The sequence below is a fragment of the Microbacterium suaedae genome, assembly GCF_003254645.1.
Taxonomy (GTDB): domain Bacteria; phylum Actinomycetota; class Actinomycetes; order Actinomycetales; family Microbacteriaceae; genus Microbacterium; species Microbacterium suaedae.
Window position 1 is genome coordinate 519,045 of record NZ_PNFD01000003.1, and the last position, 57,671, is coordinate 576,715.

46 protein-coding genes (2 of these 46 cut by a window edge) are annotated in these 57,671 nt (G+C 67.3%); 26 read left to right on the plus strand and 20 right to left on the minus strand.

The window, feature by feature from the left end; all coding sequences use genetic code 11:
* From gyrA to dnaA, 6 genes are all read right to left on the minus strand, one after another.
* On the minus strand, nt 1–131 hold the start of the coding sequence (gyrA, locus tag C0012_RS11915) for a DNA gyrase subunit A (protein WP_110587964.1). 2,431 nt of this gene lie to the left of the window's left edge; 131 of the gene's 2,562 nt are visible here — the first part of the coding sequence; it begins with the start codon at nt 129–131; the stop codon falls past the left edge of the window.
* 31 nt (nt 132–162) lie between these two features.
* Nucleotides 163–2,235, minus strand: a complete 2,073-nt coding sequence (gyrB, locus tag C0012_RS11920) for a DNA topoisomerase (ATP-hydrolyzing) subunit B (protein ID WP_110587963.1) — start codon at nt 2,233–2,235, stop codon at nt 163–165.
* Nucleotides 2,236–2,353: 118 nt separating this feature from the next.
* Nucleotides 2,354–2,848 (minus strand): DUF721 domain-containing protein, encoded by a 495-nt coding sequence (locus C0012_RS11925; RefSeq protein ID WP_232527910.1) that lies wholly within the window; start codon nt 2,846–2,848, stop codon nt 2,354–2,356.
* Nucleotides 2,845–4,026, minus strand: a complete 1,182-nt coding sequence (gene recF, locus C0012_RS11930) for a DNA replication/repair protein RecF (protein ID WP_110587962.1) — start codon at nt 4,024–4,026, stop codon at nt 2,845–2,847. The genes C0012_RS11925 and recF overlap by 4 nt, the downstream gene beginning before the upstream one ends.
* 10 nt (nt 4,027–4,036) lie before the next feature.
* The gene (gene dnaN / locus C0012_RS11935) at nt 4,037–5,182 is read right to left on the minus strand and encodes a DNA polymerase III subunit beta (protein ID WP_110587961.1); all 1,146 of its coding nucleotides are present in this window, start codon (nt 5,180–5,182) and stop codon (nt 4,037–4,039) included.
* Nucleotides 5,183–5,778: 596 nt separating this feature from the next.
* Nucleotides 5,779–7,188: a chromosomal replication initiator protein DnaA gene (dnaA, locus tag C0012_RS11940; protein ID WP_110587960.1), complete on the minus strand. Its 1,410-nt coding sequence runs from the start codon at nt 7,186–7,188 to the stop codon at nt 5,779–5,781.
* Nucleotides 7,189–7,464: 276 nt separating this feature from the next.
* Here dnaA and rpmH point away from each other — a divergent pair, with 276 nt between their 5' ends.
* Genes rpmH through rsmG form a run of 6 tightly spaced genes read left to right on the plus strand, consistent with a single transcriptional unit; the run spans nt 7,465 to nt 10,506 of the window.
* Nucleotides 7,465–7,602, plus strand: coding sequence for a 50S ribosomal protein L34 (rpmH, locus tag C0012_RS11945; RefSeq protein WP_110587959.1), 138 nt, complete (start codon nt 7,465–7,467; stop codon nt 7,600–7,602).
* Between the two features lie 21 nt (nt 7,603–7,623).
* The gene (gene rnpA, locus C0012_RS11950; RefSeq protein ID WP_110587958.1) at nt 7,624–7,962 is read left to right on the plus strand and encodes a ribonuclease P protein component; all 339 of its coding nucleotides are present in this window, start codon (nt 7,624–7,626) and stop codon (nt 7,960–7,962) included.
* Complete coding sequence (yidD, locus tag C0012_RS11955; RefSeq protein WP_232527911.1) at nt 7,959–8,309, plus strand: membrane protein insertion efficiency factor YidD; 351 nt, start codon at nt 7,959–7,961, stop codon at nt 8,307–8,309. The genes rnpA and yidD overlap by 4 nt, the downstream gene beginning before the upstream one ends.
* Before the next feature lie 6 nt (nt 8,310–8,315).
* A complete protein-coding gene (yidC, locus tag C0012_RS11960) occupies nt 8,316–9,386 on the plus strand; it encodes a membrane protein insertase YidC (RefSeq protein WP_110587957.1) in 1,071 nt (356 codons plus the stop codon).
* A gap of 2 nt (nt 9,387–9,388) precedes the next feature.
* Nucleotides 9,389–9,865, plus strand: a complete 477-nt coding sequence (locus C0012_RS11965) for a Jag family protein (RefSeq protein ID WP_110588154.1) — start codon at nt 9,389–9,391, stop codon at nt 9,863–9,865.
* On the plus strand, nt 9,862–10,506 hold the full coding sequence (gene rsmG / locus C0012_RS11970; RefSeq protein ID WP_110587956.1) for a 16S rRNA (guanine(527)-N(7))-methyltransferase RsmG: 645 nt from the start codon (nt 9,862–9,864) through the stop codon (nt 10,504–10,506). The genes C0012_RS11965 and rsmG overlap by 4 nt, the downstream gene beginning before the upstream one ends.
* A gap of 51 nt (nt 10,507–10,557) precedes the next feature.
* Here rsmG and C0012_RS11975 read toward each other — a convergent pair whose 3' ends face one another.
* Both C0012_RS11975 and C0012_RS11980 read right to left on the minus strand, forming a co-directional pair.
* Nucleotides 10,558–11,544 (minus strand): Clp protease N-terminal domain-containing protein, encoded by a 987-nt coding sequence (locus tag C0012_RS11975; protein WP_110587955.1) that lies wholly within the window; start codon nt 11,542–11,544, stop codon nt 10,558–10,560.
* Nucleotides 11,541–11,786 carry a hypothetical protein gene (locus C0012_RS11980; RefSeq protein ID WP_110587954.1) on the minus strand — a complete coding sequence of 82 codons (246 nt, stop codon included), beginning with the start codon at nt 11,784–11,786 and terminating at the stop codon, nt 11,541–11,543. Before C0012_RS11980 ends, C0012_RS11975 begins: the two co-directional genes overlap by 4 nt.
* Before the next feature lie 123 nt (nt 11,787–11,909).
* Here C0012_RS11980 and C0012_RS11985 point away from each other — a divergent pair, with 123 nt between their 5' ends.
* The 5 genes from C0012_RS11985 to C0012_RS12005 all read left to right on the plus strand — a co-directional run bounded on the left by C0012_RS11985 (nt 11,910) and on the right by C0012_RS12005 (nt 16,731).
* Nucleotides 11,910–13,421, plus strand: a complete 1,512-nt coding sequence (locus C0012_RS11985; protein ID WP_110588153.1) for an AlkA N-terminal domain-containing protein — start codon at nt 11,910–11,912, stop codon at nt 13,419–13,421.
* A gap of 64 nt (nt 13,422–13,485) precedes the next feature.
* Complete coding sequence (locus C0012_RS11990) at nt 13,486–13,797, plus strand: putative quinol monooxygenase (protein WP_110587953.1); 312 nt, start codon at nt 13,486–13,488, stop codon at nt 13,795–13,797.
* 34 nt (nt 13,798–13,831) lie between these two features.
* Entirely contained in the window at nt 13,832–14,326 is a 495-nt protein-coding gene (locus C0012_RS11995) for a pyridoxamine 5'-phosphate oxidase family protein (protein ID WP_110587952.1), read from the plus strand.
* Between the two features lie 862 nt (nt 14,327–15,188).
* Entirely contained in the window at nt 15,189–15,611 is a 423-nt protein-coding gene (locus tag C0012_RS15880) for a transposase (protein WP_408631139.1), read from the plus strand.
* Between the two features lie 445 nt (nt 15,612–16,056).
* Nucleotides 16,057–16,731, plus strand: coding sequence for a DUF6226 family protein (locus tag C0012_RS12005; protein WP_110587950.1), 675 nt, complete (start codon nt 16,057–16,059; stop codon nt 16,729–16,731).
* Nucleotides 16,732–21,157: 4,426 nt separating this feature from the next.
* Here the strand turns inward: C0012_RS12005 and C0012_RS12010 are convergent.
* Complete coding sequence (locus C0012_RS12010; RefSeq protein WP_232527912.1) at nt 21,158–21,730, minus strand: GNAT family N-acetyltransferase; 573 nt, start codon at nt 21,728–21,730, stop codon at nt 21,158–21,160.
* 230 nt (nt 21,731–21,960) lie between these two features.
* On the opposite strand from C0012_RS12010, the gene C0012_RS12015 reads away from it, so the two are divergent.
* Genes C0012_RS12015 through C0012_RS12030 form a run of 4 tightly spaced genes read left to right on the plus strand, consistent with a single transcriptional unit; the run spans nt 21,961 to nt 24,883 of the window.
* Complete coding sequence (locus C0012_RS12015; protein WP_162621772.1) at nt 21,961–22,830, plus strand: ParA family protein; 870 nt, start codon at nt 21,961–21,963, stop codon at nt 22,828–22,830.
* Entirely contained in the window at nt 22,830–24,089 is a 1,260-nt protein-coding gene (locus C0012_RS12020) for a ParB/RepB/Spo0J family partition protein (RefSeq protein ID WP_408631140.1), read from the plus strand. Before C0012_RS12015 ends, C0012_RS12020 begins: the two co-directional genes overlap by 1 nt.
* 43 nt (nt 24,090–24,132) lie before the next feature.
* The gene (locus C0012_RS12025) at nt 24,133–24,483 is read left to right on the plus strand and encodes a tryptophan synthase subunit alpha (RefSeq protein WP_110587946.1); all 351 of its coding nucleotides are present in this window, start codon (nt 24,133–24,135) and stop codon (nt 24,481–24,483) included.
* Between the two features lie 22 nt (nt 24,484–24,505).
* Nucleotides 24,506–24,883 carry a DUF3052 domain-containing protein gene (locus tag C0012_RS12030; RefSeq protein WP_110587945.1) on the plus strand — a complete coding sequence of 126 codons (378 nt, stop codon included), beginning with the start codon at nt 24,506–24,508 and terminating at the stop codon, nt 24,881–24,883.
* An 80-nt stretch (nt 24,884–24,963) separates the two neighbouring features.
* Here the strand turns inward: C0012_RS12030 and trxA are convergent, their stop codons facing one another.
* Together trxA and trxB are read right to left on the minus strand one after the other, a co-directional pair.
* Entirely contained in the window at nt 24,964–25,287 is a 324-nt protein-coding gene (trxA, locus tag C0012_RS12035; RefSeq protein ID WP_110587944.1) for a thioredoxin, read from the minus strand.
* 28 nt (nt 25,288–25,315) lie between these two features.
* Nucleotides 25,316–26,278, minus strand: a complete 963-nt coding sequence (gene trxB / locus C0012_RS12040; RefSeq protein WP_110587943.1) for a thioredoxin-disulfide reductase — start codon at nt 26,276–26,278, stop codon at nt 25,316–25,318.
* A 164-nt stretch (nt 26,279–26,442) separates the two neighbouring features.
* Between trxB and C0012_RS12045 the strand changes: the two genes are divergently transcribed.
* Nucleotides 26,443–28,608, plus strand: a complete 2,166-nt coding sequence (locus tag C0012_RS12045) for an alpha-galactosidase (RefSeq protein WP_110587942.1) — start codon at nt 26,443–26,445, stop codon at nt 28,606–28,608.
* On the opposite strand, the gene C0012_RS12050 is transcribed toward C0012_RS12045, so the two are convergent.
* Nucleotides 28,603–29,628, minus strand: a complete 1,026-nt coding sequence (locus C0012_RS12050; RefSeq protein ID WP_110587941.1) for a LacI family DNA-binding transcriptional regulator — start codon at nt 29,626–29,628, stop codon at nt 28,603–28,605. The two genes, C0012_RS12045 and C0012_RS12050, sit on opposite strands and share 6 nt — an antisense overlap.
* Nucleotides 29,629–29,744: 116 nt before the next feature.
* Here C0012_RS12050 and C0012_RS12055 point away from each other — a divergent pair, with 116 nt between their 5' ends.
* From C0012_RS12055 to C0012_RS12070, 4 genes are all read left to right on the plus strand, one after another.
* Nucleotides 29,745–30,653 carry a carbohydrate ABC transporter permease gene (locus C0012_RS12055; protein ID WP_232527922.1) on the plus strand — a complete coding sequence of 303 codons (909 nt, stop codon included), beginning with the start codon at nt 29,745–29,747 and terminating at the stop codon, nt 30,651–30,653.
* Between the two features lie 2 nt (nt 30,654–30,655).
* Nucleotides 30,656–31,579 (plus strand): carbohydrate ABC transporter permease, encoded by a 924-nt coding sequence (locus C0012_RS12060; protein WP_110587939.1) that lies wholly within the window; start codon nt 30,656–30,658, stop codon nt 31,577–31,579.
* A 52-nt stretch (nt 31,580–31,631) separates the two neighbouring features.
* On the plus strand, nt 31,632–32,954 hold the full coding sequence (locus tag C0012_RS12065; protein ID WP_232527913.1) for an ABC transporter substrate-binding protein: 1,323 nt from the start codon (nt 31,632–31,634) through the stop codon (nt 32,952–32,954).
* Nucleotides 32,955–33,045: 91 nt separating this feature from the next.
* The gene (locus C0012_RS12070) at nt 33,046–35,037 is read left to right on the plus strand and encodes a beta-galactosidase (protein WP_110587938.1); all 1,992 of its coding nucleotides are present in this window, start codon (nt 33,046–33,048) and stop codon (nt 35,035–35,037) included.
* Between the two features lie 88 nt (nt 35,038–35,125).
* On the opposite strand, the gene C0012_RS12075 is transcribed toward C0012_RS12070, so the two are convergent.
* Nucleotides 35,126–37,528 (minus strand): helix-turn-helix transcriptional regulator, encoded by a 2,403-nt coding sequence (locus C0012_RS12075; protein ID WP_111466954.1) that lies wholly within the window; start codon nt 37,526–37,528, stop codon nt 35,126–35,128.
* A gap of 11 nt (nt 37,529–37,539) precedes the next feature.
* The gene (locus C0012_RS12080) at nt 37,540–39,894 is read right to left on the minus strand and encodes a helix-turn-helix transcriptional regulator (protein WP_162621749.1); all 2,355 of its coding nucleotides are present in this window, start codon (nt 39,892–39,894) and stop codon (nt 37,540–37,542) included.
* A 554-nt stretch (nt 39,895–40,448) separates the two neighbouring features.
* Between C0012_RS12080 and C0012_RS12085 the strand changes: the two genes are divergently transcribed.
* Entirely contained in the window at nt 40,449–45,062 is a 4,614-nt protein-coding gene (locus C0012_RS12085; protein WP_162621748.1) for a DUF11 domain-containing protein, read from the plus strand.
* A 217-nt stretch (nt 45,063–45,279) separates the two neighbouring features.
* Here C0012_RS12085 and murJ read toward each other — a convergent pair whose 3' ends face one another.
* Complete coding sequence (gene murJ / locus C0012_RS12090) at nt 45,280–46,872, minus strand: murein biosynthesis integral membrane protein MurJ (RefSeq protein ID WP_110587934.1); 1,593 nt, start codon at nt 46,870–46,872, stop codon at nt 45,280–45,282.
* A complete protein-coding gene (locus C0012_RS12095; protein ID WP_110587933.1) occupies nt 46,869–48,953 on the minus strand; it encodes a DUF6049 family protein in 2,085 nt (694 codons plus the stop codon). The genes murJ and C0012_RS12095 overlap by 4 nt, the downstream gene beginning before the upstream one ends.
* 184 nt (nt 48,954–49,137) lie before the next feature.
* On the opposite strand from C0012_RS12095, the gene galT reads away from it, so the two are divergent.
* Both galT and galK read left to right on the plus strand, forming a co-directional pair.
* On the plus strand, nt 49,138–50,331 hold the full coding sequence (gene galT, locus C0012_RS12100) for a galactose-1-phosphate uridylyltransferase (RefSeq protein WP_110587932.1): 1,194 nt from the start codon (nt 49,138–49,140) through the stop codon (nt 50,329–50,331).
* Entirely contained in the window at nt 50,328–51,527 is a 1,200-nt protein-coding gene (gene galK, locus C0012_RS12105) for a galactokinase (protein ID WP_110587931.1), read from the plus strand. The genes galT and galK overlap by 4 nt, the downstream gene beginning before the upstream one ends.
* A gap of 119 nt (nt 51,528–51,646) precedes the next feature.
* On the opposite strand, the gene C0012_RS12110 is transcribed toward galK, so the two are convergent.
* Nucleotides 51,647–53,197: a DUF7059 domain-containing protein gene (locus C0012_RS12110; RefSeq protein ID WP_110587930.1), complete on the minus strand. Its 1,551-nt coding sequence runs from the start codon at nt 53,195–53,197 to the stop codon at nt 51,647–51,649.
* A gap of 57 nt (nt 53,198–53,254) precedes the next feature.
* Between C0012_RS12110 and C0012_RS12115 the strand changes: the two genes are divergently transcribed.
* Nucleotides 53,255–53,677, plus strand: coding sequence for an organic hydroperoxide resistance protein (locus tag C0012_RS12115; protein ID WP_110587929.1), 423 nt, complete (start codon nt 53,255–53,257; stop codon nt 53,675–53,677).
* 105 nt (nt 53,678–53,782) lie between these two features.
* On the opposite strand, the gene C0012_RS12120 is transcribed toward C0012_RS12115, so the two are convergent.
* The gene (locus C0012_RS12120; RefSeq protein ID WP_110587928.1) at nt 53,783–54,310 is read right to left on the minus strand and encodes a TetR/AcrR family transcriptional regulator; all 528 of its coding nucleotides are present in this window, start codon (nt 54,308–54,310) and stop codon (nt 53,783–53,785) included.
* Between the two features lie 100 nt (nt 54,311–54,410).
* Here C0012_RS12120 and C0012_RS12125 point away from each other — a divergent pair, with 100 nt between their 5' ends.
* Nucleotides 54,411–55,208, plus strand: a complete 798-nt coding sequence (locus C0012_RS12125; RefSeq protein ID WP_110587927.1) for an SDR family NAD(P)-dependent oxidoreductase — start codon at nt 54,411–54,413, stop codon at nt 55,206–55,208.
* A 65-nt stretch (nt 55,209–55,273) separates the two neighbouring features.
* On the opposite strand, the gene C0012_RS12130 is transcribed toward C0012_RS12125, so the two are convergent.
* Nucleotides 55,274–56,113, minus strand: a complete 840-nt coding sequence (locus C0012_RS12130; RefSeq protein WP_110587926.1) for an SDR family oxidoreductase — start codon at nt 56,111–56,113, stop codon at nt 55,274–55,276.
* A gap of 97 nt (nt 56,114–56,210) precedes the next feature.
* Entirely contained in the window at nt 56,211–57,263 is a 1,053-nt protein-coding gene (locus C0012_RS12135) for a zinc-dependent alcohol dehydrogenase family protein (protein WP_110587925.1), read from the minus strand.
* An 84-nt stretch (nt 57,264–57,347) separates the two neighbouring features.
* Here C0012_RS12135 and C0012_RS12140 point away from each other — a divergent pair, with 84 nt between their 5' ends.
* On the plus strand, nt 57,348–57,671 hold the 5' portion of the coding sequence (locus tag C0012_RS12140) for an ArsR/SmtB family transcription factor (RefSeq protein ID WP_110587924.1). Its footprint extends 21 nt past the window's final position; the window shows 324 of its 345 coding nt (coding positions 1–324); the start codon lies at nt 57,348–57,350; its stop codon lies beyond the right edge, outside the window.

Sequence of the window (57,671 nt, forward strand, 5' to 3'; positions counted from 1 at the left end):
ACGCTCATCGCGTAGTCGAGATAGCTGCGCTGCATCTCGGACTGCAGGTCGACCTGATCTATCCGACCGTGGTTGTGTCCGGCGTTGATATCCGGACGTCCCTGCTCTTCTGGCAGCTCTGTGTCGCTCATAAGTCTGTCTCTCTTCGCGGTCCGTCGTCGATCAGATGTCGAGGAAGCGGACGTCCTTGGCGTTGCGCTGGATGAAGCTGCGACGCGACTCGACGTCGTCGCCCATCAACACGGAGAAGATCTCGTCAGCCGCGGCGGCATCCTCGATCGTCACCTGGCGCAGCGTGCGCGTCTCGGGATCCATCGTCGTCTCCCAGAGCTCCTCGGCGTTCATCTCGCCGAGACCCTTGTATCGCTGCACGCCGCCCTCGTTGCTCTTCGGCAGGCGCTTGCCCTGCTCGATTCCGAGCTCGAGAAGCGCGTCGCGCTCGCGATCGCTGTAGACGTATTCGTGTTCGGCGTTCGTCCACTTCAGGCGATACAGCGGCGGCATCGAGAGGAACACGTATCCCGCCTCGATGAGGCCCCGCATGTAGCGGAACAGAAGCGTGAGCAGCAGCGTCGCGATGTGCTGACCGTCGACATCGGCATCGGTCATCAGGACGATCTTGTGATAGCGCGCCTTCGCAATGTCGAACTCGGGGCCGATGCCCGTTCCGAAGGCCTGGATCATCGCCTGGACCTCCTTATTCGCGAGCGCCTTGTCGAGGCGCGCGCGCTCGACATTGAGGATCTTGCCGCGGAGCGCGAGGATCGCCTGGGTGAGCGGATTGCGGCCGTTCACCGCGGATCCGCCGGCCGAGTCGCCCTCAACGAGGAAGACCTCGCTGATCGAGGGATCCTTGCTCGTGCAGTCCTTGAGCTTGTCGGGCATTGCGGCCGACTCGAACACGCTCTTGCGGCGAGCAGTCTCGCGGGCCTTGCGCGCAGCGAGCCTCGCGTTCGCGGCGTCGATCGCCTTGCGGATCACGTTCTTCGCCTGCTGCGGATTGCGCTCGAACCAGTCGCCGAGCTCATCCGCGACGATGCGCTGGACGAAGCTCTTCGCCTCGGTGTTGCCGAGCTTGGTCTTCGTCTGCCCCTCGAACTGCGGCTCGCTGAGCTTGACCGAGATGACCGCCGTCAGCCCCTCGCGCACGTCATCGCCCGTGAGGTTCTCTTCCTTGTCCTTGAGGATGCTGTTGGCGCGCGCATAGCGGTTGACGAGCGAGGTCAGCGCCGCGCGGAAGCCCTCCTCGTGCGTGCCTCCCTCGTGCGTGTTGATCGTGTTCGCATAGGTGAACACGTTCTCGCTGTAGGACGTCGTCCACTGCATGGCGACTTCGAGGGCGATCTTGCGCCCGTCGTCCTCCGACTCGAAGCTGATGATGTCCTCGTGCACGCGCTCGGCCTTGCGCGCATTGTTAAGGTAGTCGACGTAGTCCATGAGACCGCGCTCGTAGTGGAAGACGTCGTGGCGCTGCTCGACTTCCGGCGCCCCCTCTTCGGTTTCGACCTCTTCGGTCGAGGTGGGCCGCTCGTCGTACAGCTCGATGCGCAGCCCCTTGTTGAGGAACGCCATCTGCTGGAATCGGGTGCGCAGGACCTCGTACTCGAATTCGACGGTCTCCTTGAAGATGTCGGGATCCGGCCAGAAGGTGATCGACGTCCCCGTCTCGTCCGTCGCTTCCCCCTGCTCGACGGGTCCGCGCGGCACGCCGCCGTCAGAGAACGACTGACGCCAGACGCTGCCCTCGCGCCGGACCTCGGCCTCGAGCCGCGTCGAGAGCGCATTGACCACCGATGAACCGACACCGTGCAGACCGCCCGAGACGGCGTATCCGCCGCCGCCGAACTTCCCGCCCGCGTGCAGCACCGTCAGCACGACCTCGAGGGTCGACTTCTTCTCGATCTTGTGCTCGTCGACGGGAATACCGCGGCCGTTGTCGTCGACGCGGACGCCGCCGTCTTCGCGCAGCGTCACCGTGATGGTGTCGCAGTAGCCCGCCAGCGCCTCATCGACCGAGTTGTCCACGATCTCGTACACGAGGTGGTGGAGACCACGCGGACCGGTCGACCCGATGTACATGCCGGGGCGCTTTCGCACCGCCTCGAGGCCCTCAAGAACCTGGATCTGGTCGGATCCGTAGTCGTTCATGACCTTTCCGGGCCCGGCCGACGTGCTGTCGCCCCCCGTGTCGGCCGTCGTGGAAACAGGCTCGTCCTGAGGGGTTTCGCTCGTCATGAAGGGATCGCTCCTTATGGTCGGGGCAGCATCATCAGTTTACCCGCTCCCGCGGCTCGAAACGCCAGAATTGGCCCTCTGACGCGAGAAAACACCCTCGGACAGGGTGCGACCCGTCCTAACCGTAGGTATCGCGCGGGCCACGCCCCTGAACGCGTCTGAAGCCGTGTTTCCACGTGGGGACGTCGGGGCCGAAGAATCGGATCTCCTTCACGCCCGCATCCGGATACAGCTCGAGGATCCGGGTGAGGAAGCTCGCCCGCATGAGATGCATCTGCTTGCTGCGCGCCGTCGAGTCACATCGGACCACGACGAGGCCCTGCGCGAAGGTCTCGATGTGCGAGTGCGTCGCGTTGTCCGGACCGGCGATCTCCTCCCAGTTGAGCGCCAGCTCCTCGCGTTCCAGCTGCGGCCCCCACCCGCTCGACGTGGTGAGCGCCGAGATCGCGTCGCCCAGAGTTCCCGGATCCCGGCCCTTCGTGAACGGCTGGCTGCCATCGGGGTCTCCGCGTCGCCGTCGCTTCCGCTGCGCGGCCCTGCTCATCGGCAGGCCGCGCAGCCGGAGATACGTGGCGATCGTCTCGGGGACTCCCGGAGGACGCTCTCCGCTCACGATGCCTCACCCTCGTCGAGGGGGTGGTCGTCGAGCGAGCCGAGGATCTGACCGGCCTCGATGCGCACGGCGTTCTCGCGCAGAGGATCCGGGATGTCTCGTGCGACCGCGGCCGTGACGATCACCTGCTCGTATCCCGCGACGACGCCCGCGAGGCGACCGCGTCGTGCGGCGTCGAGCTCGGCGAAGACGTCGTCGAGGATGAGGATCGGATCGCCGCCCGGCGATTCGGCGCGCAGCAGCTCAGCCGACGACAGTCGCAATGCGAGCGCCATCGACCAGCTCTCACCGTGCGAGGCATATCCCTTGACGGGGAGGCCTCGCAGGCGCAGCACGAGATCGTCGCGATGGGGACCGACGAGAGTGAGCCCGCGCTCGAGCTCCTGCGCGCGCCGCGCTGCGAGTGCCTGCCGGAACTGGTCCTCGGTCGCGCCGACCTCCGATATCTCCTCGACTCCGTCGCCCTCCTCCGGATCGGCTCCGCCGATCGAGAGCGCCCACGCGATCTCCGGAGTATGGTCCTCGCCGGCGATCGCCGCGTAGGCGCGCGCCAGCGGATCCGTGAGATCGGCCGCGAGGCGCCGACGGGCGTCGATGATCTGGGAGCCGAGCGCGACGAGCTTGTCGTCCCATACGTCGAGGGTCGTCAGCTGCTCGACCTTCATGCCCCGCGCCCGAGCCGACTTCAACAGGGTCGTGCGTTGCTTCAGCGTGCGGTCGTAGTCGCCGAGGATGCTCGCCATCCGGGGCGTGCGCTGCACGAGCAGCTGATCTGCAAAGCGCCGACGTGCCGACGGATCGCCTCGGACGATCGTCAGATCCTCGGGAGCGAACAGCACCGCCTGCGCGTACCGGGGCAGCTCGTTCGTGCGGACCGGATTGCCGGAGACCCGTGCTTTGTTGGCCCCCTGCTTGTTGATCTGCAGCTCGAGCGTCACGTTCCGCGTGCCGTGTGCGAGGCGGGCCCGGACGAATGCTGCGTCCTTCCCTTCGCGCACCAGGGGCGCATCGGCGGAGACCCGATGTGAGCCGAGTGTCGCGAGGTAGGCGACAGCCTCCGCGAGATTCGTCTTGCCCTGGCCGTTGCGGCCGACAAGGAGGTTCGTGCCGGGTTGCAGCTCGAGCTCCGCCTGCGCGTAGTTGCGGAAGTCGACGAGGCTCAGGTGCTCGACGATCACGGCGAACGCGTCAGCGCAGAAGCAGGTTCGGCTGCAACAGGTACTTGAAGTTGTCGCTCGCGGCGTCGTCGACCGACGTCTGCGCCGTCACGAGGATCGGGCTGAGCTTGTTCGCGTTGTCGCTCGACGTGAACGTGATTCGCGCGAACTCGCTCTTCACAGCGCCGAGCGCGTCGAGGAGGTACTGCGGGTTCAGACCGATCGTGACCTCGTCGCCGCCCGTCAGGGTCGCATCGACCGACTCCGACGCGCGCGCCTGGTCTCCGCCCGCGGCGTCCATCGTGACCTCGTTCTGGCCGAACGTGAACCGAAGAGGAGCCGAGCGATCGAGAACGAGGGCGACGCGGCGCACCGCCTCGCTGAGGTCGCTCGTCGAGACGACGGCATAGTGGCCGGTCTGCTCGGGGAACAGGCGCTTGACGGGAGGGAAGTTGCCCTTGATGAGCAACGAGGTCACCGTCTTGTTGCCCGCCGTGAAGGCGATGATCTCGCGGTCTCCCGACCCCGAGAACGCGATCGAGATGTTCCCTCCGTGGGAGAACGTCTTGCCGACCTCGGTGAGAGTGCGGGCGGGTACGAGAGCCTGCGACTCTTCCTGTCCGCCGTCCCAGTCGATGTCGCGGAGCGCGACCCGGTACCGGTCGGTCGCGACGAGACTCAGCTGCGTGCCGCTGACGGCGAGCTGCACGCCCGTGAGAACCGGGGTCACGTCGTCGCGCGACGCTGCGAACGCCACCTGTGAGATCGCAGTCGCGAAGTCCTCGCCCGGGACGAGCCCGGACTCGCCCGTGACCTCGGGGATCGCGGGGTATTCCTCGACGGGCATCGACGCGAGCGCGAACCGTGCGGGGCCGCAGACGACGGCGACATTGCCGTCTTCCTCGGTCGAGACCTCGATCGGAGCGTTCGGCAGGCGGTTTGCGATGTCGTTCAGAAGTCGACCGTGGACGAGGATCGTGCCGGGCTCGTCGATCGTCGCCTCGATCGTCGTCCGGGCGGATGCCTCGTAGTCGAACGCGGACAGGGAGAGCGCACCATCGTCGGTCGCCTCAATGAGCACGCCAGCGAGGATCGGCTGCGGGTTGCGCTGCGGCAGCAGCTTGACGACGAACGAGACCGCCTCGCTGAAGACGTCGCGGTTCACGTGGAACTTCACGTAACTCTCCCTCATGTGCGGAAAAAGCCAGTGCGACACGAAGACTCCGCACCGGTCGGTGCGCACATGTCGCGGGGAACCAATGCTAGTGGTTCCGCTCGACCGCTCGTCGCATGGTCTCGGCTGTGGTCATCGGAGGCCGCCCTTCATCAGAGTGTTCTCTTAACGGCGTTAACAGCTGTGGAGAATGTGGATAACTCTGTGGAGCGCAGTCGGCAGTAGGAAACTACACCCGTGTGAGTTGTGGATGCCGTGCGGAGGGGGCGTGGAAGCGCGGGAGGGGGCCGATCGGTCGCCCACAGCGGTTTTCACACATCGAGCGCGTGTCGTACACAGTCGGCGAGGCGTGTCTCCACAGTTATCCACAGCTTCTCCACACGGTGGAGAACTCTTAACGTCTGATCGGGGGACCTGTCAAGACCCTCCTGTGGATGACGTCACCTCGCGTTCACCTTGGACGCGCCCGGGATCCGCGTGATCACGCGAAGAACCCCCGGTGAGAGGACCGGGGGTTCTGTGGATAACTTGTGGATAAGTCGTCAGGATCGCGACGAATCATGGGATCCGTCCGTGGATGGATCGGGGGACGCACCCCGTCAGCGACGACCGAGCTGCGCCGTGATCTCCTGCACCTGGTTGTACAGCTGCCGTTTCTCTTTCATCAGCTCGGTGATTTTCTTCGTGGCATACATGACCGTCGTGTGGTCACGACCGCCGAACAGCTGGCCGATCTTCGGGAGGGACAGATTGGTCCGCTCGCGACAGAGATACATGGCGATCTGGCGCGCCTGAGCGATCGCTTGCGCACGCCCGGGGCCGTACAGGTCATCGACCGTGAGCTTGAAGTACGCGGCGGTCGCCTGGATGATGTCGGTGGGCGAGACGACCGTGTCGTCCGGCTTGTCGACGATGTCTCGTAGCACGCCCTCCGCGAGATCTCGGCTGACCTCTGAGCGATTGAGGCTGGCGAAAGCCGAGACGCGGATCAGGGCGCCTTCCAGCTCGCGGATATTCGTCGAGACCATCGATGCGATGTACTCGATCACGTCCTCGGGGATGTAGATGCGCTCGCTCGAAGCCTTCTTGCGGAGGATCGCGATGCGTGTCTCGAGGTCGGGTGCCTGCACATCCGTGATGAGCCCCCACTCGAATCGAGAGCGCATGCGGTCCTCGAAGCCCGTCAGCAGGCGGGGCGCGACGTCGCTCGTGATCACGACCTGCTTGTCGTGGTCGTGGAGGGTGTTGAAGGTGTGGAAGAACGTCTCCTGGGTCTCGGCCTTGCCCTGGAGGAACTGGATGTCGTCGATCAACAGGATGTCGAGGTCGCGATAGCGGGCGTTGAAGGCGGCGCCGCGGTTGTTCGCGATCGAGTTGATGAAGTCGTTCGTGAACTCCTCGCTCGACACGTAGCGCACGCGCACGCCGGGGAAGAGATTCTGCGCGTAATCGCCGATCGCGTGGAGGAGGTGGGTCTTGCCGAGGCCCGAGTCGCCGTAGATGAACAGCGGGTTGTACGCCTTCGCCGGTGCCTCCGCGACCGCGACAGCCGCGGCGTGCGCGAAGCGGTTGGATTGGCCGATGACGAAGTTGTCGAAGGTGTACTTCGGGTTGAGCCGCGTCTCGCTGCGCGGCTGAGCATGCGCCTGTTCGATCGGGCGCGGACCTGATCGCTCAGCGTGCTTCTGATCGCGTGACTGAGCTTCCTCGCCAATCGGATTCGGCTCAGGGACGTACGGCTGATCCGCGAGCTCGGGATTCACGACGACCCGGAACGAGGTCACGTCGTCGCCGATCCGCGCGAGCGCGTCCATCAGAGGATCGCGCATGCGCTTGTTGATCTGGCCGGCGGTGAGGTCGTTGGGGACGTCGAGGTACAGGGCGCCGCCCATCACCCCCTGCGCGACCGCCAGATTGAGGAAGCCCTCGAGCTGCGGCGTGATCCGATCGTCCTCTTCGAGCTCAGCGAGCACGAGGCGCCAGATCGGTACGTCCGGGACGTCTGCCATCCGCTCACTCCCCTTGTTGTTCACAGCCTGTGGATAACTTCGAATACGCTAGTCATGTCGGCGCTCTCCCGCAAACATCTGCACAACGGCGACCGCGTGTCTATCGCGAGGTCCCGCGGGGGCTGTGGGGATACTGACAGCTTCGGCACACAGTTTGCGTGGTCACGGCGTGTCGGCGTAGTCTGTTGCGGTTGACTTGTGCCCGTTGTGGGCATCCCGCAAGACGTCTCCGGTCGAACCAGTCCCGGTGACATTTCCTCCCGGAGTGAGAAGGCTATGAGCAAGCGCACTTTCCAGCCCAACAACCGTCGTCGCGCCAAGAAGCACGGTTTCCGCGCCCGTATGCGGACCCGCGCCGGCCGCGCGATCCTGAACGCACGCCGCGCCAAGGGCCGCGGCGAGCTCTCGGCATAACGCCTCAGCGGCACGCCGCACGTGCTCTCCCGTCCGCAGCGCATCACTCGCGGGATCGACTACCGAACAGTCGTCCGGCGGGGCGCGCGGCGCGCGGGGGCGGTGCACATCGTGCACGTCATCGATACGGGCGAGCAGAGGCTTCCGCGGTTCGGTTTCATCGTGAGCAAGGCCGTGGGCAATGCGGTCACCCGCAACACGGTTCGCCGGCGGCTCAAGGCGATCTGTCATGAGGCGAGCCCACGCGTGCGTCCCGGAGCGGATGTCGTGATCCGGGCGCTGCCCGTCTCGGCGGCGACTCCTTTCGCCGAACTGCGACGTGACGTCATCCGCGGACTCGAGCGCAAGGCGGCGCTGTGAGCGTCCTTCCCGCGTCGGCCACAGGGTCGGCGCGGTTTCGCGTATCTGACGCGATGCGTGCGATCCCGCTGCTGCCACGCGACGCAGGGATCCTCCTTCTGCTCGGATATCGCGCGACGATCTCGAAGCTGTACGGCGATGTGTGCCGCTACTACCCGTCATGCTCGGCATACGCCGTGACGGCGGTTCAGCAGCACGGCCTCGTGAGAGGATCGTGGATGGCTCTCGTGCGCATCGCGCGGTGTCACCCCTGGGCGGCTGGCGGCGAGGACGATGTGCGACCCCACGAGAATTTCCGATACGACCTGACCCCCCGCGGCTTCGTCGTGCCGCGTCGAAAGGACTGACCCTCCGTGGACTTCTTCGGAACGATCCTCTTCCCCATCCGATGGGTGATCGAGGCTATCCTCGTCGGCTGGCACTGGGTATGGACCTCTCTGGGGCTGCCGGGCGCCGGAGGCCTCGCGTGGGTCCTGTCGATCGTGGGCGTCGTCGTCATCGTGCGACTGGCGATCTTCCCGCTGTTCGTGAAGCAGATCAAGAGCCAGCGCAAGATGATGGAGCTGGCTCCTGAGATCAAGAAGATCCAGACGAAGTACAAGGGCAAGAAGGATCAGCTCTCGCGCGAGGCGATGAGCCGCGAGACGATGGCCCTGTACAAGAAGCACGGCACGACGCCCGTCTCGGGCTGTCTGCCGCTGCTCGTGCAGATGCCGATCTTCTTCTCGCTCTTCTGGACGCTGCGCGACATCAACATCTGGGCGGAGAACGACGACCCGGGTCTGAACACCTGGCTGTTCACGGTCGAGCGCGTGCATCAGTTCAACGATGCGTCGCTGTTCGACATCGCGCCGTTGAGCATGACGCTCGTCGATCACTTCAACTTCCCGATGGCGACGTCCACTGCGGCGATCGTGCTGATGATCATCCTCGTCACGCTGATGATCGCGACGCAGTTCATCACGCAGCTGCAGATCGTCTCGAAGAACCTCTCCCCCGAGGCGAAGACCGGCCAGGCCTACCAGATGCAGCGCATCATGCTGTGGGTCATCCCGTTCGCGATGATCTTCTCGGGCGTCTTCTTCCCGCTCGGCGTTGTGACCTACTGGTTCTTCAACAACCTCTGGACGATGGGCCAGCAGTTCTACATCATCCACGAGAACCCGACGCCGGGGTCCGAGGCCGCGCAGGCCCGCGAGGAGCGCCTGGCGAAGAAGGGCAAGGCCGTCAACTCCCACGGCAAGGTCGTCTCGATGGCCGAGTACGAGCGTGAACAAGAGGAGCTCGCGCGACAGGCTGAGATCGCGCGTCAGGAGAAGGCGAAGCGCGTGCAGCCGAAGGGCAAGAAGCGCGCGAAGAAGGACCAGCAGCGAGGCCAGGGCGGAACGCCGCAGGCGGACAAGGGCACCGGGAAGGCACCGTGACGATGAACGAAGACACTCCGACGGACGAGCAGCTCGAACGCGAAGGCGATATCGCGGCCGACTTCCTCGAAGGCTTCCTCGACATCGCCGACATCGACGGCGACCTTGAGCTCGACGTGCGTCAGGGGCGGGCGTATGTGTCCGTCGAAAGCGACGACGATTCCCTCAAGGCTCTCGCGGATCCGGACACCGTACAGGCGCTGCAGGAGGTCACGCGTCTGGCGGTGCAGCGCGAGACGGGCGAGTTCTCACGACTGATTCTCGATGTCGGCGGATCCCGCGACGCGCGACGCGCACAGCTGACGGGTCTTGTGGACCATGCGATCGCGCGCCTCGAGGAGGGCGCGTCGCAGGCATCGCTGCCGGCGATGAGCTCGTACGAACGCAAGATCGTGCACGACATCGTCGCTGAACGCGGCTACACCTCTGAGTCGTACGGCGAGCGGGACGCACGTCACACGGTGGTGCGCAAGGCGTGAGCGCCCTCGACGAGCTCGAGCCGGAGCCCGCGGAGGCGACCGCGCTGTTCGGCGACCGCATCGACCTTGCGCGCCGATTCGCCCACGCGCTGGCCGAGCACGGCGAGGAACGCGGCCTGATCGGTCCGCAGGAGGTTCCGCGGCTGTGGAACCGGCACATCCTCAACTCTGCCGTGGCGGCCCCGCTGTTCCCGACGGGCGGCCGCGTGGGAGACGTCGGATCCGGGGCTGGACTCCCCGGCATCGTTCTCGCGATCGCGCGTCCCGATGTGGAGTGGGTTCTCATCGAGCCGATGGAGCGCCGCGTGGCCTGGCTCGCCGAACAGGTCGAGGGCCTGGGCCTAGAGAACGTGACGATCGAACGAGCGCGTGCTGAGGAGGCCGGGCGCTACGAGGAGATCCTCGACGCGGTCACCGCTCGCGCGGTTTCGGCGCTGCGGACACTCATTCCGTGGACGGCGCCGCTTGTGCGAGACGGCGGCGAGCTGATCCTCCTCAAGGGGCAGAGCGTCGAGGGAGAGATCGAGAAGGCCGCGAAGGTGATCCGCAAGCACAAGCTGAGCGATGTGCGGGTCGAAGTCCTCGGCGAGGGCGAGATTGCCGAGCCCACGCGCGTGTTCCGCGCCGTCGTCCGGGGCTGACGAAGCGGTCGGTCGGGCGGCTCCTCAGCGATCTATTGAGGGCCGATCCGCTCACTCGCGCAGGGCTCGGCTGATGCCCGCCGATGTGCTCTGGTGCTGCATCCAGAGGGCCCAGCGCACGACCGGCGCGAGGATCCATCGCATGACCGGCGTGATCAGGCGCCGCAGGCCGGTGGGCCGCGCGGTGCGTTCCCAGCTGACAGTGACAGACAGCTGCGTTCCGGAGGCCGCCGGCTCGAGCGAGATCGAGATCCTGCGGGTGTTGGAATGCGGATCGTCGGGATAGTGGAAGCGCCATGTGACGCGCTGCTCGGTCGAGTTCGCGGTGAGGTGTGCGTGCTGCCGCATGTGCTGCGGCTTCACCGCGATGGTTGTGCCGTCGGGTCGTACGGTGCGTGTCCACGCCTGCCAGACGTCTCCGTCCGGATCGACGCGGCCGATGATCGCATCCCATTCGGGGAGACGCTCGGGTGTGGTTAGGAGGACCCAGACGGCCTCGGGCATCGCGGGAACGAAGGCGATTTCCGTCCGTTCGATGCGACCCCGACGGGGCACATCGAGGTGATCCGGGATCTGGTCGGCCTCCTCCAGTTGCGCGGCGATTCTCTCGGGACTCGTGCCCAGGCGCGTGAGGATCTCCGCGATGATCCCGCTCGGCTCGTCGAGCAGTTCTCGCAGCACGGCCGATGCGCCGCGCGCATCTTTTCGTCGCCCGGCCCGCGTGAAGACCTCGATCGCACGGTCGGTCCACTCGTACTGGCCGTCTTCGTGGAAGGTGATGCGGTTCTCGGAGGGCAGTTCCGCCTCGATGCCGAGGGAAGCGATCTGCGCGCCGTGCTGGTCTGCGACCGCCGTCCTCGCGGCCTCGAGGGTGATCCCCGTGCGGCGTAGCACCTGACCGGCGGTTTGTTCGCTGAGAAGCAGGGCGAGGAAGAGGTGCTCGATGTCAGCGTCGTGAACCCCGAACCGCGACGCCTCTTCCATTGCCGCGATCGACAGCGTCTGCGTCGTCGCGTAGATGCGTGTGATTCGGCTCATCGACTTCTCCTCGCGATGTCGATCGTCGGATCGATCCTCTTCGCGTACTTCTTGTGCACGGCCTGCCGGGTGACGCCGAGCGCATCCGCGGCGTCCTGCCAGGTCATACCGGCCCGGAGCGCGGCTTCGACCTGACGCAGCTCGAGGACGTCGGTGAGCGTGCGCAGCGATGCGATCGCCCGGAGCCCGGCGCGCGGATCCGTGGTGTCGGCGGCTCGTTTCGCAACCTGTGTTGCTTCCATAGCGTCAATGTACGTTGCGTTCGGATTCGTGTCAACATCGGTTGCGAACGCGGCGATGGCTGTGGCCGATTTCCGCTAGTTGATCGATCCCGGTCGTGCGAAGCTGGACCTGTGACGGTGAACATGACCTTCGATGAGCGGTACCGTGCGATCTGCGCGCGGGATGTGCGATTCGATGGGCAGTTCGTGACGGCAGTCCGGTCGACCGGCATCTACTGCCGGCCCAGTTGCCCCGCGCGTACGCCTCGGGCGCAGAACGTGGCCTTCTTCCTCACGAGCGCGGCCGCGCACGAAGCGGGCTTTCGCGCGTGTAAGCGGTGCCTTCCGGAGGCGGCACCCGGATCCCCGGAATGGAATCTGCGCGGTGACGTCGCCGCCCGGGCGATGCGGATGATCGCCGACGGGCTTGTCGAGCGTGAGGGCACGACGGGGCTCGCGGCTCGGCTCGGATACTCGCCCCGCCACCTCACGCGAATGCTGTCCGCGGAACTCGGTGCCGGTCCGCTGGCGCTCGCCCGTGCGCACCGTGCGCAGACGGCGCGCACGCTCCTTGTCGAGACAGATCTGGCCGTGGCGGATGTGGCCTTCTCGGCGGGTTTCGCGAGCGTGCGACAGTTCAACGACACCGTGCGCGAAGTCTTCGGTGTCACTCCGACGGCGCTGCGGGCGCGGCGGCGGTCCCCGCTGTCGGGCGCGGTGCCAGCCGGAATCTCTCTCGCCCTCCCCTATCGGAGTCCGCTCGATGCGGAGGGCCTTTTCGCGTGGATGCGTCCGCGCGCCGTCGCGGGTGTGGAGGAAGCGGCGAACGACTCGTTCGCACGCACCATCCGCCTTCCGCGCGGCGTCGCGTGGTTCCGGATCCGCGCGGACGGCCCGAATCTGAAATTGGACGCGCAGCTCGCGCAGCTGGCGGACCTCGGCACGCTTGTCGCGCGTGTTCGCCGACTCTTCGATCTTGACGCGGACCCGGTCGCGATCGATTCGGCGCTCTCGGCGCATCCCGAGCTCGCTCCTCTTGTCGCACGGATCCCGGGAATCCGCGTTCCCGGCGCCGCGGATCCGTTCGAGATGCTCGTGCGCGCGATGGTTGGGCAGCAGATATCGGTGTCGGCGGCAACGACCCACCTGGGGCGAATTGCGGAGGAGCTCGGGGAGCGCGTCGACGTGGCGGGGCGCGAGAGGACTCTCTTCCCGACACCCGAGGCGATCGCGCTGCACGGTTCGGAAGTGGTGCGTGGGCCTGCGTCGCGTGTTCGCGCGATCGTTGAGGCCGCCGAGGCCGTTGCATCCGACGCACTTCCGCTGACTTCGTCGGACGACGGGCCGACGCAGCGCGCCGAGCTGCTGTCGATCCGCGGGATCGGGCCCTGGACGGCAGACTATGTGCGCATGCGGGTGCTGTCGGATCCCGACGTGATGCTGACCGGGGATCTGGCGCTGCGCGCGGGCGCGGGCGCGTGCGGACTGCCCACGGATCCGAAGCCGCTTGCAGCGTGGGCGTCGCGTGCCGCGCCTTGGCGCTCGTACCTATCCGCCCATCTTTGGAGGCGCGCGCCAGCTTCTCGTACCACGTCGGGGAAGCGGCCGAATGGAGAACTGCGCGACGGGACGGGCGTGTCCTCGATCGGCGGCTGAGGCCGGCCTCCGCGACTTCCTGCCAGCTCTGTCCTGGATGACTTTTGGCTGTCATGATCAAGACATGACCTTTGCGAACGTGGGGACGCTCGGAGTGCTTCCCGGGCACCGAGACGATGTGGTGCGGATCCTCACGCGGCGTTCCGCGGACCTTGCGGACGCTGGATGCCTTCTCTACGAAGTGGGCGTGAACGATGAGCATGCCGACCCGGAGACGGTCTTCGTCGCCGAGCTGTGGACATCGGCGGAGGCACACGCAGCTTCGCTCGATCTCCCAAGCGTGCGTGCGGCGATCGCAGAGGCTGCTCCGCTTCTCAGCGGCCAGATGGGCGGGTTCCGCTTCGATGTCGTGGGATCGCCGCTCCGCGAGGAGTGATGCGTGTATGCGGTCGTGGAGCGAGGAGATCTGAGTGTACGAGACATCTGCTGAAGTTGACCGACTCCAGTCGCTCATGGAGGCGTCGCATTCGCGTGCGACGGGTCATCTGCGCTCCATCATCTCAGGTAGCCACCACCTCACTTCGGCACGCGAGCTTCTCCCCCACCTCGAGGGCATGCGCGTGCTCAGCCTCGCGACCGTGACGGCGCGCGGAGAGCCGCGGGTGAGTGCCGTCGACGGCCATTTCCTGCATGGTGCTTGGACATTCGGTACCGATGGGCACTCCGCGAAGGCGCGCCATCTGTCCGCTCGCCCCTCCGCGAGTGCGGCGTACATCGATGGTGAGCGACTGGGGTTCTTCACTCACGGAACGGTCGAGCGCCTGGACAAGTCGGACGATTCCTGGGAAGGCGTGCTCGAACACTGGAACGCGTACTACGACAGTGATCCCCGCACCTGGGGTGACGACGTGAGGCTGTATCGCCTGCACCCCTCGTGGTGCGTGGCCTATGTCGGCGAAGCGTGAGAGTGCCGTTGCAGACGCCGTTCTGGCCCTCTCGATGATGTTTCACGTGAAACATGTCCCGGCGGATGGCAAGCTGAGTCGGGATCGGGGCGAGGTCGCATTCTGCGTTCGTCCCGTCGGTCGGGTCCATGGCGGCGATGGGCAGTCGTCTTTGGCCGAGATGGGACGGGCCCCGCATCGCACGCGGGGTTGAATGTTCTACTTCGTTCATGAGCCTCGCTCGTCGTAGTCCTGAACACGTGTTGGGCTCATACCGATGACGCACGGATTGCGGAACGAGGTCGTGGACCCCTCTCCCCCCGCCCGCGCGGGAGCAGGTGTCGACACCTCCCTTGCGAGGTCTCGTGGCGGAGGTAATGCGAGAGAACCCTATGCGTTGGTCGCCTGGTCGTGGGCGTCTGGTCCCGGCGGAGACAGAGGCGGCAGTCATTGGACTGGGAACGACGTATCCCTCCGAGGATCACGGCGATGATTCACGTGAAGCAGAGGAGGTGCGCCGCGCTACGGGGACGAGCGCGTCTTTGTGGCGACGGCGATCTGACGGGTGCGCGGAACTGCACGCAGAGGTGCGCGCATGGACGCCGAGTGCTCAGGTATTCGCGCGCCTGTGACGGCGTGCCCGCATCCAACCGGTGCCTCTGTGACGTGCGGACGTGGATCGATGGACCGTGTGATGAACGGATTCGGCACGCTGATCAATGTTGCGTGGTCCGCTGACGACGCTGTCTGGGGCGGGGTCGCATGTCGGTGAGGAGGCCGTTTCACGTGAAACATACGTGATGGTGCGACTCTTCGCCTCGAGACGACGTCAAGCCTCACACCCTCGAGAGGCTCGCCGGATGGAAGGCGGGAAGGGCAGAGAGTGACGTCCAACGACAATGGACGATGGCCGTGTCGATCGTTGTGGAAGTACTGCACCGGGGCGCCAGGGCGGGACGTGACCGAGCGGTTCGGGAGGTGGAACGTGATCTACATCCGGTTCACTCGATGGGCCAAGGACGGAACCTGGGAGAAGCTGCTTGCCTCGGTGCAGGAGCAAGCCGACGTTGGCGGGGAGATCGGCTGGGTTGTCTCAATCGACTCGACCATCGCGCGCGTGCCTCAGCACGGTGCGATCCTGAAGCGTAACGCCGGGGCTTCTGCCGAGTCACAAGAGGTCGTGGTGCGAGCCGCCTGGTCACGGCATCGGCCGTTCCCGTGGCGGGCTGACGACGTAGCTGCACTTGGTCCGCGACCGCCGCGACAGGCCGCTGGGGATGATACGCGCGGGTGGGATTGCCAATGACACCACGATGATCTCTGCGGTGCGCGACGACGTTCGCGTGCCTTGCGCCGGGAAGGGCAGGCCCCGCACCCGTCTCGGCCGGGTACTCGTCGACAAGGGATACCCGTCGAAGGCGAACCGTGTAGGGCCTTGCGGCCGCGTGATTGCCGCGACGAACCCTGCGCGCGATGACCAGATCGCCCACCGTCGCAGGAGTCCTGGCCAGCCGGTCGTTTGACTTCGGTGGCCAGCAGCGGGAGCGCTTCAAGGGTCGAGACGTCGTTGAGTGGTGCGTCAACGGGTTCAAGCAGTGGCGGCGCATCGCGCTGTGCTTAAACACGACCCCACCCGAGACTTCAGGGCCGTGATCAGCCTCGCCGCCACGTTGATCTGGGCAGGATGGATCTGTCCCGTCGGGTCTGAGCATAGGCCGGACGGGACGGCAAATGTGAGGCAGGATGACGGGATGAGCGCCTACGTCCGCCCTTTGATCGACGAACCGGTGTTCCGCGATGCTGACGGTGCCGTGATCAATTACGGGGATCGGTGGCACGGGTCGCCTCCTGAGGACACCTACTCGGTCGATACACATCCCGAGCGGTTCGCACCCCTCCATGTCGTCGCCGACGCTCTCATCTCGCACCTCCGGGAGACGTACGACGTCGAGGTCGACGAAGGTGTTGAGACAGCGGGCGATCTGCTGCGTCCCGCATTTCATGATGTGGTGCGCGCCGTGCGGATACGGCCCAATGATCCGAAGTGTGCGTCCCTGACATTCGTCTTCACCGCCTATCCGGGGGTCTACATGCACGCGGGCCTGCTGCACGACTTCCATTACCCAGTCTGCGGTTGCGACGCATGCGATTCGAACTGGCCGGCCGAAGCCGATGAACTCGAGCAGCAGGTATTCGCGACGGTCAGCGGCAACTACCGAGAGACGATTGAACGCGGGCTTCACCCCTGGGTCGATTACGCCTTCACCTATCCCGACGGTGCGAGTTCCGGAAAGTCTGGCTCCCAAGGTCTTCCTGCCCAGCGCTTCAAAGACGCCAAACCCATCCTCGGCTCCCTTCCCGATGGATGGGCTTCCTGGCCGCGCTCGACCACAGCCTGCTCATCAACTCGTTCTAGGTGCGATTGACTCGTCACCGACGAAGATTCATGGGGGCAGCTCTCTCCCGGACCAAGTGGAGCAATGACTCACGCGAATCCGTGTTGTGCGGAAGTCAGCCCCGTCGCGAGAACGAGGCGGCCGGCGGAGCGTCCCGTTCAGGTGCACAAGCATCGGGCATGTGTCTGACCCCGAGCGGGGGTGCCGCGGCTGTGCGAGGTCGTGGGCTGAGTGTCCGGATGGCTCTGCGCGACCTGGAGTGTGTGCCCCGTGGGGCACTGGATCACTCGTGCGATGCCTCGCGGTGTGACGTACGCACCTGATTCGTTCCCGGTGGGGATTGGCGGGACGGTGGTCGCGTGGATGGGACGGAGAAGTTGTTTCACGTGAAACCTCGTGGTGCGCAGGGTCGCCTCCGTTGCGGACACAAGGTTGCGGGCGACGTACTCTCGTGAGCGCCCGTCCAATCAGGGCCGGGCTCCTGTCTGGGGCGCGCCGGTGTTCAATCTCGTGCGCCGCGCGGCTGGACGGATTCGCGACCGGACGAGATGTGCGTGCACCGATCGGGTGCAGCAAGTCCGTTTGGCGCGGTACAGGGTCACGGCGACCCATTCTGCCTCTCGGCGCGGACAGCGTGCCACCGATGTGAATCGGCGGGACCGGAGCCGCCTGCACGGGCCGGGAGGGGGGATGTTTCACGTGAAACGCTGTTGTACGAGAAGCGGGCCCGCAATGCGAGACCTGGGCGGCCTGCGGCGAGGAGCGCCTTCCTGGACACGTACAACCGGCGTGCGCGCGTATGGTGTGGTCGCCTAGCGGGCCGACGCGGGGTTGTGCGAGGGCTCGCGGGCTGCGCTGCTGGACGAGTTCGGAACGGTGTGGTGGGAGTCGCTGCCTGTCGGCGAACGGGGGTGGTCATGGCGCGCGAGGTGATCGGTTCCCCTACTGGTGTGGATCGCCGGAGACGGCGACGCCGGGAGAGCGTCGAGCGATGTTTCACGTGAAATCTCTGGTGCGAAGAGAGCCCGCAGTGCGGGAGCGGGGTGGCCGGCGGGGAGAGGCCTCCCTGGGGGCGTGCAACCGGCGTGCGCGGGTATGGTGCGGTCACGCTGAATGGTGGCGCGGGCTCTGCGCTGAGGGACGAGTGTCCAGAAGGGTGTGGTGGGGCGGCGCTCCCCTGTCAGCGAGGGGCTGCCATGGGGCTACTGGTGTGGAGCGGTGAAGACGGAATCGCCTGGAGAGGCTGGAGCGGTGTTTCACGTGAAGTTTCTGGTGCGAAGAGAGCCGCAGTGCGGGAGCGGGGTGGCCGGCAGGGAGGAGTCTCCATGGGTGGGTCCAACCGGCGTGCGCGGGCTGCGCTCTGGATGAGTCCGTATGGGTGTGTGGTGGCAAGCGCTCCCCGGTCGGCGAGGGGGCATCATGAGGCCTGAGGTGATCGGTTCCCCTACTGGTGTGGAGCGGCGGAGGCGGACTCGCCCGGGCGGGCAGGAGTGATGTTCCACGTGAAACCTATGGTGCGTAGGAAACCGACAGTGCGGGATCGGGATGGCCGGCGGATTCGAGCCTCCTTGGGCGCGTGCAACCAGCGTGCGCGCGTATGGCGCGGTTGTCCAGCGGGGCGTCCCGGGCTTCACTGCTGGACGAGTCCATAAGGGTGTAATGGGAGGCGCTCCCCTGTCGGCGAGTGTGCGGTCATGGGGCCCGCGAGGCGATCGGCTCCCCTTCCGCGGTGCGGATCAGCGGAGACGGAGTCGCCTGGAGAGGCTGGGGTGGTGTTTCACGTGAAACCCCGTATGGCGCGAAGGGAGCACCCGCAGTGCTGGAGAGGGGACGGCGAGGGGCAGCCTCCTTAGGCGCGTACAACCGGTGTGCGCGGGCATGGTGAAGCCACACAGCGGGCCGTGCGGGGGCTGCACTGCTGGACGAGTGCGGAAGGGTGTGGTGGGAGGCGCTGCCTGTCGACGGGGTGGTGTCGTAAGACCCGGGATGGTCGAGTCCCCTAGCGGTGTGGATCTGTGGAGACGGATTCGTCAGGACGGACAGGAGCGATGTTCCACGTGAAACATCTTGTGCGAAGGGAGCCCGCAGTGCGGGATCGTGACGGCCGGCGGTGGGAGACTCATCGGGCGCGTGCAACCGGCGTGTGCGCGTGTGGTGCGGGTGTCACCCAGCAGGGGCGGAACGACTGTGCGCGAGATCGCGAGATGCGCAGTTGGACGAGTCCGTATGGATGTGGTGGAAGGCGCTGCCTGTCGACGAGGGGGCGTTATGGGGCCCGAGGTGGTAGAGCTCCCCACCGGTGAGGAGTGGAAGATGGACTCTGCTGGAAAGGCTGGATGATGTTTCACGTGAAACCGTGTGGCGCGAAGTGAGCCGCAATGCGGGATCGAGGTGGCTTGCGGAGAGGAAGGCCTCCTTGGACACGTGCGACCTGCGTGTGCGCGTAAGGTGTCGCCACCCAACGGAGTGGAACGACTGTGCGCGAGATCGCGAGATGCGCAGTTGGACGAGTCCGTATGGATGTGGTGGAAGGCGCTGCCTGTCGACGAGGGGACGTCATGGAACCCGAGGTGATCGACCCCCGGTGAGGATCGGGAGATGGACTCACCAGGAGAGTCTGGGGTGATGTTTCACGTGAAACCGTATGGTGCGAAGTGAGCACGCAATGCGGGACCGAGGTGGCCGACGGAGAGGAGGGCCACCTTGGACACGTGCGACCTGCGTGTGCGCGTAAGGTGTCGCCACCCAACGGGGCGGAACGGCTGTGGGTGAGACCGCGAAGTGCGCTGCTGGACGAGTCTGAAAGTATGTCGGTGGGAGGCGCACCCCTGTCGGGAAGGGGCCGACATGGGGATCCGAGGTGACCAGCTCCCCTGCCGGTGTGGATCGCCGGAGACGGAATCGCCTGAAGGGACAGGAGTGATGTTTCACGTGAAACCGTGTGGCGCGAAGGGATACCGCAATGCGGGATCGTGACGGCGGCGGGGAGAACCTCCCTGGGTGCACAACAACCGGCGCGCGCGTATGGTGCGGTCACGCGCCAGGTGGGCCGCCGCGGGCTGCACCCTGCCGGACGAGTCCGTAAGGATGTGGTGGGAGGCGCTCTCTGTAGGTGGGGGCTGGTCTGGGACTCGAGGTGATCGACTCCCCTGCTGGCGCAAGTCGGGGAGATGGAATTGCCTGGACGGGCAGAAGTGATGTTTCACGTGAAACCCCGTGTGGTGCGAAGGGAACGCGAAACGCGGGCCCGAGAAGTCCGCAGCGCGTTCTGTGCGGCGTGTACCTCTCCTGAGCGGGAGCGGCGTTGAGCGGGGCAGTGCAGATTCATCTCGAGCTCGCGCGGTGCTGCACGGGTGGACGAGTCCGCCCGGCGGGGGGGGGTATGCGCCCCCTCGGGCAAGGCGTGCACGTGCGGCTCGGCGTGGTGACGCCCGGGCCATGGGTGGTCTCTGACCGGGGTGAACGGCTGCAGACGCTACGTTGCTCCGCGAAGCGTGTGCAGGGCCGATCCGCACCCGTTGTCTTCTCGTCGGCTCGGGGACCGCCGTCGTGGCGTCGAGTCGGGCGGCAGTGTTTCACGTGAAACTCGGTCACGACGCATCGCGAACCAAGATGATTCACGTGAGACGGCACGAACCGGCGGGCGCTTGGCAACGCGCGGCTGGCGGGTTGTGGTCGTCACATCGTCGAGCGCCCCACGCGGGGTCGAGCCCAATCCATGCAGAGGGAGAGAGTACTGAGAACCTTCAGCGAACGGACTTGAGCGTGGCGCACGCGGAGGCGCAGTGCCGACGGATGCGCGGCGTCAGCCCCGACGCCGGCTACACGTCCATTGGGTCTTGTTCCGGATGCACACCGTCGCGGGATGGACGTCGGCGCGGATCTCCCGTGAAGCGCGTACGGGGCTCCCCGCACATGAACGAGATTCGACGGCCACCCGCCGATCGAGAGCGATCCCTGAGGCGACGCCTCGGTGACCCGGGCGTCGTTATCGTCTGCCCCATCCCGGAGGAGTTGCGAATCCCGCCCTACTCAGGCCACTGCGGTCCGTATATCGCCGAGCATTGCGCACCGTAGATCCGCCGCAGGACTGCCCCACGGGCGACGAGAAGACCGATGGGGATGCGTCACGCGTCGCGGTCTTCCTTGCGAGCAGCCGCGGTCACCTCAGCGGTACGGACGAGCGCGCGCCCCGTAGGTGTTGACCCGACCGGCGGGTTGGCGCATCCCCAGGGAATGCCTGGTCGGTGCGGGCGGAGTCACACCAACGCACCCAGTTCAGGTGGATTAGGTCGCCCCCGGGAGGAGGGAGGGGTGCGCGGCAAGCGAGACAGGGTATCGAGGAGGCGGCCCCCGCGGGGACTGATCGGGTTGTCCGTCGCCGGCCGGCGGCACACGCAAGCGAGAGATGCCGTCAGCCGGACTGACGCATGCGAAGGCCCGTGGCGCTTGCGCCTCAGGTTGCGGGGGCGAGTTCCCGCCACTCACGGGCGAGCATCGCGTACCCGACGCCGTCGATCCATCCGCGCGTCATGTGAAACGAGTCCTCCCTCGTCGTGTACTCGCGGCGCATGCCGAGCTTTTCCATGATCCGTACGGACGGTGCGTTGTCGGCGAAGGCGTGAGCGACGACGCGGCGGACGCCGACGACGTCGAAGGCGACGCCAAGAAGGGCACGTGCGGCCTCCGATGCATAGCCGCGTCCCGCATGCGCGGGATCGATCGTCCACCCGAGCTCTGCTTCAGTCCGGCGGACGGCTGCAGGATCCGTCCCTCTCTGGCCCCATCCGTCCTGCACGGCGAACTTTATATCGCCGACGAGAACCCCGTCGTGCTCGAGTGCCAAGAGATCCGTGCGATCGGCCGCGAACTCGCGCCACTGATCGGGGGAAGCCAGCCACGAACCCGTCCACGTGGTGACCTCTTCGAGCTGTCGATATGTCCACGCCTCCTCAATATCGGACGGCGTGAAGGGGCGGATGACGAGGCGCTCGGTGCGCACCGGCCAGGGGTCGATTTCAAGGCTCACAGGTCCCAGCATCCCACGACTCGAGCGGTGGGGAAGGCGGGCGAATCGCCTCGATGTTTCACGTGGAACATCGAGGCGATTCGGGAGGGAAGGTCGGAAGACACATCGTCCAGAGACGTCGATTGTCAGACCCGCAAGCTAGAGTGATCAAGGTCGGCCCGGGGAACGAGAGGACGCGCGTGAGCCAGCACTCCAGCGACATCGCTGCTGCCTTCGATGACAGCCCGATCATGCGCCAGCTGCAGGATCTCAGCACTCGTCGCCGCCATCTCGAGGAGGTCGAGATCGAGTTCACGGGCCAGACGCGCATTCTCACGGTCTCGAACCAGAAGGGCGGCGTCGGCAAGACGACGACGACCGTCAACATTGCCGCCGCGATCGCGGATCTCGGCGGCAAGGTCATGGTCATCGATCTCGATCCGCAGGGAAACGCGTCGACGGCCCTGGGCGTACCGCACAGCTCTGAGACGACGAGCATCTACGACGTCCTCATCAACGACGTGCGCATCGCCGATGCCGTGCAGCAGAGCCCCGAGAATGAGCGCCTCTTCTGCGTTCCCAGCACGATTCATCTCGCGGGCGCCGAGATCGAGCTCGTGTCGCAGGTGGCTCGAGAGAAGCGCCTCGACACAGCCCTGCACGAGTACCTCGACGATCTTGACGAGCCGTTCGACTTCGTTCTCATCGACTGCCCGCCGTCGCTCGGGCTGCTGACGATCAACGCCTTCAGCTCCGCCGACGAGGTGTTCCTGCCGATCCAGGCCGAGTACTACGCGCTTGAGGGTCTGAGCCAGCTTCTGGGCAATGTCAAGATGATTCAGAAGCACCTGAACACGCGCCTGCGGGTTTCGACGATCTTGTTGACGATGTACGACAGTCGCACGCGCCTCGCGCAGCAGGTGGCCGACGAGGTGCGCGAACACTTCCCCGATGAGGTTCTGAAGACCGTCATCCCGCGGTCCGTGCGTGTCTCCGAGGCGCCGAGCTTCGGCCAGACGGTCATCTCTTACGACGAATCCTCTGCAGGCGCAATCGCCTACAAGGAAGCGGCGGTTGAAATCGTGAAGCGCGGGGCTCCCCGCAGGAAAGGGCGGAACTGATGGCGAAGCGCACGGGTCTTGGCCGAGGGATCGGCGCCCTCATCCCTACCGGAAGCGAGACGCGCGAGCGTCCGTCTGACGTCTTCTTCGCGGGTTCTGCGGCCCCCGTTGTGGAGGAGCCTGCCGCGCCCGCGGACGAGAAGCCTGCGGCTCCAGAGGAAAAGCCGGCTGCCCCGCAGAAGAAGAAGGCCCCGCGCGCCTCGACGCCCGCGAAGTCGGCGAGCTCCCGCACGAAGTCTGCGAGCGGATCCTCCGCCACGTCGAGCGCGTCGAAGAAGAGCGCGACCTCCTCGCGGTCGACCACGAGCGGATCCGGCAAGGCGTCGCGAGACACCGCAGCGAAGAACGGATCCTCGACAGCGCGGACGACGGCCTCGCGGACGACGAGCGGGTCGGCGAAGGCCGCCCCCGCTCCCCAGGCCGACGAGCAGCTCGCCGAGGTGCCCGGCATTCGCCTGGTCCACGTCGATCCGCACTCGATCGTCCCGAACCCGCGTCAGCCGCGCACGCTCTTCGACGCCGACGACCTCGCGGAGCTCGTCCACTCGGTGCGTGAGTTCGGCGTCCTGCAGCCCGTCGTTGTCCGGGACAAGAAGGACGGCACGTACGAGCTGATCATGGGTGAGCGCCGCACGCGCGCCTCCCGTGAGGCTGGCCTCGAGCGGATCCCAGCGATCGTCCGCGAGACGGCAGATGAAAACCTGCTTCGCGACGCGCTGCTCGAGAACATCCATCGCGCCGAGCTCAACCCCCTCGAAGAGGCATCGGCCTATCAGCAGCTGATCGAGGACTTCGGGATCACACAGGAGCAGCTCGCCGACCGCATCGGCCGCTCGCGCCCGCAGATCTCCAACACGATCCGCCTCCTCCGCCTGCCCGAGCCCGTGCAGCAGCGCGTGGCGGCGGGTGTGCTCACTGCGGGGCACGCGCGCACCATCCTGTCGCTCGACGGCGACGCCGACGGCATGCAGAAGCTCGCCGACAAGATCGTCAACGAGGAGCTTTCCGTGCGCGGCGCGGAGGCGGCGGCGAAGCAGATCGCAGGGGCGGGGCAGAGCGAGAAGACGCCCGCGAAGCCGAAGGCCGGCGCGCGACGTGCCTACCTCGACGAGGTCTCTGACAAGCTCGGCGACCGACTCAACACGAAGGTCAAGATCGACCTCACGGCGAGGAAAGGCCAGATCAAGATCAGTTTCGCGACAATTCAGGATCTCAACCGGATCCTCGGCGAGCTCGGCGAGTCGGGTTACGAACAGTAGCGCTCGGAGCCCGCGTCCATCCCACGCGCCGTAGCCTGGAGGGGTGACTCTCTCGGATCCCCTTCTCCCCCGGCGCGCGAGCGTCGAGGTGCTGCGCGCCGAGGCGCAGGACGAACTGTCGTCGCTCGTGAACGAACGGCTGCGCGGCGGCGAGGATCCGTGGGATTTCATGGAGGATCTGCCGACGGTCGACGAGCTCGTCGTATTCACCTTGCGCGCCGAGCACATCGAGGCGGACGGCGGGCTGCGCCCGACCCACGCGCGCAATCAGCGCCTGCTGCGCCAGATTGCGGTGCAGTACCCTGAGCTGGATCCGGCCGTGCGCGGCATGCTCGGATCCGAGCACACGCATCGCCGCTGGGACTCCGTCGTGCGTGTGCTGGGGAACCCGTAGAGGGCTCGGAAGGACGCCCGTCATGGTGCGCACCGTCGCCGAGAAGCTGCAGATCAAGCCCGACTCCGAACTGGTGTTCGGCCCGTCGACCGCCGAACAGCGGGCGTTGCTGGATCCGCTGCCCGACGGCGTCGCAGTCGTCGATGGAATTGAGCGGGATACGTCGGGCGTCGCCGTCATGTTCGCGGGCAGCCGCGACGATCTCGATGCCCTTCTGACCGATGTTCTGCCGCTGCTCTCGACGCCGAAAGCGATCTGGATCGGCTACCTCAAGGGAAATCGAGCAGACATCAACCGCGACAGCATCTGGAGGCGTGTCGAGGAGTTCGGATGGACGCTCAACGGCAACATCTCGCTGTCTGACGCGTGGTCGTCCGTGCGGCTCAAACGCGTCAACTGACGTCAGCGGGACGGCGCGGTCTCACACAACGCGACAGCGCCCGCCCGGCGAACCGGACGGGCGCTGCGGGGTGCGAGGCCTTACTTGAGGTACTCGGCGAGGTCCTGCTCGAGGGCCTGCTTCGGCTTCGCGCCGATGATGGTCGTCGCGACCTCACCGTTCTGGAAGACCTTCATCGCCGGAATCGACGTGATCTGGTACTTCATCGCGAGGTCGGGGTTCTCGTCGACGTTGAGCTTGACGATCTTGATCTTGTCGGCGTTCTCGGCCTGGATCTGGTCGAGAACGGGCGAGACCATGCGGCACGGGCCGCACCACTCGGCCCAGAAGTCGACGAGAACGGGCCCGTCGGCCGTCAGGACATCCTGCTCGAACGTGTCGGTTGTCGTTGCCGGTGCGCTCATGGTGTCTCCTTGATGTTGAAGCGTGTGGTCAGGCGGCGGGGACGGCCTCTTCGACCGCCTTCTCGGCGTCGTCCAAGGCCGCGAGGTAGTGCTCGGCGTCGAGTGCCGCGACGGTGCCGCTGGCGGCGGCTGTCACGGCCTGGCGGTAAGTGGGGTCGACGACGTCACCCGCGGCGAAGACGCCGGGGACAGACGTGCGCGAGGAGCGCCCGTCGACGGCGATCGTGCCGTCGCTCGTGAGCTCGAGCTTGTCGTGCACGAGGTGCGTGCGGGGGTCGTTGCCGATCGCGACGAACAGACCGTCGAGCGGCAGCTCGCGGGTATCGCCCGTGACGGTGTCGCGCAGCACGACGCCGGTGAGGCCGCTCGCGCCCTGCAGTTCGGCGACCTCGCTGTTCCAGATCACCTCGATCTTGTCGTTCTCGAGGGCGCGCTTCTGCATGATCTTCGAGGCGCGGAACTCGTCGCGGCGGTGCACGAGGTACACCTTCGACGCGAACTTCGTGAGGAAGGTCGCCTCCTCCATCGCCGAGTCGCCGCCGCCGACGACCGCGATCTCCTTCTCGCGGAAGAAGAATCCGTCGCACGTAGCGCACCACGAGACGCCGTGACCGGACAGCTCATCCTCGCGCGGGATGTTCAGCTTGCGATAGGCGGATCCCGTCGCGAAGATCACGGATCGTGCTTCCTCGACGGCACCGGATCCGAGGGTCACCCTCTTGATCTCGCCCGTCAGGTCGAGCTCGGTGGCGTCGTCGTAGGCGACCTCGGTGCCGAAGCGCTCGGCCTGCTGCTGCATCTTCGCCATGAGATCGGGGCCCATGATCGCCTCGGGGAAGCCGGGGAAGTTCTCGACCTCGGTGGTGTTCATCAGCTCACCGCCGATCTCGACCTGGCTGGCGATCACGAGCGGCGCGAGGTTGGCGCGCGCGGCGTAGATCGCGGCGGTCCATCCGGCCGGACCGGATCCGATGATGATGACGTCTCGCACGTGTCGTGCCTCCCTCGGGCGTGTGTCTGATTGCTGAAACCCATGCTACGGGCCGGGTATTCCCAATGACCCGGTGTTACCACGCTGAGGAAGACGGATGGTGACGCGTGGCGACGCTAGGGTCGACGAGCGCGCATCGATGTGCGCACAGCGAGAGGAGCCCCATGACCGAGTCACTGTCCCCCGTTCTGCTCCGTGGCGGTGGTGCGAGCGTTGTCATCGCGCTCGATGACGTGCCGCGTGTGATCCACTGGGGTGCCGACGTCGGTCCGCTCGATGCGGAGGCACTCTCCGCGCTCGTGTCCACAGCGCATGTGGGGATCTCTGGATCCGAGCCCGATATCGCGCGCGTCTTCGGTCTGTGGGCCACTCAGCGTGACGGGTGGACGGGGACGCCGACCGTGGCCGGTCACGTGAGCGGAGCTGCCACGACGCCGCGCCCGAGACTCACAGATCACGTCGTCGACGGGGATGCTCGGTCGGTGCGCCTCACGCTCACTGACGACGTGACCGCGCTCACGGCGACGGTGACGATCGCGCTCGACGCGCACGGTGTTCTGACGCTCGATCAGGAGATCACCTTCGCGGGGGACGAAGGCGGAATCTTCGACCTGTCGTCGCTCACCGCCGCGATGCCGGTTCCGGAACGCGCGGGCGAGCTGCTCGACTTCACGGGCCGCTGGTGCCGCGAGCGGGCGCCGCAGCGGATCCCCTTCGCCTTCGGGACCCACCTGCGCGAGGGCCGGCGCGGCCGCCCAGGGCACGACTCGCCCTTCCTTCTCGTGGCGGGAACCCCCGGCTTCTCGTTCCGCTCGGGCGAGGTGTGGGCCGCGCACCTCGCGTGGAGCGGAAATCCCCGATACCTTGCCGAACGCCTGCCCGAGGGCGCCGGGTCCCATGCGGGGGCGCTGGGCGTGGGCGAGGGACTCGTGCCCGGCGAGGTGCGCCTCGCGCCAGGTGAGTCGCATCGGGCGCCGACGGCCGTCTTCGTGTGGTCTCCGGACGGTCTCGACGGGCTCGCGGCACGCCTGCACGCGCGGCTCCGCGCTCGTCCGCGGCATCCCCGGACGCCGCGCCCGCTCGTTCTCAACACCTGGGAAGCGGTGTACTTCGATCACGACCTCGCGACTCTCTCGCGACTCGCGGAGCGCGCGGCGCGTGTCGGCGTGGAGCGACTCGTGCTCGACGACGGCTGGTTCGGGGCGCGACGTGACACGACCGCGGGGCTCGGCGACTGGCACGTCGCCGCCGATGTCTGGCCGGAGGGGCTCGGTCCGCTCGTCGACGTCGTGCGCGCGCACGGGATGAGCTTCGGTCTGTGGTTCGAGCCCGAGATGGTCAACCTCGATTCGGACCTCGCGCGCGACCACCCCGAGTGGATCCTCGGCCCCTCCGACGGGCTCGGAATGCCCATGCGGGGCCAGCACGTGCTCGACCTCGCGCATCCCGATGCATGGCGCCACCTGCTTGAGCGGATCTCGTCGCTCGTGGCCGAGTACGGCATCGACTACATCAAGTGGGATCACAACCGCGAGCTCCTCGAGGCGGTGGCGCAGAGAGACGGCTCGGACCGTCCGATTGTCGGGCAGCAGACGCGTGCGCTGTACCGGCTCATCGACGCGCTGCGCGAGCGGCACCCGGATCTCGAGATCGAGTCGTGCTCGGCGGGCGGCGCTCGCATCGACCTCGGGATCCTCGAGCGGACAGACCGCGTCTGGGCCTCCGACTGCAACGACCCCGTCGAGCGGGGCAGAATCGAGCGCTTCACCAGCCTTGTCGTGCCGCCCGAGATGATCGGAGGGCATATCGGCCCGCCTCGGGCGCACACGACGGGCCGCGCGACGGATCTGCCCTATCGCATGGCGGCGGCGCTCTTCGGCCATGCGGGCATCGAATGGAACCTCCTCGAATGCGACGATGACGAACTCGACGCGATCGCCGCGTGGGCCTCGCTGTACAAGCGTCTGCGTCCGCTCACGCACACGGGACGTGTGGTGCATGCTGATGGGCTCGACGAAGGTGCCGATCTCGACGGCGTCGTCGCGGAGGACGGGTCGCGCGCCGTCTACCGTCTGACGCGCACGGACTCCGTGGCGCAGACGCGTTCCGGAGCCGTGACGTTCCCGGGGCTGTCCCCCGAGGGCGCGGTGCGCGTGCGAGTCGTCACCGAGGCGGGCCGTGCACGGACAATGCAGGACGAGCTTCCCGCGTGGGTGCAGGCCGCCGAGGACGTCGTCGTGCTGCCCGCCGCGTCGCTCGCGACGGTCGGCCTGCCGCTCCCGTCACTCGCGCCGCAGCAGGCGCTCGTGATCGAGATCGAGCGTCTATGACGCTGGGCGCGCTGTGCTGTCGCGCACGATGAGCTCGGTGCGGATGACCGAGAGCGGATCGGCGGTCTTGCCGCGCGCGAGCGCGAGCGCCGCGGCGATGCAGCGACGTCCGACGTCGGAGAACTCATGGTGCACCGTTGTCAGGGGCGGGGCGTAGGCGCGCCCATCGGTCGTGTCGTCGAAGCCGACGACGCTGACATCGCGTGGGACCGAGCGACCCGCCTCGGAGAGCGCGCGGTACAGGCCGAGCGCCATCTGGTCGTTGGAGCAGAAGACGGCGGTCACATCGTCGCGTCCGGCGATCTCCTGGCCTGCGACGTAGCCCGATTCGACGCTCCAATCCCCCCGGATCACCTCGGGCACCGGTCGTCCGGATTCCTCGAGCGTCGCCCGCCACCCGTCGATGCGCCGTCCGGCGGGTCGCGAATGCGCGGGGCCGGCGATGTGCCACACCGTGTGGTGGCCGAGGTCGAGCAGATGCCGAGTCGCCTGGCGTGCGCCACCGACTTGGTCCGTGTCGACGACGACTTCCGCCCCGGGAGCGTCGGGATCCATGTACACGACGGGGACGCCGGGGGGCAGGATCTGCGCCGCATGCCCGAGCTGGGGCGCCTCGAGATTGAGGATCAGCGCGTCGACCGCGAGCTCCTGCAGTCGTGAGAAGAGGCGGTCGACGTCGGTTTGGCTCGTCGCGTGCACGGGGATGAGGGTCGTGGCGTACCCCTCTTCGGCTGCGCTCAGAGCGATCGCCTCGATCGTGCGGACATCGCCGATCGTCGAGAGCGTCTGCGACAGGACGCCGATCGTGCGGAACGATCCGAGCTTGAGCGCACGTGCCGCGCTGTTGGGGCGGTAGCCGAGCTCGTTCATGGAGCGGATCACGCGATCACGCGTCGCGGAGACGACGGTCTCGGAGCCGTTCGCGACACGGGACACGGTCTGGGCCGACACTCCGGCGTGCGCCGCGACATCGGCCATCGAAACGCGCGCACGGCGACGGAGCGGGGCTGTTCCAGTCATGTGACCTGCGTTCCCTCGGTTGTACGACGTCGTCTCTGGGGTAGCATAATCCATGATGTTTGCGTAAACATAGACGAGACGACCCCGCAGAGAAGCGAAGGAAAACCATGACGGTGATGTCACAAGCTGCCCCGGCTGTCGCGCCGAACCGGCGCGGTCGCGCGCGCGGCCGGTGGACGGGGTGGGGCTTCCTGGCGCCGTTCGCGATCGTTTTCGCGCTCGTGTTCATCGCCCCGATCCTCTATTCGCTGTACCTGAGCCTGTTCCGCACCCAGCTCGTCGGCGGCACGGAGTTCGTCGGGCTCGACAACTACGTGAAGGCGTTCGGCGACGAGAAGCTGTGGACGGGCGTCGTGCGCGTCGCCCTCTTCCTGGTGATCCAGGTGCCGATCATGCTCTTCCTCTCGCTCCTCGCGGCGCTCGCGATCGACTCGGGGCGCCTCTACGGCAAGAGCTTCTTCCGGCTGTCGATCTTCCTTCCGTATGCCGTCCCGGCCGTCGTCGCGACCTTCATGTGGGGCTTCATGTACGGCACGCGCTTCGGCCTCGTGGGCAACCTCAACGACATGTTCGGGCTCGACATCCCGAACCTGCTCGCTCCCGACCTCATCATGGCTTCGATCGGCAACCTCGTGACCTGGCAGTTCCTGGGCTACAACATGCTGATCTTCTACTCGGCGCTGCGTGTCATCCCGACGTCGCTGTACGAGGCGGCCGAGATCGACGGCGCCGGGCAGTTCCGCGTGATCCGGTCGATCAAGCTGCCGGGGATCCGCGGCGCGCTCGTCATCGCCACGATCTTCTCGATCATCGGCAGCTTCCAGCTGTTCAACGAGCCCAGCATCATGCAGACGATGGCGCCCAACACGATCACGACGTCGTTCACGCCGAACCTCTACGCATACAACCTGGCCTTCACGGGTCAGCAACTGAACTACTCGGCCACCGTCGCGCTCATCATGGGCGTCGTCACGATGATCGTCGCGTACGCCGTGCAGCTGCGCGGCATGCGGAAGGGGAATTGACCATGAGCAGCACCACCCTCGTCACGCTCTCCCCGCGCGCGACCGCCGCTCAGCGCCGTCGCGCGGGCATCGGCACGATCGCGAATCCGCGGCGGAACGTCGTCCTGACGGTGCTCACCGCGATCATCGTCGTCTACTCGCTGCTGCCTCTCGTGTGGCTCGTGATCAACGCCTCGAAGACGCAGGGGGAGCTCTTCTCGAGCTTCGGACTGTGGTTCTCGGGCGACTTCGCCCTCTTCGACAACATCGGTCGCGCCCTTACTTACGACGATGGAGTCTTCCTGCGCTGGTTCGGGAACACCCTCCTCTACGTCATCGTGGGCGCGGGCGGGGCGACCCTCCTGTCGATCCTCGGTGGCTACGCCCTCGCGAAGTTCGACTTCCCCGGCAAGAAGGCCGTCTTCGCCGTGGTCATCGGAGCGGTCGCGGTGCCGGGAACGGCTCTCGCGGTCCCGACGTTCCTCATGTTCAGCGAGATGGGTGTCACGAACACGCCGCTCGCCGTCATCATCCCGTCGCTGATCTCCCCCTTCGGTCTGTACCTCATGTGGACGTTCGCCACCGAGGCGATCCCGACCGAGCTCATGGAGGCCGCGCGGATTGACGGCGCGAGCGAGTTCCGCACGTTCTGGAACGTGTGCATGCCGCTTCTGGCGCCCGGCACCGTGACCGTGCTGCTGTTCACGATGGTCGCGACGTGGAACAACTACTTCCTGCCCCTCATCATGCTGCGAGACCCCGACTGGTATCCGCTGATCCTCGGACTCAACCAGTGGAACAACCAGGCTTCGACGGCGGGTGGCGAGCCGATCTTCGACCTCGTGCTCACGGGCTCGCTGCTCACGATCGTTCCGCTCATCGTCGCGTTCCTCTTCATGCAGCGCTACTGGCAGTCCGGCCTTGCCGCCGGGTCCGTCAAGGAATGACCCGCACGTCCCCTCGTACCACCCCTCATCACCACGACAATGGAGTTGCCTCATGTTCAGGATGACCCAGACGCGCACGCGCGTCCTCACTGCGACCGCCTTCGTGGGCGCCGGCGCGCTGGCGCTCGCGGGCTGCGGATCCTCGGGATCCGGCGATCCCGACGCCGCGCTCGAGGAGGGCGGCGACCTCCTGGTGTGGGCCTGGGAGCCCACCCTCGACGCCGTCGTCGAGCAGTTCGAGGCTGACCACCCCGAGGTCGACGTCGAGCTCGTCAACGTCGGCACGGGCGTCGACTCGTACACGGCCCTGCAGAACGCGATCACGGCCGGCTCGGGACTGCCCGACGTGGCGCAGGTCGAGTACTACGCCCTGCCGCAGTTCGGTCTGCAGGGCTCGCTGTCCGATCTCACGGAGTTCGGTGCGGATGAGCTCGAGGGCACGTTCGCGCCGGGCCCCTGGGACTCGGTCCACTCCGGTGAGCAGATCATCGGTCTGCCGATGGACTCGGGCCCCATGGCGCTCTTCTACAACAAGGCCGTGTTCGACGAACACGGCATCGAGGTGCCGACCACGTGGGATGAGTTCGCGCAGGCCGCCTACGACTTCCAGGAGTCGGACTCCGATGTGTTCCTCACGAACGACCTCGGCGACGGCGGATGGAACACCTCGCTCATCTGGCAGGGCGGCGGAACGCCGTGGTCGGCAGACGGCGAGAACCTGACGATCGACCTCGAGAACGACGAGGCGACGCAGCGGTTCGCCGAGACGTGGCAGCCGCTCATCGATGACGGCGTGCTCGCGCCCATCAACGGGTGGACCGATGAGTGGTTCCAGGGCATGGCGAACGGCACACTCGCGTCGCTCGTGATCGGCGCGTGGATGCCGGCGAATCTCGAGGGCAGCGTGCCCGAGGGATCCGGTGACTGGCGCGTCGCGCCGATGCCGCAGTGGGAGGACGGCGGGCAGGCGTCGGCCGAGAACGGCGGAAGCTCGCTCGCGATCCCGGCGGATGCCGAGGACAAGGAGCTCGCGTACGCGTTCATCGAGTACGCCAACGCGAACAGCGACGGCGTGCAGCTGCGACTCGACGGCGGCGCGTTCCCCGCGACGACCGAGCACCTCGAGTCTGACGATTTCCAGAACCAGGAGTTCGAGTACTTCGGCGGTCAGAAGATCAACGAGGTCCTCGCGGAGTCGTCCGCGAACGTCGTCGAGGGATGGCAGTACCTGCCGTTCCAGGTCTACGCCAACACGGTCTACGGCGACACCGCCGGCCAGGCCTACCTCGGCGACATGACGATCGCCGACGGCCTCACGGCGTGGCAGGACACGTTGAAGGAGTACGGCACCGACCAGGGCTTCACGGTCGAATAACCCGCCCACACATCCAGAGGGTCGCCAGGAAACGACAGTTGTCGGCACCCCGCACTGACGTTTTCTGGCGACCCATCACGGGAGAACACACATGCAGAACCACCGCTGGATTCGCACGCCGGAGGGCACCGCCCCGCGCATCTCGTTCGGAGCCGACTACAACCCCGACCAGTGGCCCCGCGAGGTCTGGGACGACGATGTGCGGCTCATGAAGAAGGCCGGAGTCGACGTCGTGTCGGTCGCGATCTTCTCGTGGGCGAAGCTGCAGCCGGCCGCGGATACGTGGGACTTCGCTTGGCTCGATGAGCTGATCGACCTCATGCATGCGAACGGCATCGGCGTCGATCTCGCCACGGCGACCGCGTCGCCGCCGCCGTGGCTGACGATGGCGCATCCCGAGGTGCTTCCCGTGACGGCGGAGGGGCACACGCTCTCGCAGGGCGCTCGCCAGCACTGGCGCCCCACCTCCCCCGTGTTCCGGGAGCACGCGCTCACGCTCGTCGAGAAGCTCGCCGAACGGTACGGATCCCACCCGGGCATCGTCGCGTGGCACGTGAACAACGAGCTCGGGTGCCACAACGCGTACGACTACTCCGACGACGCGGCGCGCGCCTTCCGCGCCTGGCTCCTCGCCCGGTACGAGACGATCGACGGCCTCAACCACGCGTGGGGCACCGCCTTCTGGTCGCAGGCGTACGGATCCTTCGAGGAGGTCCTGCCGCCCCGCCTCGCGGCCACGTTCCCCAATCCGACGCAGCAGCTCGACTTCCTGCGCTTCTCGTCGGATGCGCTGACGGATCACCTCATCGCGGAGCGCGAGATCCTCACGCGCCTCACGCCGGAGATCCCCGTCACGACGAACTTCATGATCGTCGGAGACACTCGCCACGCCGACTACGCGGCGATGGCGCGCGAGATCGATTTCGTCTCCAACGACCACTATGTGACGCAGGATCGCGACGAGCTCGCCTTCTCGGCCGCGATCACGAGCGGCGTCGCGCGGCACCGGCCGTGGTTCCTCATGGAGCACTCGACGAGCGCCGTCAACTGGCAGCCCGTCAACCGCCCCAAGCGTCCCGGCGAGCTCGCGCGCGATTCACTGACGCACGTCGCCCACGGCGCCGATGCCGTGTGCTTCTTCCAGTGGCGCCAGTCTGAGGCGGGCGCCGAGAAGTATCACTCGGCGATGGTGCCGCATGGCGGGGAGGACACGCGTCTGTTCCGCGATGTCGTGGAACTCGGCGCGACGCTCCAAAGCCTGGGGGATGTGGTCGGATCCGACCGCGAGCCGGCCGATGTCGCGATCCTCTTCGACTGGCACTCGTGGTGGGGATCCGAGCTCGACTCACATCCGACCGAGTTGCTGCGCTACCGCCGCGAGGCGCTCGAGTGGTGGACGGCGCTCGTCGACGCGGGCCTGCGCGTCGACGTGGTGCCGACGGATGCGGATCTCAGCGGCTACCGCATGGTCGTCGCGCCTGTGCTCTACAGCGTCACGTCCGCGCTGCGCGACAGCCTCGAGGCCTACGTGAAGAGCGGTGGGCACCTCGTGACGACCTACTTCTCGGGCATCGTCGACGAGAACGACCATGTCTGGCTCGGCGGATACCCGGGTGCTTTCCGCGAACTGCTCGGCGTGCGCGTCGAGGAGTTCCGTCCCCTATACGAGGGCGAGGTGGTTGCTCTCTCGAACGGCGCGAGCGGATCCGTCTGGAGCGAGCCCGTCGACATCGTCGCCGACGATGTCGAGGTTCTCGCGACGTATGAGCACGACGAGCTCGGCGCCGCGGCGACAAGGCGCCCCGTGGGATCCGGATCCGCCGCGTACGTGTCGACGCGACTCGGCGTCACGGGGATCGCGACGCTGCTGCCGGAGCTGCTCGCCGGAGCCGGCGTCGCGGCCGAGCTGCCCGAGGCACTTCACGGCTCGGTGGAGCTTGCGTCGCGCCGCGGAGTGGCGGGGCGAATCGACTTCTACATCAACCGCACGGACGAGGCAGTTTCACTGGACGGGGTCGAGGGGAACTGGCTGCTCGGCGAACGCCTGCTCCCGCCGCGTGGGGTTGCCGTCGTGAAGGCGTAGCGTCATTCGGAGATCGCCTCTGCCCGGCCCCCGTTTTCTCGGGGCCGGGCAGAGGTGTCTGGAGCGACGTCAACACGGGGTCGACGCGTCACCGAGGATCCCGCTCATCCCCGCGCGGTGCGATGAGGAGCAGACCGGCGGCGGCTGCTCGCGCGATCGCGTCGGTCTCGCTGCGCGCATCGAGTTTCCGATAGATGGCGCGAAGGTGCGCCTTCACGGTGGCGGGAGAGAGGAACAGGCGTCGCGCCACCTCGCGTCGATCTCCGTATTCGGCGAGTGCGGCGAGGACGGTGATCTGCTGGCGTGTCAGCGCCAGGTCGCTCCGACGACTGGGATGAGCGCGCAGCACGGCCACCATCTCGATCGCGTCCCGGAGCGACGCCGACGCGGAAGCCGCCAGGAGCGCCGCCCGCTCACTCGGCGACATCAGGACGAATCCGATGCGCAACTCGTGAGTCTCCACCAGGGTCGTCAACTCGGTAGCGGCGGACGCAAGAGCCTCCTCGTTTGCCATCGCGTGCGCGAGGCGCGCATCAGCGATGAGCACGAGGTGGTGCTGCAGGGGGGTGCTCGCGGCCCTTCGAGCCTTCGCGAGCCGACGGGCGGCGGACTCGACTCGACGGTGGTCGAGGTCGAGCGCTGCGCGGAGAGCCAACGGCACGGCGCCGTCTTCTCGTCCGATCCTGGAGCTGATCACCGGCAGCGGTCCTTCGCCCAGGAGCTCGAACGTCAGCGAATAGACACGGAGACGTCGAGCGACTGCAGGGTGAGGAGGGCGGTTCAGATGATCGCGAGACGCGATGGCGAACGTCGAGCGAGCCGTTCCCGCGTGACCGTTCGCGAGGTCGGCGAGGATCCTCCCGAAAAGCGGAATGTCCCAGTTCTCGATCCCGATGGCGGACTCCTGCACGGCCCCGACCGTGCGGGATACTTCACAGAGATCGCCCGTCACGATCGCCCTGACGAGACCCGCCACTTTGTCGTTTGCGCGGAGATCTCCGCCCCACCAGACCGTGGGCCAATCGTCGTCCGACACCTGCTGTGAGAATTCAAGCGATTGGTGGGTGCGGCCTTCGAGGCTGAGGATCAGGGCTTGGAGTGCGCGGACGGAGTTTCGTCGATGGAGAATCCCGTGGCGAGTGCAGAAGTCGTTGACGAGTTCGAGCAGATCGAGTGAGGCATCTCGATCGCCATTGACCATGAGAGATACGCCGGTCTGGAACGCGAAATCGGCGAAGGCGTGAGCGAGCTCGTCGTCGAGAGCATCTGCCTCGTAGAGTCGGTGCGCCTCCCGGGCGAATCGCTTGGCGGTCGCATGCTCTCGAGTCGCGAGGCCCAGCCGCCTGAGGGCATACGTCTCGATGCCGAGGAGCACGAGGCGTTCTGTGTCGGCGACGTCCTCGGGGAGCCGCCCTGACGCTTCGACGACGGCGTCGAAGTACTCGCGTGGATCGAGATGCGGGAGCGTGGAATGGGAGAGTCGAGTTCCGACCCAGTTCGCCAGGAATACGCTTTCGTGGATGCGGCGACGCGGCAGAGCGACGATCCGATCGAAGACATCCTCCTGCAGGGTCAGCGCGAACGGGAACAGGCGCAGGCCGAGGTACTCGACGAGCGCCACGTCCTCGGCATCGATCGCGAAGAGGAACGCTCGTCTCTGATCCCCGCGGCGCAGGTGCCAGGAGGCGACATCCTGAGAGAGAGCGACACGCCGCTCCGGCCAGCGACGGCGAAGCAGGTCGAGAGCGTCGCGGCGGATGGTCTCGCGATAGGTGAACGTCAACCCGCCGTGATCATCCTCCGTCCACGCTCCCAGGTCGGCCACGACGAGAGCCTCGAGAAGGGCGCGGGGGTCCGAGCGCTGCGTCAGCATCGTCGCGAGCTCGACATCCACCGAATCCGGTATGGCGAGTGCGGCGGCATCCCGCAGTCCCGCCGCGTCGCGGATCGCGTCCTGCAACGAAGTCGGCTTCGTCTCCGAGATCGAAGGGATCCGCGCGGCGTCGCTCGCGTGCGCGAGGCGAACCGGACGGATCCGGGACGCCGCGTCGAGGTCGACCACGACGTCGTCGGTCTCGCGCACGATCGCCGCGACATGCGGGTGGGCATCGAGCACGGCCAGCAGTTCCGTGATGACGGAACCCCATCCGCCGTCCGGCCCCGCATCTCCCACGGCGGGGTCGACGACGATCACGACCGCGACATCGACGGCCCCGAACGCGCGACGGAGCTGCTCGCGCCGCGACGACGGGTCGCCATGCACCGCGGTGATCGTCTCGACGAGAGTGTCGTCCCCGATCATTCCGCGCGAGTGCATCTGGGCGATGAGGCGCATCCAGAACCCGTCACCCGAGCGGGGTGGCGCGCCGTCGTCTGCACGGAGGACCGTGGGCAGAGAGAGTGGGCGCAGCCGGCTCAGCACATCGGCGATCTCACCCTCTCGAACGACGATCAGTCTTGACTGGGCGAGAAAGGAGTCCTGCAGCGTCATCGGGCCGCGCCTCACAGAAGCCCCTGGGCCGCGGCTCTGGCGATCGCTTCGTCTTGGCTGTGGGCGTCGAACTTCCGATAGATCGCGCGAAGGTGCGCTTTGACTGTTCCCGGCGCGAGGAAGAGAGCGTGTGCCACCGCGCGACGATCGCCTCTCTTCGAGAGCTCTCGAAGCACCCTCAGCTGTGTGGGGGTGAGCTCCGCCGTCGCGAGCGGACGGTCCCTGGCCGGCGGAGCGGGGACTTTTGAGAAGCCGGAGCTCAGCGAGGACGGGTCGTCCAGTGCGGCGAGAACCTCCGCGCGCTCGTCGTCGGACAGAAGCGAGAAAGCGATCCTCAGCCCATGATTCGCGTGCAGCAGGTACAGGTGGCTTGCGGCGTTTCGGATGCTGTCAGAGTCTTCGCGATGAACGCCGAGTCGTGCGAGGACAGTGAAGACGACATGCTGTTCGAGAGGGGTCTTGACGCGACCGGCGGCCTGCCCCAGTTTCGTCGCGGCGTCGCCGAACATCTTTCGGTCGATGTCGCGGGCCGCATCCAGGGCGAGTGAGAGCGGACCGCGCTCTGTGGAGCGCTTCGATCGCGACAGAGCCGGCGTCGTCTCACCGAACAAGAGCAGAATCTGCTGCAAAATCATGAGCCGGTTGACGATTCCCGGGTGAGTCCCGTCTGTCAACTTCCTTCGAACGACCGACTCGAACCGTGTGCGCGCGGCGGTCGTCCTGCCTCTCGAGAGATCGATGAAGACGTCTCCGATCAGCACGATGTCCCAGTGCTCGGTGACCGGAGCAGTCGGCCGGAACGCAGCGATGGCGCGCTGCAGCGCGAGGACATCTCCGCGCGCGAGCTCACGGACGATCCTGGCGAGCAGGAAGTAGCTTCGAGTGTTCCCAGTGAGCCAGACGCGTGGCCAGTCTTCGTCCTCGACGCGTCGAGCGAGATCGGCGGAGCCATTCGTGTCGCCGGCGATGGCGGAGACATACGACTGCGCGGCGAGGGCAGAGTTGCGGCGATGCCCGATGCGTCGCAGGGCGCAGAATCGCTCGACGGTGCGGAGGAGTCGTGTCGCCCGCTGCCACTCCTCGCTGTAGATCAGCGTCACCCCGACTTGATAGGCGTAGGTCGCGAACGCGTGATCGAGCGACTCATCAAACCGCCCGGCCGCGAGAAGGTTTCGGGCCTGTTCGTCGAATCGGATCGCGGTGCTGCGGGCGTCATCTCCCGCACCCAGGCGGCGCAGCGCGTACGCCTCGATTCCGAGGATGACGAGCCGCTCCGTCGCGTTCACCTCATCGGAGGAGCGCCGACACGCGGCGACAGCCGCCTCAAAGAACTCCCGAGCGTCGAGGCCGGGGCGGGCCCCCAGATCGAGTTGTTCTGCCGTCCAGACCGCGAGAAGGGGGTGCTCGCGGAGACGCTCGAACGGGAGAGACGAGGCGCGGTTGGTGGTCTCGGCGGGCAGGGAGAAAGAGACGGGGAATAGACGCAGTGCGATGCCGCCGATGAGGTCGATATCCTCGCTGTCGATCGCATAGTCCAGCGCGATGTCGGTGAGTCCCTCATTCGCGAAATGTCGCGCGAGGATCTGGCACGAGCGGCGATGGACTGACGGCCAGCGTCGTCGAAGCAGATCGCGGGCCCGAATACGAGTTCCTCCGCGGAACTCGAAGCGTTCGGATCCGAGTGCGTCCTTCACCCAGGTGCCGAGCCCGGCATCGGTGACGTGATCGAGAAGTTCAGCGGCGCGCGGCCGTCCGACGAGAGCTTCGGCGAGCCGCCTGTCGATGCTGGGAGGGAGCGTCAATGCGCAGATGTCGACCACCGTTGAGGGGTCCGTGAACGAGCCAGAGAGTTCGCCGACCGAATAGCCGGACTGCGACGATTCCGCCGGTCCGGAGCCAGATTCGGCTGATCCGTCGCAATGTCCCGCACTCGCCATGTACTCTGCGAGATCCGTCGTGCTCACGTCTGCGCGCGTGACATTCGCGGAGTCGACGAGGACGTCGACGTCGGTCGCAGCGGTCTCGGCCAAGACAACCCTGAGGTGCGTGACCTGGTCGAGCAGGTGGGCAATGTCGGCGAGCAATGCGCGGTAGGTGGGGGGATCGATGGCGGCGTGAGCATCGTCCACGACCAACACGGACGGGGCTGTGAGCACGGTGAGCATCGTCGCCAGTGCGTCGCGCGCCTCGACGCTCGACGCGCGGATCGCGGTCAGCGTTCGGGAGAGATGCTCGTCGGCGATCAGCGCGCGTGAGTGCAGGTGAGTGATCGCTCGTAGCCAGAAACTCGCAGCCGTCCGGGGCGCGGGGGTGGCATCCGGCCACACGACGATCTCATCCGAGAGAGCTGACGTCCACGATCGCAAGAGAGACGTCTTTCCTCGTCCATGTCCGGCGCGGATGACGACCAGCCGAGCACCGCCGGTCAGAGCAGACGGGTAGAGCACTCGACGATCTGTTGTCAACCCGTTCCTCTCGCACTCATAAAGCGACGCTGCCGACGGGAGAATCCCGGCCACCCGTGATTACAGGATATGGAGATGCGGTCACCTCGCGCGCGCGTGAGACTTCGTGGGGCGCTCGGAGCGGGGGTCGCCGGACGAATATGGTCCATGGCTCCCTGCTCAGGTGCTAATTCCCTCAGCGGGAGTAACCCGAGGGTAATTCTGTGTCGTGGTCTATCGGTGGCGGATGCGTCCGCGATGGACTGTTCGTCCGTACGTACAAGCTGAGACGACGGTGTCGCGCGTGGTGTCCTTCGTGAGGAGTACCCACCCACGACGACGAGAAGGGGGGATCGACGTGGAGAGTCCCGAGTACACCACGCGGTCGCAAGACGAGAGGGGGACCCATGAGTTTCCGAAGAGTTGATGTGCGAGGCCGAAGGCGGGAGCCAGGGCGCGCGGCCGATCGTATGGTGATGGGATCCGGCGGAGTACTTGCCGCTCCCGCCAAGCGCAGCACCGCGATGACGCTCGTGCTCGCGCTGCTGGGCAGCATGCTCGTGGTTGCGAGCACTGTTCTCGGAGGCTCGCCCGCGAAGGCGGCAGCGGGAGATCCTTTCGATGCTGTGGAGCCGACCGTCTTCATCGCTCAGGACAATCCCACACAGTTGCGTCGTGTGGAGACGACCGGCGATGGAAGCTACGATTTCCAGCTCGAGGGTCCAGCGGCTGAAGTGAGTTACAACGCGGTTGGCTACAACGCCGCCGATGGCTACATCTACGGGATGGTGATCGGGGGCGGAGGGTCTCAGGATATCCCGGCTGGTTCGCTAGTCCGCGTCGGTCAAGAGGGCACCGTAGAACGAGTGGGCACGCAGGTGTATGAGCACCCGAACGTTCGGACGTACGGGTGGTTCGTGGGCGAGTTCAATCCGAGCGACGGACTGTATTACGTTGCGGACTCAGTTCAGAACACCGACATGCTTGCAATCGACGTTGCGACGGGTACGGTCGTGAACGAGATCACCCTCAATGTTCCGCTCGATGCACAGGACTTCGCCTTCAAAGATGGGTATGCGTGGGCGATGAGGGAGGACGGAGCGGTCCTTCGGATCGACGTTGCGACAGGGGACGTGACAGCGTTCCCGGGGGTACTGGGCGAGCCTGGTCCCTATGGGGCGGCATGGGTATTTGGAAATGGGAATCTGGGGTTCTCCAACAACGAGAGCGGCACAGTATACCAGCTGAGCATGAGCGGCAGCGCGGAGGATCCGCAGTTCGAGGTGTTCTCGACCGTTTCGGGTCCGAGCAGCAGCCTGAATGACGGAACTTCGATTCCTGGATTGCCGGCTGATCTTCAGATCGTCAAATCGGGGCCAGCGACCTACACGAGCGGTGAGTCGATCGTCTTCGACTTTACGGTCACCAACAACGGTGAGGGCGTCTCGAGTGGGTGGCAGGTGACCGAGACGATCCCGCAAGGCCTGAGCAACCCTCGCCTGCTGGGAGATGCTGTCTCGGTTGATCCGGACAGTGACGAGACCTCGTGGAAGCTGAACGGTGGTCGCCTAGAGCCCGGCGAGTCGCAGACGTTCCAGATCGAGTTCGACACGACGACGACGTCCGGCGAGTGCGTCGCGAACGTCGCCGATGTGCTCGGAAACGAGGAGGACCCCGATCTGTCGAACAACGAGGACACGGCGGTTTCGTGTGACCTCGAGCTCGACATCGAGAAGTCGTCGAACTGGACGCCGGAGGCGCGACCGGGTGACGTCATCGACTACACGGTGACGGCGACGAACACGGGTGACGGCGACTACACGGTGGAGAACCCCGCCGTCGTCTTCGACGACCTCTCGGGTGTGCTTGACGACGCAACGTTCGACGGCGAGGCGCAGGCGTCGCAGGGCGATGCGCCCGTGTACGAGGAGCCGCTGCTGTCGTGGTCTGGTCCGCTGGAGTCGGGCGACTTCGTCGAGCTGACGTACTCGGTGACGCTCGCCGCGGGTGGCGACGGCGAGGTGCGCAATGTGGCGTGGGAGCCGAATGTGCCGGAAGGCCCGACACCGGAGTGCGACCCTGCCGACGAAAACGGTCTCGACCCGGTCACGGGTGAGCCGTGCGCTGTCGTGGAGTACCCGCTGCCGCGCTTGTCTGTCGAGAAGGTCGCGGATCAGACGGATCTGCCGGCCGTCGGCGGCGAAGTCGAGTACACGATCACGGTGACGAACGAGGGCCCGGGCGCGTACACCTCGGATGCTCCCGCGACGATGTCGGATGATCTGAGCGATGTCCTGGATGACGGTGAGCTTGTCGGAGCCCCTGTCGCCTCGACAGGTTCGGCGAGCGTCGACGGCGAGACCCTCCTGTGGGAGGGCGCGCTGAACGCGGACGACACGGCGACGATCACCTACCGGGTGGAGTACACGGGCGAGGGTGACAACAACCTGCGCAATCTCGCGTGCGTTCCTGAGGATGATGTCCTGCCGGGCGCCGAGCCGTGTGACGTAGTGAACGTCCCGGCCGCCCAGCTGAACACATGGAAGCAGGTCTCTGCGTCAGACGACCCGGCGGAGGCCGGCAGTGTTCTGACGTACACGCTGTTCTTCGAGAGCACGGGCCAGGCGCCCGCGGATGTGGACTACACCGACGAGCTGACGCATGTGCTGGACGATGCGGACGTGACGGCGGAGCCGACATCGGCGGACGGGCTGAACGCTCCTCGCGACGGGGCTCGGATCTCGGTGACGGGTTCGGTTCCTCAGGGAGAGACGTACACGGTTGAGTACCAGGTGACGGTGAAGCCGGATGGGGAGCGCGGTGACGACATCGCGGCGAACTTCCTGGTTCCGGGGATTCCGAATGATCCGCCGCCGGAGCCGGTGTGCGAGCCGACGGATGTGGAGCGTCCGGACTGCACGGTGACGCCGATCGCGGCTGTCGAATACGCGAAGAGCGTGTCGGCGTCGTCTGATCCGGTCGAGGCCGGGACGGTTCTGACGTACACGGTCACGGTCGACAGCACGGGTGAGGCGACGACCCCGGTCTCGCGTGAGGACGTCCTGACGGGCGTGCTCGACGACGCCGAGCTGACGTCCGCGCCGGTGTCGGATACGGACTCGGTGACGGTGTCGGATGTTGTCGATAGTCGTTTCGAGATCGGCGGCGAGCTCGCCGGCGGTGAGACGGCGACGATCACGTACGAGGTGACGGTTCTGCCGGATGCCGAGCGCGGCGACAACAGTGCGAACAACTTCCTCGTTCCTCCCGGCGGGGATCCGCGTGACGAGTGCGTGGAGGGCTCGGATGAGTGCACGTCGACCCCGATTCCGCTGATCACGGCGGACAAGTCGGTGGATCCGGAGACGGGCACGACGGTTCTGGCCGGTCAGGATGTGACGTACACGCTGACGTTCGCGAACGTGGGCGAGGCGTCTGGATCGGTGGACTACACCGATGACCTGTCGGGTGTGCTCGACGACGCGAATCTGGTGAGCGGCCCCGTCGTGTCGGATCCGGCTCTGACGGCCGATCTCGATGCGGAATCCATTCTGATCGGCGGCACGCTTGCGGCGGATCAGACGGTGACGGTGGAGTACACCGTGACGGTCGGCCCGGACGGAGAGCGCGGTGACAACGTGCTCGGCAACGTGCTCGCGAGCAGCGATGTCGAGGATCCGAACTGCGAGGACGAGAACGTCTCGTGCACGCAGAACCCCGTGCCGGAGCCGGATACGTGGAAGCAGGTCGAGTCTGACTCGGCGCCTGTCGAAGCGGGTTCGGTGCTGACGTACACGCTGTTCTTCGAGAACACGGGCGCGGCCGACGCCGTCGTGGATCACACGGATCTGCTGGATCACGTGACCGATGACGCTGCGGTGACGGTCGAGCCAGTTGCGGACGAGGGCCTCGAGGCTGTTCGCGACGGTAACGCGATCACGATCACGGGTGCCGTGGCACCGGGTGAGACGCTGATGGTTGAGTACCAGGTGACGGTGAAGCCGGATGGGGAGCGCGGTGACGACATCGCGGCGAACTTCCTGGTTCCGGGGATTCCGAACGATCCGCCACCGGAGCCGGTGTGTCAGCCCGAGAACGGCGAGCGTCCGGATTGCACGGTCACTCCGATCGGGCAGCTGATCACCCACAAGGCCGTCGAGGCATCGACGGATCCTGTGGAGGTCGGCACGGAGCTGAGCTACACGCTGACCTTCGACAACCAGGGTGAGGGCGCAGCGACAGTCGATCATGTCGATGACCTCTCGGGTGTCCTGGACGACGCGGAGCTGACCGCGTCGCCGGTGGCGTCGGACGAGGCGCTCAGCGTCTCGGAGGTGGCCGATGGCTCGTTCGCGATCACGGGCGAACTGGCCGCGGGGCAGACCGTCACCGTGAGCTACACGGTGACTGTGCTGCCGGACGCCGAGCGTGGCGATGACTGGGCGGACAACTTCCTCGTCCCCGAGGGCGAGGAGCCGCCGGAGGAGTGCATCGTCGGAGAGGATCCGAACTGCACGTCGACTCCGATCTCGGGTCTTCTGGTCGAGAAGCACTCGGATCCCGCGTCGGGCACGGAGGTTTCCGGCGGTGACGAGGTGACCTACACGCTGTCGTTCGAGAGCATCGGACAGGCTCCTGCTGAGGTGTCGTACGTCGACGATCTCTCTGGCGTCCTCGATGATGCGCTTCTCGTCAGCGAGGTGACTGCGGATGGTGAGCTTGAGGTCAGCGGCCCCGATGCGGACCAGCTGATGATCTCGGGCGCGGTGCAGCCGGGCGAGACAGCGACGGTGACATACACGGTCGAGGTTCTGCCCTACGCGAGCCAGGGCGACCATCTGCTGGAGAACTTCCTCATCCGCGAGGGTGAGGAGCCTCCTGCGGAGTGCGTCGACGGAAGTTCGCTCTGCACGGAGCACCCGATCTCGGCGCCGCCGGTTCCGAGTGAGCCGGACGAGCCGGATCTGGCTGCGACCGGCGGGACCGTCGCGGGCGGCGCGATCGCCGCGGCCGTGCTGGCGCTGCTGCTCGGCGGGGGGCTGCTGTTCCTCCGTCGTGGTCGGCAGGAAGACGGTCAGCTGCAGGAGTGATGCGCTGAACGGGGCCGGCTCACGAGAGCCGGCCCCGTGAGACCCCGCTGAGTGGGGCCATCGACAGGCGTCGATGGCCCCACTTCTCGTGCGGGCGGCGAGAGGGACGCATCGTGGAGGTGCGCCGCGGAACGCGTGATCGATTCCTGCGAGGTCTCGCGACTCTCCTCTGGCGCGACCGTCGCCACCTGCCTCGCGGGGTGGCTGCGTTCCCCGCTCAGCGCCCGATACGAGCGCGGACGAGCGCGCTCGCCGCCTTCAGCTCGGGCGAACGGAAGAGGGCGAGCAGAGCGACGTAGAGCACGAGACAGACGATGCCGATGACGAGGCATCCGCCCGCGCCGCCCCACTTGGACGCCGCCATCCACCCGTCGGGACCGCCGGCGACGAAGTACACGGCGAGGCCCGCGAGACCTGCGGGGATCGCGGCGAGGATGTAGCGCACGTACGCCCACAGCGTGCGCAGAAACCCGAAGGGTCCGATGCGGCGCTGCAGCAGGAGCCACGCGGCGCCGAGCTGCAGGACGCTCGACAGCGACTGCATGAGCGCGACGCCGGCCGTGAGGGACTCGTCCGAGAACAGGGACGGTGCCGCGAGGGCGCCGAGCACGGCGATCGTGGCCTGGAAGAGGGTGAAGAAGAAGGGCGTGCGGGTATCGCCGTACGCGTAGAAGGTGCGCTGGATCACGAAGAGCACGGCCATCGGGATGAGGCCGACGATGAACGCCGTGAGCACGGGACCCATCGCGCCGGCCTCTGCGTGATTGTTCGCGAAGACGCGCGAGACGGGGAAAGCCGCGGCGACGACAGCCGCCGCAGCGATCACGATGAACAGTCCGAGGATCCGCATCGATCGGCCGATGTCGTCGCGCACCTTGTCGTGACGCCCGGCGTGCGCGTGCTCGCTGAGCTGCGTGAAATAGGGCGTCCCGATGCTCATGACGATGAGCGAGTACGGGAGCATGAACACGAGCCACGAGTTGAACCAGATCGTCGACGACGCGTTTGCACCCGACGCGGACGTGATGACGTTCTGCTGGATGATCGAGACGCCGAGGCCGACGAGCAGCATGCCGACGCTCCAGCCCGCGAGGTTCCGGAGCTCGCCGAAGCCGATCCCGCGCCAACCGAAGTCTGGGCGCAGGCGGAGGCCCGTCTTTCGCCAGAAGAGGGCGAGCGTGACGGTCTGTGCAGCGATGCCGAGAGTGGCCGTCAGCGAGATCACGAGGATCATTCCGTCGTGCCACCCGTCGAGCCCCCCGCGCTCGCTGCCGAACAACCACATGAACAGGCCGAAACCCGCGATGGAGACGGCGTTGTTCGTGATGGGGGCCCACGCGTACGGCGCGAACATGCGACGGGCGTTGAAGGTCTCGCCGATAAGGGCGAACATGCCGTAGAAGAACACCTGCGGCAGGCACCAGTAGGCGAAGGCCACGGCCAGATCGAACTGCGCGGCCGACGGGTAGTCGGTCAACGCGTCCACGAGCAGTGGCGCGATCGACACCGACAGCACGGTCACGCCGAGCAGCACGACGGTGGCGAGGGTGAAGAGCTTGGAGATCAGGCGCTGTCCGCCGTCCTCCGCCTGCGACCACTTCACGATCTGCGGGACGAACACGGCCGTGAGCACGCCCGTGGAGATCACCTGGAAGATGTAGTTGGGCAGCTGGTTGGCGACCGCGAAGGCGTCGGCGGCCTCTCCCGTTGCTCCCAGCGCCGTGACGAGGACCAGCGTGCGCAGCAGCCCGGTGAGGCGCGACGCGAGCGTTCCCGCCGCGATCGCCGCGCTGGATCGACCGAGACTCATACGTCGTCCTCTCTCATGCCGTCAGTGGAATCTTTGGCGGCATCGGCCCGATCGCGCCGTCGGCGGCGCACCTGGCGCACGATGCCGAAGCCGAACAGCCCGGCGACGAGAACGATGAAGATCCCGATGCCGATGCGCTCCCAGTCGGCGCGCACCGTCACATCCATCGCGCGGACGGGCCCGATCAGCTCGCCGGATCGCGCGTGGAGCTCGTAGTGCACCGTCACCTCGCCGCTGCCCACGCGGGCCTCGATCGGAATCGAGACGCGCGTCGTGCTGTCGGGCTGTGCGATGACCTCGGTGTGCCGGTCGATCGACAGGCGCGGGTCGTCGGGCGTCGCGACGATCGTCACGTGGGCGGGATACGGCAGATCGTTGCGGATCCACACCGGCATGGGCGCCTCAGGGCTCAGCAGCTGCACGGGCGCGGGCTGCTGGATGTCGATCGCGACCGCCCGATCGTCGTTGAGGGCGCTGAGACGCTCGCTCTGCTCGGCGAAACCCTGCGGGTTCGTCACCCAGCCGACAGAAAGCACGCGCAGAATCTCGGCGCGCACCTGACCCGTGAAGACTTCGGGGCTCTCGAGCGCTTTCGAGATGTGCGTCAGCGCAGGCTGATCTTCGAGGTATGCCTCGACGGCGCCTCGCCGTTCGGGATCTGCGTCGACGTCGATGAGCGAGACGGATCCATCGGCGGCGCTGAGAACGCCATCGAGCGACGTGCTCGTGACCGCCGGAGTTGCCATCGCCGCGTCGACGGCATCCGCGAGGCCCTCGGATGAGAGCGAGAGCTCGGCGTCGACGATCGTCGCTCCCTCCGCATCGGTCGTGAGGGCGTCGGATCCCATCCGATCGAGCGCGAGAAGAAGGGGTCCGTCTGCCTCCGACGCGGCGAGCCAGATCTCGGCGGTCGCCGCGGTGAGCGCCTGCGCCCGCGCTACCGCGTCCCCTTCCCGGGCGGCGTCGAGGAGCTGCGCCGACAGGGCGTCGGCGTAGGCGAGGACGTCGTCTCCGAGGTGGGTGTCGCCATCGACCGTCGAAGATGCGGGGACGAGGACGCGGGCGTCCGTGTCACCCGCGAGCGCTGTCACGACGTCGCCGTCGGCGGATCCGGGTGCAGGCCAGATCAGATCGTCCGACGTCGTCGGGTCGACGGTCAGCAGGGCGTCGAGCGAGGCGGACTCTTCAGTCCCGTCGAGATACGCGTCAAGACCCGTCGGCGGGAGGGGGGCGTCGAGCCCTGCGCGGATTTGCGGGGACACGTCGGCATCGGCGAACTGCAGAGCGAATCGGTCGTTCGCAAGACCAAGAAGCCGTTCGAGCCAGGCGCGCGCGTCGGCCGGAGCGGCGTCGCCGAGCGCACGGATGGCGGCAGGGATCGCCGGATCGACCGCGAGGATCGCGTCTGTTCCCTCGACCGCGTCGAGCTGCGCCGTCAGCAGGCCGTCGTCGCCCGTGAGCGTCGCGAGGGCTCCGGACGGGTAGACGCCCCCCGACCAGACAGGGCCGGTGATGGGCACGACGAGTGCGACAGACGGAGTCGTCTCACCCGGCACGATGACGATGCTGCGCGACTCGGTCGGAGTATCTGCGGCATCGAACTCGGCGCCGATCGGATATACGCCGGACGGCATGTCATCCAACGAGAGAGATTCCGAGAGCGACTGCGAGGCTCCAGCGGGCAACGGCTCCGTCGGGAAGGATGCGATCTCTTCCCCCGCGAGGCTCGACGATCCATCGAGCCATCGGTCGATCGCCGCCGCGTCGGTGAGTGGGTCGCCGATCGATACGGTCACGGAGGAGGAGGTGATCTCCTCGGACGAGGTGTTCGCGACGCTCAGCGTGAGGCCGAGCGAGGAATCCGTCGTGACGCCCCCCGAGTCGAGCACCATCGTGAGGGGCGAGTCCACGTCCTCGGCGTCGTCGATGCTCGCGACCGTCGCCGGAGCCACGGTCGGCGCGGCTGCGGCTGAGGCGGACGGCGCGAGCGCACCCCACGCGACGAGCGCGGCGGTCGCGCTCGCCAGGGCGACCGCGCGGCGCGCACGGCCGCGAAGCGGAGGGGCAGTCGAAGATTCCATAGAGAGGGGCCGCGCGAAGATGACGGCCGCCTGCGATTCTACGGATGCCCGTGTGACCCGCCTGGGAGCACTCGCACGACACATAACGATTGGACGGTTGCGACGTATGGTGCGAGGCTCGTGCCGCGACGTCGATAGGATCGACACGTATATCACCCGCCTTCGCTCCCCAAGGAAACAGGGAATGCCCGACGACGCAGCAATCCAGGTCACCGACGCCGCAGCGATCACGCTCAGCGGCGGTGTCGTCAAGCGTCCCGCCCGGCTTGCAGACGGGCGAGAGCTGATCTACTTCGACGACCCGGACACGACGTTGCCGAGCGAGCGCCGCGTGGATGCACGCGAACTCGATCCGCGACCGGGCACGGCCGATATGCGTCGCGACGTGCTCACGGGCGAGTGGATCACGGTCGCCGCGAACCGGCAGAACCGCGCCATGCTCCCCCCGGCCGAGCTCGACCCGCTCGCACCGCAGAGCGAGACGAATCCCTCGGAGGTCCCCGACCTCTACGACGTGGCCGTGTTCGAGAATCGCTCGCCCTCCCTCGGGCCGGCGCTCGCCCGCGCGACCGACGACGTGCCGGCGGGCGATGACGCACCGCAGGGTCTCGGAGACCTCGCGGCCCCGGGTCTTGGTCGCACGCGCACCGCCATCGGCCGCTGCGAGGTCGTGTGCTTCAGCCCGGAGCGCACCGGTTCGTTCGGCACGCAGTCCGTGACGCGTGCGCGCACCGTCATCGAGGCCTGGGCCGACCGCACCGCGGCGCTGAGCGCGCTCCCCGGTGTGCAGCAGGTCTTCCCCTTCGAGAACCGCGGCGAGCAGATCGGCGTGACGCTGCACCATCCGCACGGTCAGATCTACTCGTATCCGTACGTGACACCGCGCACGCAGTCCCTCCTGCGCCAGATCGAGCGCGAGGGATCCGATCTGTTCGCGCGGATCATCGAGTTCGAACAGGCCGGTGACCGAGTGGTTCTCGACGCGGAGCACTGGATCGCGTATGTGCCGTTCGCCGCACGGTGGCCCGTTGAGGTCCACCTCGTGCCGCGCCGGCACGCGGCCGACTTCACCGAGCTCACGTCCGAGGAACGCGACGAGCTCGCCCGGGTGTATCTGCGGGTTCTGCGTGGCGTCGACCGGCTCTATGACACGCCCACGCCGTACATCGCGGCCTGGCACCAGGCTCCGGTCGCGGTGGGGCGCGACACCGTGCGCATGCACCTGCAGCTCACCTCGCCTCGCCGCGCTGCCGACAAGCTGAAGTTCCTCGCCGGATCCGAGGCCGCCATGGGCGCCTGGACCGCCGAGATCCCGCCGGAAGCGGGGGCCGAGCGCCTCCGGGAGGCGATTGCACAGATCGGCGAGGTGACTGCATGACCCCCACGGCCTCTGAAGCGGCAGACCTGTTCCGCGAGCTGACGGGATCCGCGCCGGAGCGCGTGTGGTCGGCGCCCGGCCGCGCGAATCTCATCGGCGAGCACACCGACTACAACGAGGGCTTCGTCCTTCCGTTCGCCATCGAGTACCGCACATTCGCCGCCGTCGGCCGGCGCGCCGACGGCATGATCCGCGTCGTCTCGACGTTCGACCGCACGCCCGTCGAGGTGGCGATCGTCGAGCTGCCCGCGCTCTTCGGCGGCTCGCCCGGCGAAGCGGTGCACAGCGGATCCGTCCCGGAGTGGGCCGCCTATCCGCTCGGCGTCGCCTGGGCAGCGCTCGCCGCGGACGGCAGCGCGCTCGCGAAGATCCCCGGCGTCGACATCGCGCTCGCCTCCGATGTGCCGATCGGCGCCGGCCTCTCGTCGTCCGCGGCGATCGAGGGTGCGACGGTCGGTGCGCTCGACGATCTGTGGGAGCTGGGCCTCACGCAGCTCGACATGGCGAAGATCGGCCGCATCGCTGAGAACCAGGCGGTCGGAGCTCCGACCGGGATCATGGATCAGGCCGCGTCGATCATGGGGCAGAACGACGCCGCGACCTTCCTCGACTGCCGCACTCTCGAGACGCAGCCGGTCGATCTCGGCTTCGCCCGGGAGGGGCTGCGCGTCCTGGTGATTGACACGCGGGTCTCCCACTCGCACTCGACGGGCGGATACGGCGAGCGGCGCGCATCGTGCGAACTCGGGGCGCGCCAGATGGGCGTTCCCGCGCTGCGCGACCTGACGACGGGCGACCTCGACCGCGCGAGGCAGGTGCTCGACGGCGTCACGTTCCGTCGCGTCGCGCACATCGTCACCGAGAATCAGCGGGTGCTCGACACGGTCGACACGCTGCGGGCCGAGGGCCCGCGCGCGATCGGCGGCCTGCTCGTCGCCTCGCACGTGTCGATGCGCGACGACTTCGAGATCTCCGTGCCCGAGCTCGACACCGCTGTGACGGCGGCGCTCGAGTCCGGGGCGATCGGCGCCCGCATGACGGGCGGCGGCTTCGGCGGCTCCGCCATCGCGCTCGTCGAGCGGAACCGCGTCGACGAGACGAAGGCGATCGTCGCCGAGGCGTTCGAGCGGGCAGGATTCGGGGCACCCCACCAGTTCACGGTCGCTCCGTCGCACGGCGTCCTGCGCGACGCGTGACTCCCCGTCGCTGCTAGCCGCGGCACGCCCTGTCGCTCGGCGGCGTCAGGGCGTGCCGAGGCTCCCCCGATGCTCCCGCAGCCACGACGCGTCCTGTGCCCGCAGAGCGCCTGTCGCGGCTACTCGCTCGGTTCGCTGAAGCGGAGGAAGCCGCCGACGAGCAGCGAGCGCACGGCGGGCAGCAGCGATGCCCGCAGCGACTGCTCGTCGACCTCGAGGATCTGCGCGAGGGCGCCGGCGATCTGGGCGACGGTGAGCTCGCCGTCGCAGGCGCCGACGAGGCCGGCGAGAGCGGGATCCGCGTGGAACGAGCGCCCGAAGCCGCCGCCCTGGCGCAGCTCGATCACGGTCGGGTTCTCCGAGCCCGGCGTGTGGTGGCGGGCCTCCGTCACGTCGCCCGCAACGCGCAGGGCGCGTGCGCCCAGAGCGTCGTCGTCGAGCGCCGCCTGCGCGTCGTGCGCCGCGAGAGCGTCGGCGAGGTGGGATCCGAGGGATCCCTCTGAGGGGATCGGCTGCGGTACGCGCTCGTACCGAGCGAGTGTCGGATCGCCCTCGGCCCGCCGGAGGAGCACATAGCCGAAGCCCACGGCGCTCACGTCGCGGGCATCGAAGTCGTCCAGCCACGCCGACAGCAGGCGGTCGTGTTCCGGGGTGCCGGGCGCGGTTCCGCCGTCGCGGATCCACATCTCGGCGTACTCGATCGGGTTCAGGCGCTCGCGCTCCACGATCCATGCGTCGAGCGGAACGGGAGAGGCCTCGACCCAGGCGCGCACACGGTCGAGTCCGTCGACGCCGCCCGTTGCCTCCCAGTTGCCGAGCAGCTGCGCGACGCCGCCCGGGACGAGGTGCTCGCCGATGCCGGCGATGACCTGTTCCACGAGCGCGTCGCCGACGAGCCCGCCATCGCGGTACTCGTACGCGGGAATGTCGCCCGCGCGCGGCGTGATGACGAACGGCGGATTCGAGACGATCCGATCGAACCGCTCCCCCGCGACCGGCTCGAAGAGCGATCCGTGGCGGGTGGAGATCCCCTCGGATCCGTCGAGGATCGCGTTGATGCGTGTGAAGGCGAGCGCGCGCTCGGAGATGTCGGTCGCGACGATCTCGTCGGCGAAGCGACGCGCGCGCAGCGCCTGTATGCCGCATCCCGTGCCGAGATCCAGCACGCGCTTTGCGGGGGTCGGCAGCTGCAGCCCGGCGAGCGTGAGAGATGCGCCGCCGGCGCCCAGCACGTGGTCCTCGGCGAGGGCGCCGCCCCCGAGGGCGAGCTCGTCGAGATCGGCGGCGATCCACCACTCCCCCGGGCCACGGTCGTCATGGAACGATTGGGGCCGGAGCGTCGCGGCGGGCCGGACGGCACGCCCCTCGATGGCCGCGAGCCCGAGCTCGACGAGGCCGGCCGATCCCGTGCGCGGCAGGGCGCGGTCGACGTCCGAGGTCGACTGCGCGATGCCGAAGATGAGCAGTCGCGCGAGGACGGCGGGCGGATCCGTGCGGTCGCCGAGACCGCGCAGCGCGGGAGTCCGCAGCGTGCGTCCGATGGCATCGTCGGCCTCCACGCCCCAGGCCGCGCGGAGCGGCTCCGAGCGGAAGTTCGCGGCCGCGAGGTCGTCGGCGAGCGTCTGGCAGAGCGACGGATCCGGATTCAGCACGGATCCATTGTCGTTCATGGCGAGTTCTCATCTCCCGTGACCCCGGGGCGGTGTCATCCGCGTCAGGCTGGGGGGATGGACGCTCTCTACACGACAGAAGCACTGGCCACGGGCGCGGGACGCGACGGACACGTCGCGGTCGCGGGCACCGAGCTGGCATTCGACCTCGCGGTCCCCCAGGCTATGGGCGGATCCGGCGCCGGCGCGAACCCCGAGCAGCTCTTCGCCGCGGGCTTCGCGGCGTGCTTCCACTCGGCGCTGCAGCTCGTCGCGCGGAAGCAGAAGGTCGCGATCGACGGATCCTCTGTGGGCGGCCGGGTCGCCATCGTCCCGAACGGAGACGGGGGATACGGTCTCGCTGTCGACCTCGAGGTCGTTCTCCCAGACGTCGAGGAGGAGACCGCGCAGGGCCTCGCGAATGCGGCGCACGAGGTGTGCCCGTACAGCAACGCGACGCGCGGCAACATCCCCGTCACGGTGACGGTCGTCGACGACTAACCCCCAACACAACGCAGTCGATCTGAGCGCGAGCGGCCGGGTTCGGCCCTTTCCGGGCTTCCGGGCGCCGGATCGACTGCGTTGTGTTTGCTTCCTGCGGGTCCGTCAGCGCGCGAAGGCGCGCTCGACGAGGGCGATCGCCGCTTCGCCGTCGCCCGCGAAGGCGGTGTGGAACGCGATCATGCTCGTCGCGGTCTCGATCTCGTCGGCCGTGACCGAGGGATCCACGCGGTCGGCGGCCTGCTCTCTCGTGAGAACCCGGGTGATGACGCCGCGAAGCCGCGCCTGCAGCGGCTCCGCCGCGATCGGGTCGAGGGCGTGCGCTTCGAGAACAGATGCCGACATGCGCGCCTGTGCGGCGATGTGGGCGAGGAACTGATGCAGTGTGAGGTCGTCGGCCTCGAGCTCCGCGAGGTTCTCGTCGAAGACCGCGAGGGCGAGCTTCTCTTTGCTCCCGAAATGACGGTAGAGCGATGCCTGCCCGACGCCCGCGCGCTTGGCGACGGCGCTGAACGGGACGGAGTACCCGTCCTCGGCGAACAGTTCGCGTGCCGCGTCGATGAGTGCGCGCCTGTTCTCGGCGGCGGCGGCGGGTCCGCGATTGTTTGGGGGACTCTGGTGCGGGGAAGGCATGCGGCGTAGCCTATAACCGGACAGACTTGTCCGGAAGGCGCCGTGTCTCGCGACGCCGGGATCCGCCCCGAACGGGGCTTCGATCGAAAGGAGCGCGCACATGAGCGACGCCGCAGCACAGCAGGGACCCGCGATGCAGGAGTGGGACGAGAAGATCCTCCCCGGCCGGTTCGAGGGGAAGACGATCATCGTGACGGGTGCCGGCTCTGGCATCGGTCGCGCGACCGCGTCGCGCATCGCGCGTGAGGGCGGACGCGTGATCGCGGTCGACATGAACGAGGGCGGGATCGACGAGCTGATCGCCGAACTTCCGGAGACCGACCTCGTGAAGGTCGTCGCCGACATCACCGACGACGCGGCGATCGACGAGATTGTCTCGACCGCGGGTGAGGTAGACGGTCTGGCGAATATCGCAGGGATCATGGACCGGATGCAGCCGGTCCACGAGGTCGACTTCGCCCTGTGGGAGAAGATCTTCGCGGTCAACGTGACCGGCTCGGCGAAGCTCATGAAGGCTGTGATCCCCGGCATGCTGGAGCGCAGCGCCGGATCCATCGTGAACGTCGCGAGCGAGGCCGGGCTGCGCGGATCCGCGGCGGGCACCGCCTACACGGCGTCGAAGCACGCCGTCGTCGGCATGACGAAGAGCTCGGCGTTCCTGTACGCGCTGTCGGGGATCCGCGTCAACGCCGTCGCTCCGGGCGCGGTCGCGACGGGCATCGAGGCGCCCTTCGCGTCGGAGTTCGCGGCACCCCGCATCCAGCGCGGGATGGCGTCGATCCCCTCGATCGCGCAGGCAACGCAGCTCGCCGCGAGCATCGCGTTCCTGCTCACGGATGACGCGACCAACCTCAACGGCGTGATCCTGCCGTCCGACGGAGGCTGGTCGGCGGCGTAACGCTCCGGCGAGCGCGCCCCGCGGATCCGCGGGGCGCGCTCGCCGCTTCGGCGCTCAGGGGTCGATCATCCCTGCATGCCGCCCGCGATCTCCGCGAACTTCGCGTTCACTGCCTCGTCGTACGCGCTCCAGACATCGCCACCGCGCAGCTCCACCTCGGCGCCGCCGTCGCAGTAGAGGGTCTGGCCGCACATGTGCGTGTTCTGCTCGCTCGTGAGCCAGATGAGCAATCTCGCAACCGACTCCGGCGGCTGGTGATAGTTCAAGGGCATCGGAACGACGGCGTCGACCTGCGCGGCGCCTTCGGGGGTGGCGATCAGGTCCTTCGTCATGGGCGTCGTCACGATTCCCGGGCCGACGGCGTTGAGCGGGATCCCCGCGCCCGCCCAGCCCTCCGATGGCGCCTCGCGCCGCACCCACCGCGAAATCGCCCTCTTCGAGGAGGGATACACGAGGTTCGCCGTGCGCTCATCGCCCGTGATCTGCTCGGCCACAGCCAGGGCCGCCTCCTCGTCGTCCGAGAGCAGGGCGTCGACGAGCGGCGGGAAGTTCGGCTGTACCGACGACACCGACGAGATGAGCGCGGCGCGCGGGGCGTCGGACTCGGCAAGGGTCGCGCGGATCCCCTCGAGGAACTCCGTCATGCCGAAGTAGTTCACCGAGGCCGTGAGAGCAGACGGTGCAGAGATGCCCGCGCATGCGATCACGGCGTCGACGGATCCATTCGCCGCCGCAATCGCGGCCGCCACGGCGTCCGCGCGCCCCTGCACCGTCGACAGGTCGGCATCGACCTCGGCGCCCTTCAGGTCGACCCCGACGACCGTGTGACCCTGCTCGCGCAGCAGCTCGGCGGTCGTCTTCCCGATCCCGGATCCCGCTCCGGTGATGACATAAGTACGCGCCATGGTGACGCTCCTCTCCGGACGCTTTCGTCCGGATCTCACTCTCCCCGATTTCTTCGGGAAGCACAGGGGGGTTGCGTCATTGAGATCGCGCGGGCGCCTATGGGCGCAGCAACGCCTTGATGACGCGCCGCTCGTCCATGGCGGCATATGCCTCCGCCGCGTCGGAGAGGGCGAACTCGCCATCGAACACGCGGCCGGGCGCGAGGGATCCGTCGAGCACCTCGGGGAGGATCTCCTCGACATAGTTCCGCACCGGGGCGACGCCGCCGCGGACGCCGACGTTCGTCGAGAACATGGTGCGCATGGGCAGCTCGGGCCCGCCGTTCGGCACGCCGACGAAGCCGACCTGGCCGCCGGGGCGGGCCGAACGGAGGGCCTGGTCCATCGACTCCTTCGTGCCGACGCATTCGAGCACGGCGTCGGGGCCGATTCCGTCGAACATGTCCTTGAGTGCTGCGATGCCCTCGTCGCCGCGCTCGGCAACGATGTCGGTCGCGCCGAACTCCGTCGCCACGGCCTGGCGCGACGCGTGGCGGCTCATCGCGACGATCCGCTCGGCACCGAGGCGCTTCGCGGCGAGCACGGCCGAAAGGCCGACGGCGCCGTCGCCGACGACCGCGACGGTGGATCCCTGCGCCACGCCACCCGAGACGGCTGCGTGATGACCCGTCAGGAACACGTCGCTCAGCGTCAGCAGGCTGGGGATCAGCGCGTCGTCGGGCTGGGCGGGAACGACGGTGAGGGCGCCGTCGGCGTGCGGGACGCGCACGAGTTCGCCCTGCGCGCCGTCGGTCGGGTGGCCCCAGTGGTCCTGCGACCCGAACCAGCCGAGCTCGAGGCACGAGGTCGTGAAGCCAATCCGGCAGTTCGCGCACTCGCCGCAGCAGTCGTAGAAGGGCGCGATGACGAAGTCACCGGCCTTCACCTTCGCCACGTCGGGGGCGACCTCCTCGACGACGCCGACGAACTCGTGGCCGATGCGTCGCGGCTCGTCGGTCGGGGTGACGCCCCGGTAGGGCCAGAGGTCGGATCCGCACACGCAGGCGGCCGTGACGCGCACGATCGCGTCCTTCCCTGTGCCGCTGAGCTGGGGATCCGCGACCTGCTCGGATCGGATATCTCGTTCGCCGTGGAGGAGGGTTGCGCGCATGCCCTGACGGTATCGCGGGAGGGGTTGACGGATCCTGACCCGCGATGCATGGTTAAGGGATTACTTACGTAAGGAATAGCTGACATGCAAAGCCCCACGGATCCCCTCTCGCAGATCTTCCACGCGCTCGCGGACCCCACCCGCCGGGCGATGCTGGAGCGCCTGAGCAGGGAGAGCGCGACCGTGGGCGAGCTGTCAGAGCCCTTCGACATGAGCCGTCCCGCGATCTCGCAGCACCTCGGCGTGCTCGAGCGGGCGGGGCTCATCGAGCGCACGACGCGCGCCCAATGGCGGGTCTGCACGATCCGTCCCGAACCCCTTGACCGCGCCACGGCGTGGGTCGAGGAGAACCGTGCGCTGTGGAACGCCCAGTTCGACCGACTGGACGATGTTCTGCGGCGCATCCAA

Bases quoted from the DNA above. Each gene is read 5' to 3' on its own strand.
- gyrB (WP_110587963.1), bottom strand. From the start codon at position 2,235: ATGACGAGCGAAACCCCTCAGGACGAGCCTGTTTCCACGACGGCCGAC.
- dnaA (WP_110587960.1), bottom strand. From the start codon at position 7,188: ATGGCAGACGTCCCGGACGTACCGATCTGGCGCCTCGTGCTCGCTGAG.
- rpmH (WP_110587959.1), top strand. From the start codon at position 7,465: ATGAGCAAGCGCACTTTCCAGCCCAACAACCGTCGTCGCGCCAAGAAG.
- C0012_RS11965 (WP_110588154.1), top strand. From the start codon at position 9,389: ATGAACGAAGACACTCCGACGGACGAGCAGCTCGAACGCGAAGGCGAT.
- C0012_RS11975 (WP_110587955.1), bottom strand. From the start codon at position 11,544: ATGAGCCGAATCACACGCATCTACGCGACGACGCAGACGCTGTCGATC.
- C0012_RS11980 (WP_110587954.1), bottom strand. From the start codon at position 11,786: ATGGAAGCAACACAGGTTGCGAAACGAGCCGCCGACACCACGGATCCG.
- C0012_RS11985 (WP_110588153.1), top strand. From the start codon at position 11,910: ATGACCTTCGATGAGCGGTACCGTGCGATCTGCGCGCGGGATGTGCGA.
- C0012_RS11990 (WP_110587953.1), top strand. From the start codon at position 13,486: ATGACCTTTGCGAACGTGGGGACGCTCGGAGTGCTTCCCGGGCACCGA.
- C0012_RS12005 (WP_110587950.1), top strand. From the start codon at position 16,057: ATGAGCGCCTACGTCCGCCCTTTGATCGACGAACCGGTGTTCCGCGAT.
- C0012_RS12015 (WP_162621772.1), top strand. From the start codon at position 21,961: ATGCGCCAGCTGCAGGATCTCAGCACTCGTCGCCGCCATCTCGAGGAG.
- C0012_RS12020 (WP_408631140.1), top strand. From the start codon at position 22,830: ATGGCGAAGCGCACGGGTCTTGGCCGAGGGATCGGCGCCCTCATCCCT.
- C0012_RS12030 (WP_110587945.1), top strand. From the start codon at position 24,506: ATGGTGCGCACCGTCGCCGAGAAGCTGCAGATCAAGCCCGACTCCGAA.
- trxA (WP_110587944.1), bottom strand. From the start codon at position 25,287: ATGAGCGCACCGGCAACGACAACCGACACGTTCGAGCAGGATGTCCTG.
- C0012_RS12045 (WP_110587942.1), top strand. From the start codon at position 26,443: ATGACCGAGTCACTGTCCCCCGTTCTGCTCCGTGGCGGTGGTGCGAGC.
- C0012_RS12050 (WP_110587941.1), bottom strand. From the start codon at position 29,628: ATGACTGGAACAGCCCCGCTCCGTCGCCGTGCGCGCGTTTCGATGGCC.
- C0012_RS12055 (WP_232527922.1), top strand. From the start codon at position 29,745: ATGTCACAAGCTGCCCCGGCTGTCGCGCCGAACCGGCGCGGTCGCGCG.
- C0012_RS12060 (WP_110587939.1), top strand. From the start codon at position 30,656: ATGAGCAGCACCACCCTCGTCACGCTCTCCCCGCGCGCGACCGCCGCT.
- C0012_RS12065 (WP_232527913.1), top strand. From the start codon at position 31,632: ATGTTCAGGATGACCCAGACGCGCACGCGCGTCCTCACTGCGACCGCC.
- C0012_RS12070 (WP_110587938.1), top strand. From the start codon at position 33,046: ATGCAGAACCACCGCTGGATTCGCACGCCGGAGGGCACCGCCCCGCGC.
- C0012_RS12075 (WP_111466954.1), bottom strand. From the start codon at position 37,528: ATGACGCTGCAGGACTCCTTTCTCGCCCAGTCAAGACTGATCGTCGTT.
- C0012_RS12085 (WP_162621748.1), top strand. From the start codon at position 40,449: ATGGGATCCGGCGGAGTACTTGCCGCTCCCGCCAAGCGCAGCACCGCG.
- murJ (WP_110587934.1), bottom strand. From the start codon at position 46,872: ATGAGTCTCGGTCGATCCAGCGCGGCGATCGCGGCGGGAACGCTCGCG.
- C0012_RS12095 (WP_110587933.1), bottom strand. From the start codon at position 48,953: ATGGAATCTTCGACTGCCCCTCCGCTTCGCGGCCGTGCGCGCCGCGCG.
- galT (WP_110587932.1), top strand. From the start codon at position 49,138: ATGCCCGACGACGCAGCAATCCAGGTCACCGACGCCGCAGCGATCACG.
- galK (WP_110587931.1), top strand. From the start codon at position 50,328: ATGACCCCCACGGCCTCTGAAGCGGCAGACCTGTTCCGCGAGCTGACG.
- C0012_RS12110 (WP_110587930.1), bottom strand. From the start codon at position 53,197: ATGAACGACAATGGATCCGTGCTGAATCCGGATCCGTCGCTCTGCCAG.
- C0012_RS12115 (WP_110587929.1), top strand. From the start codon at position 53,255: ATGGACGCTCTCTACACGACAGAAGCACTGGCCACGGGCGCGGGACGC.
- C0012_RS12120 (WP_110587928.1), bottom strand. From the start codon at position 54,310: ATGCCTTCCCCGCACCAGAGTCCCCCAAACAATCGCGGACCCGCCGCC.
- C0012_RS12125 (WP_110587927.1), top strand. From the start codon at position 54,411: ATGAGCGACGCCGCAGCACAGCAGGGACCCGCGATGCAGGAGTGGGAC.
- C0012_RS12130 (WP_110587926.1), bottom strand. From the start codon at position 56,113: ATGGCGCGTACTTATGTCATCACCGGAGCGGGATCCGGGATCGGGAAG.
- C0012_RS12135 (WP_110587925.1), bottom strand. From the start codon at position 57,263: ATGCGCGCAACCCTCCTCCACGGCGAACGAGATATCCGATCCGAGCAG.